Source organism: Streptomyces jeddahensis, from assembly GCF_001642995.1.
GTDB classification, from domain to species: Bacteria; Actinomycetota; Actinomycetes; order Streptomycetales; family Streptomycetaceae; genus Streptomyces; species Streptomyces jeddahensis.
Genome location: NZ_LOHS01000067.1, coordinates 1 through 57104 on the forward strand (window position 1 = coordinate 1; position 57104 = coordinate 57104).

Here is a 57104-nt window from a genome sequence, read left to right on the forward strand (position 1 = left end):
CTGCTGCGTCATCACCTACCGACGCGTCCAGGCATTGTGTTAGCTCCTCTAAGTGCGGCCCTCACCAGCGGAATTCAGATCTGTGCAAGGTCTCTTCCAGGCTCATTGAGCAGCGTAGGTCCGTCGCACCGATCGATCTGAAGGGAACGCTATGCGCCGCATCGCCTCGGCCGGATCTGCCCTGGCCATCACTGCAACGGCACTCGTCGGACTGGGGGCCGCTGCTCCAACTGCCAGCGCGGCTGACGCCTGCTATGGCGGGGCGGGTTCCTACGACGTCCAGGGCTACTATGCGCCTGAGGGACGCGACTGGTACTTCAAGACGTCGACGAATTGCCGCGACATCAACGTCAAGGTTGACACGTCCCAGTCGATCCAGGTGTGCTTCTACAAGCGGACGGACTACACCCTGATCAACTGCAACGGCTACAAGTGGGTCGAGGCAGGACAGTGGAAGGTGCTCGCCTTCAACGTTCAGGATAACCAGATCTACAAGCTGAACTTCCCCATTGGGTACCGTCACACCGGTGTGGTGGCTGACTGAGTCACCACACCAGTGCGCTAGGCGACCTCGGATAGCCGAGGCCGCCTAGCGCGGCATCTCCGGTCGGGCGGCGACGGGTCGGGCCTCGGCGTAGCCGCGAATCCACGCGGTACGCAGGAGCGAGGTGCGCGGGTAGGGGCAGGCGGTCGGCGGCTCACCGTTGCGACCTGCCTCGCGGCCGGCGGTGGTGGCCCGGGTGATGTCCTCGCGCGTGCCCATGGCGCCCCCTTACCTCTTGTTCTGCTGGTCGGATTCATTGAGCACTGTGGCATCGTGAAGTTGCAGGTCATGGGTCTGGTGTGAGTCGTCTTCGGTCTACTCGCGCTGGTTGCAGGCGGCAGTCTGGGGCGTAGATCGTCTGGCAGGTGCGGGTTTACGGTTTCTCACCCGCGGTCTCGGATTGCGCTCGTACGCTCCGGCGCATGGTGGACCCCGAGGTGCAGGAGCGGATCACCGCGCGACGCGCGGAGCTGGACGAACTCGAAGAGCAGCTGGTCAAGCAGCTGTCCGAGGTGCGGGCCGAGCGGGACGAGCTCGCTGTGGCCGTGCGGGTGTGGCAGCGGATGAGCGAGCAGCTCGCCGACGAGCGGGCGCAGGCCGGGTCGCCGGTGGTGCAGGTGGCGGGTCGTGCGGTGCGGCTGGTCCCGGACCGGGCGCCGGGGGTGGACGAGTCCGTACTGCCGGCGGACTACCAGCGCATTCTGGCCGCGGTGCGGCAGGCTGGCGGGCCCGTCGCCACCCGGCAGATCGGTGAGGTGCTGGGGTCGTGGACATGGGGGTGCGGGGCAAGCTGGAACCGCTGCGGGCGAAGTTGACCAAGCTGGCCGATCGCGGCTGGCTGCACAAGCGGCCCGACGGGAAGTTCACCGTGCGCCCGTAGCCGTCGGACTCGACAGGACTGCAGCGTAACCAGCGGGCCCTCGGCGGCAGTTGAGCTTGGCGTGAAGAAGAACAACGAAACCGTCGAGGGCCCTGCCGGCCTTGTCTACACCGCCCGCCTGCCGCTGTCGAGCGCCGCCTTGAACTACCTCGCCGACCTGATACGCGGCCACTGCAAGAAGATCCGCTCGCCGTGGCGGGCACTGCCCGCCGGGAAGATCGCCGGCATCGTGCTGGCGGTGCTGCGCTGTGACCAGCGGCCCGGCGACCTGGCCGGCGGCAACAACATCCACCGAGACCACCGTGGGCCGCTGGGTGCGGGAAGTCGTCGGCCTGCTGGCCGCCTGCGCCCCCAGGCTGGATCGCGCGCTGAAGAAGATCGCCCGAACGGGCGGCGGCGTCGTACTGCTGGACGGCTCCTTGATACGCACCCGGCGCCGCACCGGCACGGCGAACCGGAAGAATTACTCCGGCAAGAGCAAATGCCACGGACTACTCGTGATCGCACTCACCGACGACCGCGGCCGACTGCTCTGGGTCTCCGCCGCCCGACCCGGACGCACCTCGGAGATCACCGCCTGCCGGCACGACAAACTCAGAGCCCACTTGCGGGCGGTCGGCCTCGGCGCGATCGCCGACCTGGGGTTTGTCGGCCTCGACGACACCGACGATCCGGAGCAGACCCGGCGGTGATCACCGGTTACAAGGCCGCCCGGAACCGCCCGCTCACCCGCGGCCAGAAACTGTCCAACACGGCGCTGGCCGCGGTCCGGGCGCCGGTCGAGCACGGCTTCGCGCACCTGAAGAACTGGCGCGTGCTGGGCAAGGTACGCACCGACCCGAAGTGGGCGACCACGCTGGTCAGGGCCCTGCTGGTCTTGACGAACCGCGAAGTCTCCCGCTGACCGATGATCTACACCGAAGTCATGCGCCCGTGACCAGCCCGAGCACACCGGAAGCCGCGCACACCAGATCCGTGAGCTGCAACTTCACGATGCACACCCCTCTCTCCTCCGGAAGCGCGTCCTGCTCACCGCCCTTACCCGATGCCCTAGTGAATCGGGCCTGTCGGTGTCGGTGGGCTGCCGTATGGTCCGGCCCCATGACGACGACGCTAATGACATACGCAGGACCAGGCGAGCCCGATGCACTGGTCACGCGCACAGGGGGAACACCACTGGCCCCTGCAGGGACGACATGGCCAAGTTGCGCGACGTGCAACGGGCCGATGCAGTTCCTGGCACAGATCATCCTGGATGGCCAGGGCCGCCCGATCGACCAACGCCGCACACAGGCCGGCCTCGTCATGGCGATATTCATGTGCCAGAACGATCCCGGCATGTGCGACGAGTGGAGCCCGACATCCGGCGGTAACAAGGCCCTGCTGTTCCCCTCTGACGGGCTGCAGCCGATGCCCGCACCCGAGCCGGACGAAGACGAGGGCGTTCTCCACCTCGGGGCCGTCAACGCCGTGACCCTGGTGTCCTTGCCTTCCGCCGACTACGGCAGCGCACGCGAGGAGTGGGGCAGCCGCAGCGGAAACGACCTGGGGAATGTCCTGGGACAGCTCGGCGGACAGCCCGATTGGCTTCAGGACGACGAGACACCGACATGCCCAACCTGTACCCAGCCGATGGACCTGGTGGCGCAGTTCGAGGAGGGACCGGACCACGCTACGGCCATGAACTTCGGCGGCTGCGGCACGGCGTTCGCCTTCGCCTGTGGGCCCTGCACCCGGGCTGCCTTCCTGTGGCAGTGCTGATCGGCGGCAGAGGAGCCGCGCCGACGAACTCATCCGCTGGCAGAAGCGCCTCCCTCACGAACCTCGTGATCAGCGGCGACGCTCACGGAATGTGTGCCTGCTCCCAGGTTCCGCCAACAAAACCATTTCGCCGTGGGTCCTGGGCGAGTTGCCCTGATCAGGGGCCTCCCGGTGGGCTATGGCCGGGGCTGGGTGAACAAGCCTGGTGCGGTCTCGGTAAGTGTGCCGCGGACGACGAGACGCTTGAGTTTGGATCGCATGCCCTCGATGTTCTTCGGCTGGAAGCCGAGGTCCAGTGCCTCGCACAGGCCGGCGGGGCACGCACCACCGGCGGCTGAACCGCCCCACAGCGCCCCGGCCGGCTCACTCAGCGGCCGGGCGCTGCTCGCCCTTGGGCGTCACCTGCTGCTGACTGTGCCGTCCCGATCAGGTGAAGCCTCGGCCGAGCCCGAACCGTCCGCCGGCTGGGCGGCATCCTCGCAGGCATGACCGCCAACCACTGCCACCCGCATCAGCCCGGACTCGTCAGCCTCACCATTGAGGGCGCCGATGAGAAGACTGTCCTGGACTTCGCGTACGCCCCGGCGCTCTGCCACAACGTCAGCGGCCCCGGGGAACCCCGACCGGTCCCCGGCCGCCCCGGCGTCAACGTCCAGGTGTACGGCCACCTTGAGCCCGCCGCAGAACTCGACGGTGCCAGTGTCGGCACCGGCTGACCCACCTGCCCCACCCGTGCGCACGGACGGCTGACCTGCTGTCCGGGGTGGCGCCCGTTGTCAGTGCCCCTGCGACGGTGGATGCATGGCCACCACCGTGGAAGCCGCACCAGACGACCTGGTCGCGGCGCTGCGACTTCCGGTGTGGAACACGCTGTCCGAGCGCGCCGACGCGATCCGCCGAGCCCTGCCGCCGCGCCCCGAGACGCCCCAAGGCCGCTTCGAGTGGCTGCGGTCCCTCAGCCCCGAGCAGGCCCGCCGCGCGGCCTCCTGGACCGCCTGGACGCCCTCTGCGGGCACATCGCAGGCCTGAGGGCTTCAACCCGCAGCTCACCAAGCTCATCGCCCACTACCGGGCAGCGCGCGACCGTAGCCTTAGTCGCGGTGGTCCCTACCGTGCGCGCGCATGACCCGGTACTCGCGCCGTCTCTCAGCTGGTTCTTTAACCTCCGCGCTGGCCACCCACGCGAACCTCGGGCACAGACAAAAGCTGTGGCCTAGGTTGTCGGCTGCTCGGTACGGTCGCGGCCATGGCGATCGTGGAGGCTCCGGGATGGATGGTTCGCCGTGCGGGCAAGGGCGACCCGGCTGGGCTCGTGCGGCTTGCGCGACGGACAGCGTCCGTTGCTGATGAACCGGCGCTGACCAAGCGACTCCACGGGTGAGGAGAGCATCCGTGTCCAGCGTCCCCGCGGCCCGCAAGAGCGGACGAGCCTGGCCCCTGCTGCTCGTCCTGTGCGGCACCATCTTCCTCGAGGGCAGCGACGTCGCCATGCTGGCCGTTGCCGTCCCCACCATTCGCGCCGACCTCGGCCTGACCACGAGCACTGCGGCGTGGGTGATGAGTGGCTACGTGCTCGGCTACGCCGGTTTCACCCTGCTCGGCGGCCGCGCCGCCGATCTGCTGGGCAGGCGGCGGATGTTCCTCACCTGGCTGGGCGTCTTCCTGGTCTTCTCCATGCTGGGCGGCTTCGCGATCGACGGCTGGATGCTGGTCGTGGCCCGGTTCATCACCGGCGTGGCGGCGGCCTTCATGACCCCCGCCGCCATGTCGATCATCACCACCTCGTATCCGGAGGGGCCGCAGCGCGACAAGGCCCTGCTGGTCTTCGCCGGCGTCGGCGCCGGCGGCTTCTCGCTGGGCCTCGTCATCGGCGGGCTGCTGACCGAACTCGGCTGGCGCTGGGTGTTCTTCGCCCCGGCGTTCTTGGCCGGCGCCATCCTGCTCGCGGCGCTCAGGCTGCTGCCGGCCGAGGCCCGCCCCGAGCCCGCACAGCACGGCTACGACCTGGCCGGCGCGGCCAGCGCCGCCGCCGCGATGCTGCTGCTCGCCTACGGCATCGTCCGCCTCGAGCACCGCGGCGAAGGGCTCGGGCTGACCCTCGGCGCGCTCGCCGCCGGGCTGGCGCTGGTGGCGGCGTTCATCGTGATCGAACGACGCGCCAAAGCGCCGCTCGTCCGGCTGGGGATCTTCCGCAAGGCCGCGATGGTGCGGGCCGACCTCGCCGCGCTGCTCTTTCTGGGCCGGTTCTTCGGCTTCCAGTTCATCGTCACGCTCTACCTGCAGGAGCTGCGCGGCTGGTCCTCCCTGCAGGCCGCGATCGCGCTGATCGCCATGGGCTGCGACGCCGTGCTGGCGCCCACCCTCACCCCGCGCCTGGTGAACCGCTACGGCAACAGCCGGGTGATCTTCGGCGGCTTCCTGCTGGCGATCGCGGCCTACGGGCTCTTCCTGCCGGTCGAGATGGACTGGTCATACGCGGCGATGTTCCCGAGCCTGATCATCGCGGGCACCGCCTTCGCCCTCGCCTATGGTCCGCTCACCATCGCGGCGACCGACAGCGTGGCCAAGGAGGAGCAGGGCCTGGCCGGGGGACTGCTGTACACGTTCACCCAGTTCGGCTCGGCGGTCGGGATCTCCGCGGTGATCGCGGTGTACGGGATCGCCTCAGCCGACGCCGACGGCTCACCAGGCGCGGTGCTGGACGCCTACCGCACCGCGCTCGTCGTCCCGGTTGTCATGGTGCTGCTGGGGGCGGCGGTCTCCGCCTTCGGCCTGCGCAGCGCCAGGCCCGTCGGCCAGCGGAAAGGCGCGGCGCCCGCCGCCCGCGACGAGGCCAGCGACGGCGTTCCGGGGTGAGGCCGACTGCGCCCGCCACGGCAGAGTCGTCGTGGGGAGCCGGGCGGCGAAGCGTTTCGAGCCACGAGACGACAGCCCTCTGATAGCCACACCCAGCTCCCCTGGGCGCCCTCACCTTACGAGTGGGAGGACCAACCCGATCAAGAACGTAGAGCCCTCTGAACGCGGCCTAGACTCCAGCCGAGTTCAGCACCGTCCTCAACGCCCTGCTGGACGCAGTCGAACCATTACTCAACGAGGTCATCGAGCACCTCGCCGCCAGCGCCCAGTGGAAGGGCCACAACCGCGACGCCGAACCCGAGTCCCCGCCCTGGCTGCGCGGCGCCGCCAGCAGAATCGCCTCCGCGCTGGCCATTGGTGCCGACGCGGACCTGAAGATCCTCGGCGCGCACTACGACCCGTGCCCGGGCCTCGACGCGCTCACCAAGCAGGAACGAGGAAACGCCGGCAGTGGCACCACCCCGCCGGAACCGACGCTCTCGGAGTCACCCGGTGGCACGGCCCCGGCAGAACGTCGGCAGGGGCCTCAGGATGTGGGCTCGTCCAGGTGCGGCTCCAGCCGCACCTCGGTCACGCTCACGCCCTCCGGAGCGCCGAACGCCTCAACCATCACGCCGTTGTCGATGTCGGTGACCTCCAGAGCCAAATGCTCGGCCCCCACGCGCAGATCGAGCCTTGCCACGGGCTCGCCCGAGAAGTCCGGCATGCGGTGGATCCGCGCCGCCGGGTAGTTCAGGCTCGTCAGCTTGTCCCGTATCTCCCCATACGTGGCCGTGTCCGTCCCCGACAACGCCCTGCTGATGCGCAGTTGGTGCCTCTGGGCGGCACACTCCTCTGTCGCGGTCAGCGGCACCGGGCCGACCAGGACAGGCAGGGTGGAGTCGGGGGTCGGCTCCGCTGCCGTGGTGTCGGCCACGGAGGCCGATGCCACGTCATCGACGCCGCTGGAGACATCCGGGGCACAGCTCTGCGAGATGAGGTCCGCCATCTCGAGGAACCGCGCCTCCGCGTCGTCGTCGCTCGCCGCGACGGTGCTGACCATGGAGGCCTGATTGGCGGTGGCCTTCTGCGCGCCGAAGCCGGCCAGGACGACGCCGCCGAGCGCGGCCGCCAGCAAGAACTTCGGGAGGAAAATCGATCGCATGTCCGTACCATGCAGGCTCCTGACCACCGCCCACATGAGTACCCGTACTCAACCCACCAGAGCATCAGCTCACCAGCGACCCTCAGTCCACCAGATTCGCCGCCGTCAGCAGCCGCGTCAGGTCCGTCCGCGAACGGACGTTGCAACTTCTGCTCGTCAGAGGGGCTTCCACCATCCTTCAGGACACGAACAGCGAGGCCGCACCGAGATCGACACCGGCAGCCTCGACGGCTACTGCGCTTCGCAGCCGTCCCGGGCCCACTCATGAACCGCCGTCTGAAAGGTTCAGATGGCGGCGGACGCGGTGGTGATGCGCTCGGTCAGCCGCCGTCTCGGTGACGACCTCCACCAGGTCGCCGAGCAGCGCGACAGGCGCCGTCACAGGCGTGACGAGCCGGTACCAGGCCGACCCTTCCGACAGCCAGTCGACTCCGAGGACCTGCTGCAGCACGATCTGCCCGTGCGTGGACAGCACCGCCCCCGGCCCCTCATATACGACGCTGGTCGGGGTCTGGCCCGGCTCTCCCGTCACCGGATCCAGCACGGGCTGCCCCGCGGTGCGGGAGATCCGCACCGTGTCGGTCAACTGCGCCTCAAGATCAATCTTGGCCTGCGTGAGATCCACCGACACGGTTCACTCCCCCGTGGACTGGGTCAGCTCGTCCAGCCATGTCGTGCGCACCACCGCGAGGGAGTTCGCATCCGAGATGTCCAGAACCCGCCACGTTCGGTTGAGCAGCCCAGGGTCCTGCGTGGCGACGGTGACGCGCACCTTGTCCTCCCGCGATGCCAGCGGCACGTCCAGCGGAGTTAGCAGCCGGTACCGGTTGCGGGTGTCGTCGGCGTACGCCTGCCCTTCCAAGGAAAGCACCAGGCCTGGCCCGCCAGCGGAGAAGATCGCCCCAGAGCCCTCATAGACGATCGTCTCCGGGCCCTGCACGTACTCACCGGAGCCCGGGTCCAGGATCAGCGGTCCGGGACGGAAGATCTGGACAGTGTCCACAAGGATGCGGGTCTCGACGATCGGAGCGACAGCGGCAAGCGTAAGCCCCTCGGCGGGCGTCGGAGTGCTCATACGTTCGAGCCTAGGCCGGTGTGCGGACAACTCCTCTGACAGCAGGCAAGGTTGTCCTGTGACACCGAGCCTTGAGCCCGTGCCATCGAAGTTTGATGGTGGCGTCAGCCGCGCACAGGGGTAGGCCATGTTTGGATGAACCCGCCGCGTGCGGTGCTGGATGCAAATAGGTGGGCCCAGCTGAGCACTTCTGGCAGTTTGTCGACGGAGAGCAGTTCGACACTCACGACGCGTCCCTGAAGGCCTCCGGCACGAGGTGCAGTTCGTACGGCGCGGCCTTCACTATCTGCGGCTCGGTGCTGTAGCTGAACTCGCTCGTTGCCACGGGGGTGCCCTTGCCTCCCGCGCGGTCGCCCGGCCAAACCAGCGACGGTCGGGCAAAGGGTAGCCCGGCGAGTTTCACTCAGCGTCGGAGGCGCAACTTGCGCCAGGGTGCGTCGGCAACCAGCCATGCCGCCACAAACGGTCGACACACGCAACCACCTGTGCCACAACTTCGTTCATAACTCACTGAGTTGACGCACAGTGTGATGGAGGGACACATGTCCACGCACCCGCCCCAGACGCCCGGGAACCCTGCTGGCCAGCAGGGCGGCGCCCCTCAACCCAACGCCGGTTCCCCGAATCAGCCACCTCCCAATGGACAGCATGGTCAAGGAGGCTCCGGTGGCCCTGCTCTCGGCCAGCAACCAGGCAACCCGCACGTGTGGGTGACGCCCCCCACCGACCTCGCCCGGGAAGCAAATGAGATCTCACGGAGAACCGCTGACGACCAACGCCAAATCGGAAAAAGGGGACTCCGGATCTCCCAAATTGCCGCAATTTTCACCGGAGCGGCGGTGGTAGTTACAGCCGTTCAAGCCGTTCCAGCCATCATGAGCGAGTTGCGAGAACGAGGGGAAGACGCAAAAGAAGAAGAGATCGAAAAAGGGTCTCCGGTCACCATTTCTTCGGGGTCGTCCTACTATGGCCCCGGCTGGTTTGCCACTGATTCCGATCAAGGCGAGAGACATGAAGGCGACCCATTCGACATGCAATCCCAAAACGCCGATCAGCCGTCGTGGGGGTGGCTTTGGACGCATTGGACGGCGCTGAATTCCACCGGCACCGCAGTCAACGTACTCGGCAAGCACAAGCACACGGTCCTCGTCCAAGGCGTCGAGATCTCCCATCTGAAGTGTTCAGAGCCTGCGACCAGGTCCGTCATCCGCACCCCTCCGATCGGGGACGGCGGCAGCCTTGAGATGCCCGCTCGCTGGGCCTTTAACGTGGAAGCGGCCCACCCGGTCCCGCACGCCCTCACCGACGACAACCTGGTCGGCGACCCCAAGCCCATGGATCTTGCGCTTGAGCAAGGAGACCAGCGCGAGGTGGAGATCCGATTCTTCTCCACGAAGAAATCATGCACCTTCGAGGCCCATTTGGTCATTTCTTCTAACGGGAAGAAATATCGGGAAAGGTTGCCTGCCCCATGGGGCAGCAATACATTTCGGGTAACGGCACCCGCGGCAGGGTACTCTTACGCGACCACCTATGTGGCGACGACAGACATCAACTCGCTTATCGCACGCGTACCTTCCCAAGACATAACTTGGGACAAGTACAACCGCCCTGAGTATGTCGGACCGCTATGACACGGCAGAATTCACGATCTCTGAGTGCTTGGGCGCGCGTTTCTGACGGTCGGCCACGACGATCTCACCGACCCAGGTGCTATGCCTGACCAGGAAGTTATTCGCTCTCGTCCCCGGATGGCGCACTAGCGCCTAATGCACCACCCAACCGTCTACCTCAAACCACCTGGGCACCGCCCCGTCATGCGCAATTAGGAATGGCAGGGACGTCGCGGACGGGGCATCAGGTAGCCCGCGGATCGGCGGGGCTGCGCAGAGAGCACGGAGAGCGGCCGCGTACCGGGCCTCGGCACGTTTCCGAGCCTGTGTGCTCCGGACGGGCCGCTCAAACTTCCACGGCACGCACTCAAGGTTCGGTGTCACAGGACAAAGGTGTTGCCGCTACGGCCGCACCCAGCCGTAGTGCCAGTCTGCGCCTTCGTGTGGGGGCGCGCCCCACATGCGGAGGACGTACCGGGCCCGTCGAGTGCCTGCTCCCCTGGCGGCCGGCCGTGGTCGCCGACCGTCACGATGATCTCGCCGCCGATCCCGCGGCCCACCCTCGATGCCAAGTGTGATCGTCTGCACGCGGAGATCAACGGTGAGGCACGGATATGGTTCACGGCAGCGCCTCCGGCATATCGAGACACTGTTGGCGAACTTGTACAGGCCGGGCTCGCCCTGGTGGTGGCCATCGCGGCGGGGGAGCGGTAGTCCTGCAACGGCCCCGGACTACTCCGCCCCGGGCTCGAAGTCTTCCAGGAAGTAGCTGTCGTGCCGGATGCGAAACTGCTTAAGTTCCTCGCCACCGCGCTGCGCCATCTCCGCGACCCGCTCGAAGTATTCCTCGCGTGGGGCGCCTGGGGAGAAGAGCATGAGCATGGACATGGGCTCGTCGGTCACGTTTTTGAAGGCGTGCAGGCCGCCGACCGGTACGTACAGGAAGTCACCCACGCGGCCCGTGACCCACTTCTCGCCGTTGTAGAGCTCCAGTTCGCCGGAGAGGATGTAGAAGGACTCCGACATCGCCTTGTGAAAGTGGGTCTTGGCTCCAGCGGACCGTGCTCCCAACTCGACTTTGTACAGGCCGAATTCGCCGCCGGTCGACTCGTTGGTGGCCAGGTAGTGGGTAGAGGCGCCGGGTGAGGAGATGTCCGGCGGGGTGTCGGCCGGGCGGAAGGCCGCGTTCACTTCGCCCTTGTTGCCGTGGTAGCGGGGCTCCGGGTACTCGAGGTATTCCGGGTACGACATGATGCGCTCCTCTTGGCAGGTCTCCACCAGCATGGTGGCTCCCGCCTCCAGAAGGTGGCATCGGGCTTGCGGATGATCTTGGGTTGGCCTGGGCTGAGGGCTGGGGACCTAGTACTGCAGTGCTAGGTGGTGTTGACGCTCATTGAATTTCCCCACCGCCTGCTCAGTGGCTCCCCGGACCTGCTCACCTTCCTTCCCCACCTACTGCGGCCCTGACCGCCGATGGAGCGTTGCTCGTCCGGATCCTCCTGAGTACGTGGCTTCGAACGCAGAGTTCTGTGACGCCCCTGGTGATCCCACACAACGATGGCCCCCGGTTACCACGTCCGGGGCACCGAGTGGCGGTTGAATGGAGCCGTCCGGTCGAATCCAGACCTCAGCTGGCAGCTGACTGGTCGTAGGAGCAGAGCACCGCGTCCCAGGCCACCTCGGAAGCGATCACCCCGAGCGACACCGCATTCAGCTCTTCATTGGCCACTTCGTTCGTCGTTACGAGATAGAGGATGTCGCCGTCGGCTTCAGTGTGGAACGGCTGGATTGCACGTGCCATGGATGTATGGATCTGTCGTGCAAGCTGACCGAGGTGGCGGGCCTTCTGATTGATGACCACGACTGTCAGTGTGGTGTTGCCTTCAGGAGGTTCCGGAGCGGGCACACGCTTGTGGCCGTCGAGGATCTCTCCATAGTGGTGGCGCTGGCCCGAGTTGGGGTCAAGGTGACCACGGACGACGCGGCCGGAGCGATCCACGATGGCTCCGAGAGCGTTGACAACGCTGAACACCCCGATCTTCGTCGGCCCTATCTGCCGGAAAGCCGCGCCTTGCCCCGCGGTCTCGTGTTGCAGGCCGGCAAACCAGGCCCCGCCGCCGCACCCGGTATTCCGGCCTGCACCGTGCGCCCCCAAGGGGAATCGCCCAGGTTGTGCGGCCCGCAGTGCCACTTGCCCCAGAGCCTTGTCGGGGTAGACGCGATTGTCCCTGCCGTGGAAGTCGTAGCAAACGGCGCCGGCGACCTTCGCCATCACCGGCGACATCCCCCGTCTGGCGAGCAGCTCCGCGCTCACACCCGTCGCCGCCTCCAGGCCGTACAACGACCCTCCGGCAAAGCAGATCGCATCGATGACGTCTTCTTGATGCGGCAGATAGTCCATATAGATCGTTGCATGCAGACCGCCTCGGACGTCGGCCACACCGGTCGCCCGCTCCGGGAAGTAGAACACCGTGCATCCGGTCGGGCCTTCCGCGTACTCGGCGACGCCGACGTGAAGCCCAGGGAAGTCAAACGCGAGAGAAGCTCCTTGTGCCACAGTCACCGGGACGGGAGCACAAGGTTCATCGCTGGTCGTGGGGTACGGCATCGGACACCTCCAGGGCATCGCTGAGTCGCACAGCGGTTCCGTCTCACCAAATTCGAACAAAAGCGCGAGAAGTGTAACAGTGCGCGCTCGCCCTCGGGGCGTCCGGAGGCGCACCGACTGCGGGCCCAGTCCGCTCCCTGGGGTTGACCGAGGGCATCGCGGGAACTGCTCGGGAACCCGTTCGTCGAGCGAGCAACCAAGTGGAGAGGATGAGCAGGGTTGGGGATTTATTTTCAGAGATCCCCATCACTGTCGCGCAGGGCCGCTCCGGGCCGTCACACGGCAGGCACGGAAATGCGTTCGCCGTGCGGGGCCGTTCCGGGGTGGGATACCGGATGGCGATCGTAGGAACGGAGAACCGCCATGCGCGTCGAACTCACGGAGGACCAGGCTCGGGCACTGCTGCCCGAGGCGTACCGCGACGCCTCGGAATGGGAGGAGCTACGAGGCGGCCAGGTGTCCCAGGCATTCGGCCTCCGGATCTGCAGCGATCGATACGTTCTGCGCGTCAACCGCTTCTCGCCGTACACCATGGATGCCGTCGCTGCACGACGCTTCACGGGTACGGCCGTGCCGGTCCCACAGATGATCGCCTCCGGACACACCCAGGACCTGTACTGGGCGCTCTCCCAGCGCGCCGAGGGAATTCGGTGCGACAGCATGAGCCCGGACGCCCAGCAGAAGCTCGTCCGGACCTGGTCAGGGTGCTCTCGGCGCTGCACTCCGCCGACACCAGCGGCAGTGAGGGGTACGGAGTGTGTGTTGCCCCTGGCAAGGGGGCGTGCGGGTCGCTACGGGAGGCTCTGCTGCACGGGGCCGGGCACGACTGGGAGCGCGTGGCCCGAATGGCCACTTCGCAGGAACGGCAACTCCTGGACGCGAACATGGCGGCCGTCGAGCCGCTGCTCGATCTCTGCCCCGACATCCGCATGCAGTTCCACGGCGACTTCGGCCTCGGCAACACGCTGGCGTCCAACGGTGTGGTCACCGCCGTGGTCGACTGGACGCACCAGGGGTACGGCGACCCGCTGTGGGATGTCGCGTGCTTGGATCTGTGGTGGCCCACCTCGGATTCCCGGCCGCATATCTGTGCGCGCAACGCGATGCGCAGTGGCTGATACGGGCCGAGGAGAGGATCCGCTGTCATCAGCTGCTCCTGGCGCGCAACGCGCTCGGCATCTTCATCCAAGCGGGACAGCCCGATATGGTCCGGTTCACCATGGGCAAACTCGAAGCCATGCTCTAGATCTCCGAATCAGGCAACTTGAAGCACACACTCGCTGCCCGGATCTGATGTCCGGGCGGGTCGCGGTAGCAGCGGAGCCGGACACCAGGCTCACCAGGCTGCCGGGTGGTGCGCTGGGCGGTCGCGGGCGCCCACCGCGCGGAAAGCGCGGCCTGGAACGTGAAAAAAGAAGGTGCGCTCTGCCCCGTGGCCGTGACATGAATGGATCATGCCGTTTCTGCGCATCGACGACCTCGACCTCTACTACGAGGAGACCGGCCCCTGGGACGGGCCGCCGCTGGTCCTCATGCACGGCGGTTCCGGTTCCCTGGACGACGCCGAGGCCGGCTGGGCCGCCCTCATCCCGGACTTCGCGAAGCGGTACCGGGTCCTGGCGCTGGAACACCGCGGCCACGGCCGGACCCGGAACCCGGCCGGGCGCCTCGGCTACGACCTCCTCGCCGCGGATCTCCGGGCCTTCATCACCGGGCTCGATCTCGGCTCCGTACACTTCGCGGGCGTCAGCGACGGCGGCATCACCGCCCTGCACCTGGCCCTCGACAACCCCGAGCTGCTGCGCAGCATGGTGTGCGTCGGCACCAACTTCCGCGTCGACGAGGCGATTCGAGCATTCCTGCGCAACGCCGAGCCCGAGGCGATCGAGCGGCAGTTCCCCGAGTGGGCGTCCAGCCTGGCCGATCGGCACGACTCGCACAACGAGCCCGGATACTGGCGGGAGCTGATGCGACAGATCGTCGCCATGGCCTCGACCACCCCAGCCTTCACCGAGGACGACCTGGCCCGCATCGCCGTCCCCGCCCTGTTCGTGGCGGGCGAGGCGGATCCCTTCGCCAACACCGATCAGATGATCGCGTTCAAGCGTCATGTGCCGAGCGCCGAGTGGTTGATCATCAACAACGCCTGGCACACGGTCCAGCACACCCATGCGGACGTGGTGAGGCCGCGCATCCTGGACTTCTTGGCACGGCATGACAACCCCGGTGCCACACATTCAGGGTGAGCACGCCGGGAGTTGCAACCGCGTAACGCACGCGCTCAACCTGCGCCGGTAGGTCCCCGGTACGACTGCGTACCCAAGCCGGACGGATGTCGCCAGGCCGATCCCGCTATCCAAGGATCACGCGCTGTTGTGTGGGGTCGCCACTCGTCGCAGGGCTCTGGGTTCGAAAACACGCACTAACCTTGAGTTTTAACCTCCGCCCGGTTACCAGGAGGCGCTGGGTGGCGTGAACGGCTACGAGCAGGTCCGGCTGTGGTGGGCGGGCCAGTTTGGTGATGACGGCCGCCGTCGAGGCCCCGCGCTGGGGGCCCGACAGCGAGTGACGTTAGGCGGACCGGCTGACGTCGTCGAAGTCGGTGGAGGCCGACAGCTCGGCCCATGCCAGCATCTCGCGCTCGAAGGCGTCGCGTCCGGCCTGGACGAGCCGAAGCGCGTCGGTGCCGAGCAGCAGGCGAGTCGGCGGCTGGTCGGCCGCCACGATTCGCAGCACCGCGGCCGCGGCCTTGTCCGGGTCGCCCGGCTGGTGCCCGCTGCCGTGGATGCGCCGGGCGCGCAGCGGCTCGAACAGCTCGTCGTAGTCGGCGATCACACGGGGTGCGCGGATCATCGAGCGGCCGCCCCAGTCGGTCCGGAAACTGCCCGGCTCGACGGCGGTGACATGGATGCCGAAATCGGCGACCTCCTTGCCGAGCGTTTCGAGGATGCCCTCCACCGCGAACTTGCTGCCGTGGTAGAAGCTGAGGCCCGGCATGGTGATCAGCCCGCCCATCGAGGTGACGGCGATGATGTGGCCCGAACGGCGCTCCCGCATGTGCGGCAGCACGGCCTTGATCACCGCCACGGTTCCGTAGACGTTCACCTCGAACTGACGGCGAAGGTCATCCATCGACGACTCTTCGAAGAGGCCATCATGGCCGTACCCGGCGTTGGCGACGAGTACGTCGAGCGGGCCCAGGTCGCGCTCGGTCTCGTCCACGACCGTGTCCACCGCGTCATGGTCGGTCACGTCCAGGATGCGGGCGTGCGCGTCGCCGGCGAGCGCCTCAAAGGCCCGTGCGTCGGCGGGCGTGCGCACCGTGCCCACCACCCGGTGGCCCGCGGTCAACGCCGCGCACGCGAGTGCGCGGCCCAGGCCGGTGCTGACGCCGGTGATCAGGAATGTCTTGGTGTCCGACACAGGAGTTCCCTTCGTGCGATGCGAACAGAGGCCGACCGGGGCGGTGAGGCCCCGGTCGGTCTCGACACGTTCCACTTCAGCACCGGAATCGGCTGCTGATCGACTTCCGGGGGGTCCGCTTCGTCCCGAGGGCAGCCGGACCGGGGGACTGCCAGTCCCCCTTTCGCGGGCTGTCGGGGCGAAGTTGGCCCTATCGTGAACGGCATGGACCGCAACACAGCGCTCGGTGAGTTCCTCCGCTCTCGGCGGGCACGGATCACCCCGCGCCAAGCGGGCCTGTCCGACGACGGCGGCTCTCGGCGAGTGCCAGGACTGCGCCGCGAAGAGGTCGCGCAACTGGCGGGCGTGAGCGTCGACTACTACGTACGCCTGGAACGCGGACGCCGACTGAACGTCTCCGAGACCGTGCTGGACGCCATCTCCCGCGCGCTACGCCTTGATCCCGTCGAACGCACCCATCTGTTCCAGCTCGCCAAGCCCGCCGCAGGCAGGCCCCGCCGCACGGCGACGCGTCCGCAGCCGGTCCGCCCGGGGCTGCGCGACCTGCTCCGGATCCTCGAGCACACCCCCGCCCTTGTGCTGGGGCGGCGACTGGACGTACTTGCGTCCAACCGGATGGCACGTGCGCTGCTCACCGACTTCGACGCGCTGCCGCACCGCGAGCGGAACCTGGTGCGGTTCATGTTCTGCGACGAGACCGCCCGCTCGCTGTATACCCACTGGGACACCCACGCCCAGGACATTGTCGCCTCGCTCCGGCGCGACGCCGGACGCCATCCCCACGATCCACTGCTGGCCGAACTCGTCGGCGAACTCTCGATCGCGGATGAGGACTTCCGCCGCTGGTGGGCCGACCAGAACGTGTATCGGCACACGCATGGCAGCAAACACTTCCACCACCCGATCGTCGGCCCGCTCACCCTCAATTACGAGTCCCTCACCCTGCCCGCCGACCCGGACCAGCGGCTGAGTGTCTACACCGCCGAGGCAGGCTCCAGCTCCGAAGAGGCGCTTCGGCTACTGGCCGCGTGGATACGGCAGCCCGAGACCTCGCACGGGCAGCACGCAGATCATTAGACGCCCGCCGGACCGCGAGGAACGGTCGGCCATAGTGGCTGCGTCACATGAGCCGGGATGGGCGTTATGGAACACCGGCAGACCTTGCGCCCCACCGCCGGTGTCCCGAAACCCTCGTCGAGGGGGAAGAACCGGGATTGAGAGCAATGCGACCTGCCCATTCATGCCGCGCAGCAACTCTCAACACGTAGTCAGAGGTTAAAACTCAAGCTGAGCTTGATCTTTATCCGCGCTGCTGTTTCAGGCGGACGTGTTCGGTGAGGGTTTCGATTCGTTTCACGGTCTTCCCGGGCTCGTGTCGTGGGGCTGGCCTGCGGTTCTTCGAGCCGGGTGGGCGTCCGGGCCCAGGCCGGGAGGGTTTGGGCACGTCGGTGGGACGGGCGGTCTTCACGCGGAGGTGTCGGAACCCCCTGCGGACCCGCGCGGGGGTGAGTCGACAGGGCTCGGCAGGCCGTTCCCAGGGGCGACGGAGGTCCTCGGCGAGTGGACGGGCGAGGCGGAGTTGGGTGTGGGCGGCAATGATCAGCCACGTCCACAGGCAGGCAGTCTGCGGGTCGCGGACCTTGGGGACGGTCCAGCCCAGGGTCTGTTTGAACAGCCGGAAGGTGTGTTCAAGATCGAATCGGCGGAGGAACGCCTGCCAGCGCAGGTCGACGTCCGCGCTGGTCATCCCGGTGCGCGAGGACCACAGCCAGAGCGGTTTCGGGTCGCGGTCGCCGGGCAGGTGGTCAACCTTCAGCCGGATCAACGTGCCGTGGATCAGGGGGAGTTCGCCGCAGTGGTCGAGCCAGGGGGCCTGTAGACGAGGGTGCATCCGGTCCCAGGCAAGGGCTTCGGCCGTGCCGTACCGGGTGGTGTCGCAGGTCGTGGCGGCGTCGGGGGTGTGCCAGGAGTCCGGCTTGGAGAAGGTGAGGAGGCCGCCGTGCTTGCGGGGCTGGCCGCCACGCGGGGTGGAGCGGCGCGGGCCGGCATCCCGGAGCATGACGCGGTCCGAGCGGAGCCGGCCGACGAGTTCGACGGGCAGGTCGGCCAGGACGTAGGCGAGGCGGGTGACGTCGTAGCCGGTGTCCATCACGACAAGGATGTCCGCGTCGCCGGGCCGCCACTGCCCGGCGCGCACGAGCTGGGCGACTACCTCGCGCAGCTGGGTGGCGGTCACCGCAGTGGCGTCGTCGGCCGGCCCCAGCCGGATCGCGTCCAGCACGGCCGTCCAGGACGTGCGCCCCGTCTTCAGCGCGGCGACGAAGGAGTAGGGCCAGCCGGGGATGAACTGATCCGCGCTGCGGCCCCGCCCATAAACGTGGCAGAACAGCAACTCCGGGCTGGTGGGCGCGTCGGGACGCAGCCAGTTGCTCACATCCACGGCGAGCACGATCCTCCCGTCGGCGGCACGCGGCAGCGGCGTGGAGGCAAGCAGCCGACGCAGGCGGCGCGGCTCCAGCCAGCCGTGATTGACCGCGTCGTACATCGCCCCGCGCCGGTGCTCGGCTGTGAGCGTCAACTCGACCAGCGACGTCACCGGGCCGTCCGAGCACAGCACCGCGTCGGTGAGCTCGAAGAGCGCATCCGCCCGGGTATAGAGGCAGTCGTAGAACTGGACACGAAAGTGGGACAGGATGCCCAGCGCCGCGTCAGCGGACAGTTCAGGGGCGAGACTCATCACCAGCGGCCGTTCTTTCACGCGACGTTGCTCGACACCTCGAAGCGTGAAGAACGGCCGTCCTGCTGTCTCAGGAACGAACCAAGATCAGCGGGTCAGGTGAACGGCCGAGGATAAGCATCAAGCTAAGCGGGCCTCGCGAAAGCCGCGAGCCCGGCGCGATGCCGGACCCGCGGAGGGGTCATGCCAGGATCAGGCCAGGGTCATGCGGGGGTCACGCCTTGTCGAGGGTGACCTGGGTGGTCTGCTGCCCGGTGTTCACGGTTACCGGGTAGTCGCGGTCGTCCGCCTTGGCCGCGCCCCGCAGGGTGGCGGCGCCGGGGCGGAAAGCGGTGCCGGGCTCGATGCTGGCGAAGGAGACCGTCCACGGGACCGGCGCGCCGGGCGTGCAGGCGACAGTCGTCTCGTAGTAGCCGACCGCCGTCGCGTTCTTCTGCACCTGGTCGACGTTGCCGCTGACGGCGACCTGCGCCGGCTTGTTGCAGGTCACCGAGCCGCCGACGGTGATCTGGCCAGTGTGCGAGTCGACCTTGCCCGCGGAGTCGAGGGTCATGCCCAGGGTGAGCTCGGCGGGCGGCTCGGGCATCTGGGCGTGGAGTTCACCGCGCGCGGCCACGGTGGCCCCGTTGCAGTACTGCTCGAAGGTGGCGTCGATCTCGCGTACATAGCCGTACGGTCCGAAGGCGATATGCGAGACGGTGAAGGAACCGGTGCTGGTGTTGCACCAACGCGCATCCTCGCCGAACGCCAGCTCCGGGTCCTGCGGCTGGGCGTAGGGCCAGCGCAGGGCCCCGGTGTAGGTGGTGCCCTCGGTGAGCCTCTGGCCGTCGGGGGCGGCCAGGTTGAGCGTCCAGCGCTTGCCCTCGTTCGTCACCACGGAGGTGAACACGGAGTTCCCGTCGGTGGAGCCCTGGACGTCGAACTGCTGGACTGCCCCGGCCGTGTACGTGGCGGACTGGCCGTCAGTGGCGTATTCGCCCGGGTCGCCGCTGAAGCTGAGCGTTCCCGTCGCCGCCTCGTGAGCCTGTGCCGTGCCCGTCAGCGGGGCCGCCGCCACCGCGAGCCCCAGTGCCGCCGTTATAACGGCCGCGATACGGGCCGGAGGCCCCAGCACGCTGCGTATCTTCAAGTTTCTCCTCCAAGGAGTGACTCGTCCGGTCCGGGTGGACCGGGCGTGGTCGCATAGCTCGTGCGCATATGTCACTGAATGTCAGGTGCAAGTCGCTCTGCACCTGAAGGGGGGTGGCCGTGATCTCTTCAGCGACGCACAGGAAGCTAACAGGAGCCACTGACAACCCAGACCCGGCCCCGCCGTGCGACCTACGCCTCACGCCTCACCGGCGCCGCCCCCGGCAGATGGGTTACCAGCAGGACGACCCCGGTGGAATATTCAAGTCGCGTGGGGCCACTTGGGTCCGAAGACCGGCGGCCTTGACGCGCTCGTTGAGCCTCGCCGGCGTGCCCAAACCCTCCCGGCCCGGGCCCGGACGCCCACCCGGCTCGAAAAACCGCAGACCGGCCCCACGACACGAACCCGGAAAGACCGTGAAACGAGCCGAATCCCTCACCGAACACATCCGCTTGAAACAGCAGCGAGGTTAAACATCAAGCTTAGTGGCTGTTGTCTTTCCGGGCTTGAGGGCTGCGGAACCGGCACGTGGGTGTCGTATGGGACACCCACGAGGCCCGTAGCGTCCAGGACGCGCTCAGTCGCGCGCTGCGCCACATAAGAGACGGTTTCGTCCTGGTGGACGACGACTGGCGCATCACCTTCGCCAACCTGGAGGCCGAACGCACACGCGGCAGCGCAGACGAGGCGCTGTCCGGACGTGTGCTATGGACGACCATGCGCTACGTCGGCGCCGCCCAACGGTTCCGCAAGACCGATCTTGACCGGGCCATATCCCACGCTCTGGCTCCGTGGCGCAAACCGCGGGCCGTCCACGGTCCCGGCAAAGCCCTCCTGGACGTCGCCCTGGCGGTCGCGCTGGGCGGGGGACTGCCTCGCGGACGTCGTTCGAATCCTGCCGGGGGCACAACGCTTTACCGCCCTGACTTGGGGTTCCTCCCCAGCGGGGCTCTGTTCGGCCTCGGACTCCTCGTCCGGGGCCGTTTTGGTGAGCAGACGTCGCATGCCGCGGGTCGGGCGGGGTACCGCAACCCGACCAGACAGGGCAGCCTGCCGACAAGTGCAGGGCTGTGACCAGCACGGGTGAGGCTTTCGGTACTCAACCGGCCCCCGGACCGGGACAGATGCGCTTGGCCACGCGGAGCCCGGATGCGGCACAGAGGGATTTTGCTACAAGTTCCGAAATTTCACGGTGACGGATCGGCGATGCCACCGCAACCCGTCACCCCTACGGTCACTGCAACGCCGTAAAGGCACCATCACGCCGATCACGTCCCCTCGGACCGAAATCGCTACTTTCCCCGAAATCCCCACTGTGCTCAGCGCCCATGAGACAGGAGCCCAGCGTGTCCCACCCCTCCAGACGCGGTGTCCTACGGCTGACCGCCGGCACAGCTCTCCTCGGCAGCTTCGCCCTGGCAGGCTGCGGTCGCGGCAGTGACAACGCTGCGACCGCCGCCACCGCCAAGCCCGTCGACGACTCCCCGGCCAAGGGAACCGTCAACGTCTGGGCCGCCCAGGGCGATGCCAACGTGCTCGACAGGGTCATCAAGCCCTTCAAGGCCGCGAACCCCAAGCTCACGGTGAAGTTCACGCTGATCCCGAACGCCGAGTACTACACCAAGCTCCAGTCGGCGATCGCGGCGGGCAAGGGGCCCGATGTCGCCCAGTTCTTCCCCGAGTCGCAGGCGCAGTTCCTCGATCCGTCCATCTTGCGGCCCGTCCCGGACGGTCTCGTCGACCCGTCCGCCTTCTTCACGAGTCTGTGGGACGCCGGTGTGGTGAAGAACGTCACCTACACGGTGCCCTGGTACGCCTACACGTATGCGCTCGTCTACCGCTCCGACCTCGCCAAGAAGGCGGGTGTCAAGGCGCCGACGACATGGGACGAAATGGTGCCGTTCTTCAAGGCGCTGCAGCGCGCCGGCGCCGGGCACGGGCTCGGGGCGGACATCGGCTGGGACATCTTCAACGGCCAGGACGTCGCGATGTACGCCTGGCAGGCGGGCGGCTCGCTGCTCTCGTCCGGCGGCAAGTGGACGCTCGACACGCCGACAATGGTCGACGCGATCAAGTACAACGCGTCGTTCTTCACCTCGGGTATCGCCGACACCAGCGGGCCCACGTTCCTCGACGCGCAGCCGTACTTCGTGTCGGGCAAGACTGCCTGCATGATCACGGGCCCGTGGGTCATCGGCCAGCTCGACGCGGTCGCGAAGAAGAACGGCTGGACGGCGTCCCACGTCGCCACCGCACCCCTGCCGGCCGGATCGTCGGGCAGCGTCTCCTTCTCCGCCGGGGGCAGCTGGGGCGTGCTCGCCGACAGCGGCAACGCGGACGCGGCCTGGAAGCTCATCCGGTACATATCCAAGCCGAGCACCCAGGTCGCGCAGTACAAGGCGTACAGCTCGCTGCCGGCCGTCGCCTCCGCCTGGGCCAACCCGGCCATCGCGGGCCAGCCGCTGCTGGACGCCTTCCTCACGCAGCTGAAGAACACCCGGGCGTTCCCGCAGGTGAGCACCTGGCAGCAGGTCGCCACCCGGCTGGGCAAGGAGATGGAAGCCGTGGCCAAGGGCAAGGGGACCGCCGCGAAGGCCGCCGCGAACGTCCAGGCGTACGCCGAGAGTCTCGGCACGGGCAAGGGGTGATCCCCGGATGACCGCCACCATCGGGCCGACGACACCGCGCGGTGCGCGTCGGCCCCGGGGCGCCCGGCGAACGGCTGTCGCCTGGCTGTTCCTCGCACCGTTCGCCCTGGTGTTCCTGCTCTACACGGCGATACCCACCGTCGCCGCGCTCGGGTTCAGCCTCACCGATCTGCGCGGCACGGACCTGCGGCATCCGCTCGCCGTCAACTTCACCGGAATCCACAACTATCTCCGGCTGCTGGAGGACCCGAGCTTCCTGCGGGACATCCTCAACACCGTCCTGTTCGTGGCCGTCGGTGTGCCGTTGACGATGGGGTTCGGATTCGCGCTCGCCCTTGCGCTCAACTCCGGCATCCGGCGGCTGCGCGGCACCTTCCGCACCGTCTTCTTCGCACCGGTCGTCACGAACGTCGTGGCCGTCGCCATGATCTGGCAGTACGCCTTCAACGCGGGCGGCACCGTCAACAAGGTGCTCGGTGCCATCGGTTTCGCCGGGCCGAACTGGCTGGACGACACGCACCTGGCCATGCCCGTGGTCATCGCCCTCGGTGTCTGGCGCAACTTCGGCATCGCGATGGTGCTGTTCCTCGCCGGTCTGCAGGCGGTGCCGCAGGACGTGTACGAGGCCGCCTCCCTCGACGGGGCTGGCCGGTGGCGGCAGCTCAGGCACATCACCCTGCCGTTGCTGATGCCGACCACGCTGATGGTGTCGGTGCTGCTGACCGTCTTCTACCTCCAGGTGTTCGACGAGCCGTATCTGCTCACCAACGGCGGCCCGCTGGGTTCCACCGAGTCGGTGGCGCTGTACACCTACCACCAGTTCGGCGCCGGCGAGTTCGGCATGTCCTCCGCGGCGTCCTTCGTGACGCTCCTGCTCGTGACGTTGGTGAGCATCGTCCAGTTCCGAATGCTGAGGCCTCGCGCATGACCACCATCGCCGCACCGCGGAATGCCGAGATGACAGGCGAACGGACGCAACGGCGCCGCCGGTCCGTCGCCCGTCCCCTGCTGTACGGCGCGCTCGTGCTGTGCGCGCTGCTCACGATGCTGCCGTTCGTCTGGGTGACCAGCGGGTCGCTGCGCAGCCTCGACGAGATTCGCTCCGACCCCGGCGCCTGGCTTCCGCAGCACGTCACCCTCGACAACTTCCTACGACTGTTCCAGACCGAGGGCTTCGGCCGGTTCCTGGTCAACAGCATCGTGGTCGCGGTCATCGTCGTCGCCGGCAACATCGTGGCGGCGTCCGCTGCGGGTTACGCGCTCGCCAAGCTGGACTTCGCGGCCAAGCGGATCGCGTTCGGCGCGGTCATGGCGGCGATGATGGTGCCGTTCACCACGGTGTTCGTCACCCAGTTCGTGATCACCGTCGACCTGGGCCTGGCCGACACCCTCACCGGTATCGCCCTGCCCGGTGCGGCGCTGCCGCTGTCCGTGTTCATCATGCGGCAGTACGCCCTGTCGGTCCCCGACGAACTGCTGGAAGCGGCCCGGATCGACGGGGCGGGCGAGTTCCGGATCTTCTTCCGGATCTTCCTGCCGCTGGCAGGCCCCGCCGTCGCGACGATCACGATCATGTCGTTTCTCTACTCGTGGAACAACTTCATCTGGCCGCTCATCGTCGCCCAGAGCACCTCCAGCTACACGTTGCCGGTGGGCCTCGCCGCCACCAGCCAGGCCGCCGCGCACGTCACCGACTACGGCCTGATGCTCGCCGGCGCGATCGTCGTGATGCTGCCGGTCCTCGTCCTCTTCCTGTTCCTGCAGCGCTACTTCGTGCAGGGCATCTCCGGAACGGGAATGCGGTGACCGCGGTGGACGTGGTGGACGTGGTGGAGGCTCCCGCGGGTACGGTCGTCGGCCGCCGCACCGGCCGGGTACGGCGTTTCCTCGGCATCCCGTTCGCCGAAGCACCCATCGGTGCGCGGCGGTTCGCGGCGCCGGTGCCACGCGGCCGGTTCAGGCAGCCGTTCGACGCGTCCCGGCACGGTGCCACCTCGCAGCGCGTGCCGCTGTTCGCCACGACCACCATTCCGGAGCCGTCGGTGCCGGGCGACGACGTACTGAACCTGAGTGTGGTTGCCCCCGCGAACGGTGTGTCATGCCCGGTGCTGGTGTGGATCCACGGCGGCGGCTTCCTCGCGGGCAGCCCGGCCAGTCCGTGGTACGACGGCCGCGCCTTCGCCCGCGACTCGATCGTCACTGTGACGCCCGGCTACCGGCTTGGCGTCGACGGGTTCGCCCCGCTGGACGGCGTACCCCCGAACCTCGGGCTGCGCGACCTGCTGCTCGCGCTCGACTGGGTGCGGGAGAACATCGCGGCCTTCGGCGGTGATCCGGGCCGGGTCACCGTCGCCGGCCAGTCGGCGGGAGGCGGGGCGGTGCTCGCGCTGCTCTCCTCGCCCCTCGGCAAGGGGCGCTTCCACCGAGCGGTCAGTGTGTCCGGCGGTTTCTTCGAGGTGGGCGCGGACGCCGCGCGTTCCTTCGCCGGGCGGCTCGGTGACCGGCTCGGCGTGCCGCCGACGCGCGACGGCTTCGGCGCCCTCACGGTGGAAAGCGTTCAGCAGGGCGTCCGTCTGCTGCGGAGCGAACGTGGCGGCGACGGCCCGCTCGTGCTCGGTCCGGTCGTCGGCGACGACGTCCTTGCGGTGCCCGTCGCCGAGGGACTGGCCGTGCACGGGCACGGCGTACCGCTGCTGCTCGGCGCGACGGGCGACGAGTTCGACGGCGGTGCCCGGGGCATCGGCAACGCCGCCGCTCGCGCGGCGGGCACCCGTGTGACGGACACCCTGTTCCGCGCCGCCTGTCCGCGCGCGGCGGCCTCGCGTCGCGACGCCACCGCCGGTACCTGGCTGTACTCCTTCGAATGGCCCTCCCCCGTACTCGGTGGAGCCGTGCACTGCGCCGACATCCCGTTCTTCTTCGACGTACTCGACGCGCCGGGTACCGCCGAGGCCCTCGGAACGCAGCCGCCCTCGGAACTCGCCACGTCCATGCACGCCGACCTGGCCGCGTTCGTCCACGGCCGGTCGCCGGCCTGGGAGCCGGCGACCGGGAGGCTGGGCGACCCCGCTCGCGAGTACGGCAGGCCCGGGGCGACGTCGGCGGCCGACACCACAGGCGTGTTCGACCCGGTGGTGGCGGCGGGGTCCGCTACGGCGGAGGCGTGCTGATGCCCGGGATGAACCAGAGCGCCGTCCGGCGGGTCAACACCTCGGTGATCCTTCGCGCGCTGGCGGTGTCGGCCGGGGCGATGACGCTGGCCGAGCTGTCCGAGCGGGTCGGCTTGTCCCGCCGCACCATCGAACTCATCCTGGACTCACTCCTCGACGCGGGCTGGGTGAGCGAACTCGACCGGGTGCCGGTGAGCGGCTGCGCCGGGCGACCCGCTCGCCGGTACGAGCTGCGGGCCGACCACGCGCTGCTGGCGGCTGTGCGCATCACCACCCAGGACGTGTCCGCGCTCGTCGCCGACGTGCGCGGCCGCATCGTCGGCCGGGCGCACCGGCCGCTGCGCGCCTACCAGGATCCGCAGGTCACGCTCGACGACGCGGCGGCGCTCGTGCTGGAGGCGCTCGACGACGCGGGCGGGTCGGCCGACCGGCTGCGGGCCGGCGCGATCGCGAGCGGTGGCGCGATCGACGACGACGGCGTCGTACGACGTCTGGTGCACACCACGCGATGGGAAGGCGTGCATCTGCCCAAGGAACTCGGGCGGCGCGTCGGCGTGCCGTGGTTCGCGGACAACGACACCAATCTCGGCGCGCTCGCCGAGCGTTGGCGGGGTGCGGCCGGTGACCACGACAACGTCGTATGGGCGATGCTCGGGAACCGGACCGGTCTCGGCATCCTCATACGCGGGGATGTGCACCGTGGTTTCGAAGGCGCCGCGGGCGAGATCGCCGAGGCGGTGTCGCTGCCAGCCGGCTCGGTCGAGGACCGTCCCGTGGCGTGGCTGACCTCACCGGATCCGGTCCGGCGGCGTGTCGCGCTCGGCCGCTTCGCCGCGGCTCGGGCCGGCGATACGGCGGCGCTCGCGGAGGTCGACGAGTTCGTGGAGAACATCGCATCGATCCTCACCACCCTGTCGTGGACGGTCGCGCCGTCGCTCATCGTGCTCGGCGGCGGGCTGGAGGACGCGGCCGATGTACTGCTGCCCCGGGTGCGTGAGGCGATGCTCGGCGCCCGCGCCCCCGCCGTCGAACTGCGCGCCACCGTACTGGGCTCCGACGGCCCGCTCATCGGCGCCGTCAAGTTCGTGCTCGACCACATGGACACCGAGTTGTTCGGCCCGCCCGTCCCGTGCGCGTGATCGCGCATCCCCCCGCAATCTCCCCTCACACCACGTTTCACAGGACAGGAGCCCGACCATGACCGGCACCAGCAGGACCGGCGTTCTCATCGTGGGCAGCGGCATCATGGGATCCGTCGTGTCCCGGCTGCTGCGGGACACCGATCCGACGCTGGACATCACCATGGTCGACGGCGGCCAGCCGATCGGATCGGCCCCCGGCCTGCACCTGCACGACCTCGACGACCCGGCCCTGTGGTCGCGCTACAACGAACGGGTCGCCACCGGCATCCAGGGCCTGTACACGGGCGCCGAAGTGGTGCGCGACGTCGCGGACAGCATCACCGGCCTGGCACCCGGCATGTTCCACGCGCTCGCCTTCGGCGAGGACGCCGAGGCGATGCCGGCTGCCGCGCTCGCGTGGAACGCGGGCGGCATGGGAGTGCACTGGACCGCCGCGACCCCCTGGCCCGCCGGGGACGAGGTGTTCGACTTCGGCGACCCGGGCCACTGGGCGACGGATCTGGACACCGCGCGCCGCCTGCTCGCGGTCACGCCCGCCGCCATCGGCCCAACCCCGGTCGGGCAGCGGGTACTTGACGTGCTGCGCCGACGCTACGACGGCGTCGGACCGGACGACCGGCGGTGCCAACCGATGCCGATGGCGGTCACCGCGACACCGGCGGGACCCATGCCACGCACGGCTCCGGGCACGGTCTTCCCCGCGATCGCGACGGGCGGGGACCCGGCCTTCACACTCCTGACCGGCACCCTCGCCACGGCCCTCGTCACCGAGGGCGGCCGGGTCGCCGGCGCTCGGCTGCGTCGCGTGGCCGACGGCGCCGAGTGCGAACTCCTCGCGGACACCGTGGTGGTGTGCGCCGACGCCCTGCGCACCCCGCAACTGCTGTTCGCCTCCGGCATACGGCCCGCGGCACTGGGGCGTCACCTCAACGAGCACGCGTTCATCAGCGCCCGGGTGCTGCTCGACCTCGACCGGTTCGGCATCGGCCTCGACGCCCTGCCCCTGCCGCGCCCCGGCGAGTTCGCCACGGACTCGCTCTGGCTGCCGCAGAACGGAGCGGCGCAGCCGTTCCACGGCCAGATCATGAACCGCACGTACGTGGACGAGGCCGGCCGCCCCCTGGCGCACTCGGTGGGCCTGTCGCTGTACGCCCCCCTCGAGTCCCGCCCCGAGAACCGGCTCGTCTTCTCGGAGTCGGACACCGACCTCGCCGGGATGCCACGGTTCACCGTCGAGTTCGGCTACTCCGACGCCGACCGCGAGCTGATCAGCCGGGCACTGGACCAAGTCCGATCGCTCGCCGAGGAGTTCGGCACGTTCGATCCCGCGACCGAACTAGCCCTGCTCCCGCCCGGCTCGTCACTGCACCAGACCGGCACCGTCCGCGCAGGCAGCGCCGACGACGGCACCAGCGTGTGCGACCCCGACGGCCGGGTGTGGGGCTTCGACAACCTGTATCTCGCCGGCAACGGCGTGATACCCACCGCGATGGCCGCCAACGTCACGCTGGCCGGCGCGGTGACCGCCGTACGGGCCGCTCGCGCCGTCGCCGAACGCAGCACCGCGTCCGCCGCCCACTGAGAGGGATCTGGAACCATGATCGACATCCAGAAGGAATACCGCGTGGCACTACCCGCGTGGATCGACGACGAACTCGCCGACGTGCCGGCCGTCATCCCCGACCGCGAGGGCCGGATGCGCCTCGTGCACCGCCTCGCCGACCGCAACTGGCGTGAGGGCAACGGCGGTCCGTTCGCGGCACTCGTCGCCGAGCAGGACACCGGCCGGATCATCTCGGTCGGCGTGAACGTCGTCCTCGCCTCCGGTGTCTCCAGCGCGCACGCCGAGGTCGTCGCGCTGGGCCTCGCCCAGACGGCGACCGGCGGCTGGGACCTCGGCGGCGAGGGCGTGCCGGCGCACGAGCTGGTCGTCAACTGGCGTCCCTGCGTGCAGTGTTACGGCGCGACGATGTGGTCCGGGGTGCGTGGTCTCGTGGTAGCGGGTGAGGGGCCGGACCTGGAGGAGATCACGACCTTCGACGAGGGCCCGCTCGGCGCGGACTGGGCCGAGCAGTTCGAGGCACGCGGCATCAAGGTCGTACGGGATGTGCTGCGGGACGAGGCGCTCGCCGTGTTCCGCGGCTACCGGGACGCCGTCGACGCCGAAGGCGTCACCGTCTACAACGCCCGCGGAGGCGCCGCATGACACCGCTGGATCCGCTGACACCGCGTTTCGCGACCGACGTCATCACCTTCTACCACCCGGACTTCTGGGGGCTGGACTCCGCCGACGCCCTGCGCGACTGGGCCCGCGACCATCCCCGGCCCTTCTGGGAACGAGTGATGGACGCTCTGGCGGAGGCCGGCGTCACCGGCCTGGAGCTGACCTTCGCACCCGGCGACATCGACTCGGCTCTGCGGGCCTTCGGCAGCGCGGCCTTCTTCCGCCGCGAGCTGGCGGCCCGCGGCCTGTCCGTGGTGAGCGCGTTCGTCGCCGGCAGCGACGCCCCCGACTGGCGGCAGGGCGGCAACCTGCCCGCGATCGTCGCCGACGCCGAGCGACGCGCCGCCTTCCTCGCCGAGGCGGGGGCGGAACTGCTTGTCGCCGGACTGCCGATGCGGGCGACGTTCGGGACGCGTCCGCCCTTCTTCGTGGATGCCGCGTACATGACCCGGATGGCCGACATCGCTCACGTGGTCGGCGAGGCCGTCTCCCGGTACGGCGTGAAGCTCGCCTTCCACACGGAGTCCAACAGCACCCTCTGGTACGAGAGGGACATCGACCTGTTCATGGCTCTGACCGATCCGCGCTACGTGTGGCTGTGCCCCGACTCCTGCCACATCGCGCTCGGCGGAGGCGACCCCGTCGCCGTCGCGCGCCGTCACTCCCAGCGCATCGCGCTCGCGCACTGGAAAGACGCCGTCAAGCCGATCGACGTCGAACTCACCATCGACGACACGGTCTTCGCCCAGCAACAGCCCTACATGACCGAACTCGGCACCGGCATCGTGGACTGGAGGGCATGGGCCGACGCGATGTCCCGTACGCCCGGCGCCGACATCGTCCTCGTCGAGCTCGACGAGGCGGCCGATCCCGTTGCCGCTCTGCGGGCGGGAAGGGCCGTTGTGGAAGCGGCCCGGGCGCGGCCGACGGTCGGCGATCACGCCGCGCACATCGAAAGGCAGGGCCAGGCATGACCGCTCCCGCTGGGCACTCCCCGCACGCGCCCTTCACCGACGGCACCCCCGCCCGGTCCGCACCCGCACCCGCACCTGTGACGGCGATCGCGGCCGGCCGGGCGCGGCGCACCTCGCGCCTGCGGGTCGCCGTCCTCGGCGCGGGCATGATCGGCGACGTCCCATCTGCGCAGCGCACGCGCGAGCGGGGCCGAGGTCGTCGGCGTCCTGTCCTCCACGGCCGAGCGCAGCCTCGCGGCGGCCGAACGCTGGCAGGTCGATGTCGGCTACCCGGACCTCGATGCCGTCCTGAGCGACGACACGATCGACGTCGTCCACGTCTGCACCCCCAACCACCTGCACGTCGGTCAGGCGGTCGCCGCCCTGCGGGCCGGCAAGCACGTCGTGTGCGAGAAACCCCTCGCGACGACCGCGGCCGATGCCCAACTCCTCGTGGATGCGGCCGAGTCGGCGGGCCGGATCGTCACCGTGCCGTTCGTCTACCGCTACCACCCCATGGTCCGCGAGTTGCGGGCCCGTATCGCGGCGGGCGGATTCGGCGCCTGGCACCTCCTGCACGGGTCATACCTCCAGGACTGGCTGCTGTCCCCCGAGAGCACCAGCTGGCGGGTGGATCCGGCGGCCGGCGGCGCCTCGCGGGCGTTCGCCGACATCGGGTCGCACTGGTTCGACCTGGTCGAATGGGTGGCCGGGGTCCGGGTCGCCGAACTGCTCGCCGAGACGACCACGACGGTGGCCGACCGGCCCCGCGTGGGTGGCCCGACGTACGGCAACGGGGCCCCCTCCGACGCGGCCCGCGTCACGGTCACGACGGAGGACGCCCTCGCGGTCGTCGGCCGTACGACCGAAGGGGTATTGGTGTCGGTGACGGTCTCCCAGGTGTCGGCGGGCCGGAAGAACCGGCTGTGGTTCGAGCTCGACGGGGCACACGCCAGTGCCGTCTTCGACCAGGAGCTGCCCGAGTCCCTGTGGCTGGGCCGTCCGGACCGGACTGAGACGCTGGTGCGCGACCCGTCCGTCAACTCGCCCGAAGCCGCCCGCCTCTCGGTCGTACCGGCGGGGCACCCGCAGGGTTACCCGGAGCGTTTCGAGAACTTCGTCAAGGACACCTACGCGGCCGTCCGCGGCAACCACCCCGAGGGCCTGCCGACGGTAGGGGACGGGCTGCGCTCGGCCCGCCTGATCGACGCGGTCATGGCCTCGGCGGCACAACGCGCATGGACACCCGTCGACGATGCGTCACCCACCGACGAACCGACAGACGACCTGACCGAAGAGCACGCAGGACACCTGCGATGAAGCTGGGATTCCTGACGGCCTGCCTGCCCGGCCTGCCCCTGGACGAGATCGCCGAATGGGCCGTGGCAGAGGGCTACCAGGCCCTTGAGGTGGCGGTGTGGCCCAGTACGGGAGGCCGCGACTTCGAGGCCTCGCACCTGCCGGTCGCCGGCTTCACGGACGCCGACGAGCAGCGCACCCGTGAACTCCTCGACCGCACCGGACTGACGATCAGCTCACTCGCGTACTACGAGAACAACCTGCACCCGGACCCGGCGACCCGCGAGTCGATCCGCACCCACCTCAAGCACGCGATCGACACGGCGGCTCGCCTCGGCGTGGACTCGGTCGGTACGTTCATCGGCCGCGACCCGCGCCTGAGCGTGCTGGGGAACCTGCGCGAGGGCGAGAAGGCGCTGCCCGAGCTGGTGGAGCACGCGGGCGAGCGTGGGGTAAAGATCGTCATCGAGAACTGTGTGATGGAGGGCTGGCATCCCGACGGATACCCCGGGAACCTCGCCTACTCGCCCGAGCTGTGGGAGTGGATGTTCGACCTGGGCTTCTACCTCAACTGGGATCCCTCGCACCTGACATGGGTCGGCATCGACCCCCTTGAGACCATCGAGCCGTACCTCGACCGGATCGTCCACACTCAGGCCAAGGATGTGGAGCTGTCCCGGCAAAGCGCAACCGCTACGGCCACTTCGGCATCGTAGACAAGAGTGGCGACCCCTGGGCGACGGGCTGGTGGCGCTACCGCGTACCCGGTCTGGGGCAGGTCGCGCCACGTCATCGACCGCTTCCACGATCTGGGCTATACCGGCACAGTCTCCGTCGAACACGAGGACCCGGTGTGGGGCGGCACCCCTGAGAAGGTCAAGCAGGGACTGAGGATCGCGCACCGCACGCTGAGCCCGCTCATCGAGCCCTGGCCTCGCGCTTTCGCGACTGCGGGTGTCCGATGCTTGATCACATAAGCGAAGAGTGCATCTGACTGGGACGATGGGACGTGTCCAGGATCCATTTCGTCGTCAGAAAAAGCTGCACTCCTCAGGTGAAGAAGAGTACCGGGCCGTACCCCCGTGTCCGGGTCGAGGGCGGCAGGGCCCTCGGCGTCGATCCCGACCATCCGCCCCGCAACCACAGCGGCAGCCCTCGCGCCGTTCGCCGACGCCGCCCTCGCCATTCCGCTCAGCGGTTACGGACCACTCTTCGTCTTCTTGGCCACCGACCGTGTCCTATGTGGTGAGGCGGACGAAGCGCTTGTAGGAAGATCAGGTCTGAGTTGAGGCGCCGCCGGGCTCCAAGGTCATGGGCGGCGCCGTCAGGCGCCGCCCGCACCGCGTTGTTCACAGACGTCGGATCAAGCGATTCCCCGGGGACACGTCAGCGGTCGGTCCGCAGGTGCGGCGGCCGCTGCGGTCACTGCTTCCAGAAGCCCTCAAGGACGTACGGGTCCTTCACCTCGTCGAAGCCGATGGGTCGGAGTACGTAGTCACAGGTCAGGGTCCGGTACGGGGCGGTCAGGCCGCGTGCCTCCCACTCGGCGGGGTCGTCGTGCAGCTCGGTCTTGTGGATCAACTCCCGCGCGATCGCACCCTCGCTGACCGTGTCGACGAGCGGATCGCCCTCGAAGTGGATCTGGTGCGTCAGCATGTGATGGTCCTCGTGGCTGACGTACGCGTGGATGTGCCGTGCGCGCGAGTTGGCTCGTCCCAGCATGTGCAGGAGGTCGTCGAGGGGGCTGCCCGGGACCGCCGCGGGCTCCACGCCCGGCACGACGGTCCGGTACTCGTAGCGGCCCTCGGCATCCGCGACGATCTTGCCCCCGCAGGTGGTACTTCGGCAGGTCGAAGTCGACGACGTCGAGGCCCTCCAAGGGGCCTGCCTGCTCGGGCGTCAGACCCGCGTACCTGCCGTCGGCGGTAGTCTGCCAGAGATCGATCACCGCGCCGGGCAGCGGCTTGCCCGAGGTCGACCGTACGACGCCGGAGACGATCAGGATCTCCCCCGGCTCGTCCGGCGCCATCGGCAGCGCGCCGGGGTTGCCGATCTCCGGTGCCCCGGGCACGTAGGCGGGCCCGGTTGCCATCCACGTGGAGGCGACGTCCTTCTCCGGGTTGGCGTAGGCCCTGCCGTAACTGACCTCCATCGTGCGAGAGGCGATGAGGTGGGTCGCCGCCAGGAGGAAGTCCCCCGACTCGACCAGCTTCGTCACGTAGGTGACGGCCTGGCCCAGTTCGTCATGCGTGATGCCGTGCCTGATCGCTATGTCCCCGAACGCCTCCTGGAGGTCGTCGAACACGACGCGCAGCCGCTTGTTGAACTCGATGTCGGTGCGGGGGTGTCAGATGTTGTCACAGTCACTCCGTTCCGGCGTCGCCGTCGACGTACGGCGCGCCAATTTCCGAAAACGGTTGCGAATGGTGGGGTGTGGATCACGGGGAGTGTCAGCCTTGTGCGTTCCAGACGAGGGGGGCCTTGCGGATCCAGGTGTCCTTCTCCAGCGTGTCGAGGAGGAAGCGGGCAAGATCGCCGCGGTTGATCCGCGCCCCCGGCTTCTCGGTGCCGGCCTCGGCGGCGCGCAGAGCGCCGCTCATCGGCTTGTCGCTGAGGGCGACGGCTCGGGCGAGGGTCCAGTCGACGTCGGAGGCGCGCAGGAGCCTGTCGACGCCGTGGTGGTCGTCGAAGCCGGCCTTGAGGTTGGAGACCTTGATCAGGGCCCTGAACACCGGGTTGATCCGGGCCCAGTCGTCTCCGGCGCCCATCGTGGAGGTCACGACGATCCGGTGGATGCCCTCTTCCTGCATCACCGTCAGGGTGTTGCGGGTGGCGTCGGTCATGAACAAGGGCGGGCTGAGGGGTTTGGCCCAGGGGTTGTCGGAGGCCCGGGAGTTGTTGAGCGCGCTGATCACCGCCTCCGTTCCGCCGGCGGCCTTGCGGATGTCGTCGATGTTCGAGGGGGTGCCCTGGATCAGTTCGACGCCGGCCGGGGCCTGGACGGAGTCGGGGTTGCGCACGAGGGCCCGGACGTGGTGGCCGCGCTCGGCGGCCTCCTTGAGGACGTGGATGCCGGTGCGGCCGGTGCCGCCGAGGATGAGCAGGTGGGACATGATGATCGATTGCCTTTCAGGACCGACCGGCCGGGCCGTCGGGCCGGCCGGTCGGGAGACGGTCGAGGCCGGTCAGGCGGCCTGGCCGCCGATGGCGGTGGCCAGGCCGCGCGCCTGGGCGTGGGCGTCGGTCAGCGACGCCTCGTGGAGGGGGAGGAGAGGGGCCAGCGTCGGCACGTGCGGAGCCATGGTCAGCTCGGGCGTGACCGTCGTCACGCTGAGGCCGAGCGTGGTCGGGTGGCCCAGGACGGTTTCCAGCACCGGCACCACGTGGTCCATGCCGTGTTTGGGGGCGCCGGGGCCGTAGCCGCCGCCGCGCGCGGAGATCAGCGCGGCCGGGCGGCCCGCGGTGGGAGGGGGCCCGTCGAAGCTCAGGGTGCGGCCGTTGACCATGATCTGGTCCAGCCATGCCTTGAACACGGACGGCATCGTGAGGTTGTACATCGGCACGGTGAACAAGTAGGCGTCGGCGCCGAGGAATTCCTCGATCAGCTCGTCCTGGATCGCCAGGGCTTTCGCCTGCTCGGGGGTGAGCTCGGCAGGGTCGGTGGTGCGGGCGGTGATGCCCGCCGCGCTGAGGTGCGGCGCGGGCGAGACGGCCAGGTCACAGTGGACGACCGCGTCCTTCCACTCGTCACGGAAGGACTGGGCGACCTGACGGGAGACGGAGGCTTCGCCGAGCGAGGACGCGTCGATGTGCAGCAGGTAGGACATGGAGAAGTCAGCCTTTCAAAATGATCAAGGGTGTGTCGGGGAGTGAACGGTGGAGGTCAGCTGTGGGCCGGTACGGCGCAGCCGTCGGGGCCGCAGACCGGAGCGTCGCCGTCGGTGGACAGGGTGAGCGGGTGGGACTCGTCCCAGGCAGTGCGCAGCACGTCGAGCAGGGCATCGCTGTCCTGCGCCCCGGGGATGCCGTACTTGCCGTCGATGACGATGAAGGGTGCACCGGTGGCACCCAGGCGCTGGGCGCGGGCGGCGTCGTCGCGGACCTGCCGCTGGTAGCGGTGCTCGGTGAGCGCCTGGCGGGTGTTCTCCCGGTCCAGAGCGATCTCCTGGCCCAGGTCGAGCAGGTCGTCCAGGCTGAACACCGGGCGGGCCTGACCGAAGTAGGCACGAAAGATCGCGTCCCAGGCTTGGCGGTTCTTGCCCTCGGCGGAGGCGTGGGCAAGGAACTCGTGCGCCAGGTCGGTATTGCCGACCAGGTTGTCCAGCACCTTGTAGGGGCTGAGCCCCTCGGCCTCAGCCAACGCCTCGATCCGGCGGGTGGACACCTCCGCCTGGGAGCCGCCTACGCCGTGCTGGCGCAGCAGCGCGTCACGGGCGCTGAACGTCTGGTCCACGGGAAACGAACTGCTCAGCGGGAACGAGTGGTGGATGACCTCCACCTCGTCGCCGTGCTCGAACTGCTCCACGGCCCGGTCCAGACGGTGGCTGCCCAGTCCGCACCAGGGGCAGGTGACCTCGGCCCAGATCTCGATCTTCATGACGCGCCTTCCATGCCTGCGCTTGATTCCTACGTTTTGTTCGTAGCGCCATGATGGGCCAGTATGGAAGTCGATACAAAAGGCACATCGGTGTGTGTGCCGGAGAGGAATGTGCGTCATGGAGGTCACGGGCAGTTCGGGCGGCGCGGCGGCGGTGGGGCCCTGCGCTGCCATCCCCGCCGAGCACATGGCTTTCATCCGGACGGTCCTCGACCGCGTCGGGGACAAGTGGAGCCTGCTGGTCATCGCGGTCGTGGAGTCCGGCCCGCTGCGCTACACCGACCTGCAGCGCCAAGTCCCCGGAATTTCCCAGCGGATGCTCACCCTCACGCTGCGCCAGCTCCAGGAGGACGGGCTGATCACCCGCACCGCATACGCGGAGGTTCCGCCGCGGGTCGAGTACGCCCTCACCCCGCTGGGTCGCGGCCTCCACGAGATCGTGACGTCCCTGATCGGCTGGGCCGCCGACCACCACGACGAGATCCGCGAGCACCGAGCCCGCGCCACTGCAGCCTGAAGACGCACTGGGTGAGGGAAGGCAAACAGGCAGCCGGCCCACCGGCTTGCTCACCCGGGCCGTGCCCGTGCCATGGGGGCACTGGGCATCGTCGTACGTGGGTCGCTTGCCCGTGCCGGATGGCGCGGGCAAGCGAGGGGGACGGGTGCGGGGATCAGCCCTGGCTTCCGCCGATGCCGCCTTCGGGGGCGACCTCGGCGATGCGGGCGAGGTCCACCGCGGTCAGCGTGAGGTCGGCCGCGGCGACGTTCTCCGCGACGCGGTCGAGGTTGCGCGAGCCGGGGATGGGGATGATGTAGTCCTTCTTCGCGAGCAGCCACGCCAGCGCCAACTGCGACAGCGTGGCGCCCTTGCTCTCGGCGAACTTGGCCAGCTCGGCGACGATGGCGGCGTTGGCGTCGAAGTTCTCCGGCTTCCACCAGGCCAGCTGCCGGCGGAAGTCATCCGGGGCATAGTGGTCGATGGACTTGACGCCGCCGCTGAGGAAGCCGCGTGCGATCGGCGAGTAGGCGACGAACCCGATGCCGAGTTCCTCCAGAACCGGGAAGAGGGACTCGGTGTCGAGGGCGAAGATCGAGTACTGGTTCTGCAGCGCCGAGATCGGGTGCACTGCGTGGGCCCTGCGGATGGTGTCCTCGTCGGCGTTGGACAGGCCGAGGTATTTGACCTTGCCGGCGTCGACGAACTCCTTCATCGTGCCGACCACGTCTTCGATGGGGACGTTCGGGTCGGGCATGTGCTGGTAGAGCAGGTCGATCGTGTCGGTGTTCAGGTTGCGCAGGCTATCGTCGACCACCTCGCGGATGTGTTCCGGCCGCGAGTCCGTCCCCCAGGTCTGGGTGAAACCGAACTTGGTCGCGATCGTCACCTCGTCGCGGATCGGTGCAAGTGCGTGGCCGAGCAGCTTCTCGCCCGCCGTACAGCTCGGCGGTGTCGAAGTGGGTGACGCCGAGTTCGTGGGCGCGGCGGATCGCGGCGATCGACTCGGTGTCGTCCGAGGGGCCGTAGGCGAAGGCGGTGCCCATCGCGCCGTAGCCGATGGCCGATACGGTCAGGCCCTGGGTGCCCAGTGTCCTGGTCTGCATGAGGTACTCGCTTGATCAAATCAAACTGTTCGTGCTGAACCGCATCAGCGCGGCGACGGCAAGGGTCAGGCCGAGGACCCTGAGCAGGAGTTGTTCGGCGTCGGGGTGGGCGAGCACCCGGCCGAGGTGATGGCCCCACCGGTAGGAAGCGGTGAAGGCGGCGAACATCGCGGCCAGAGTGATGAGGACGCCGAGGGTGGCCTGCCACCAGGGGCCGCCGGCAGCGAGGAGCGAAAGCAGGGGCAGATAGGCGGCCATGGCGAAGTCCTCCATGACCAGCACGGACAGGATGGCCGGTGTCTCCCGGTTGCCCAATCGGCCCAGATCGGCCAGACGCCGGGCGACGATGCCGGAGGAGGAGATGTAGGTGGTCCCGGCCAGGGCCAGGATGCCAATGCCGTCCAGGCCGAGGAGCCATCCCGCCACCGCGCCCGGCACGGCGTTCAGCACCAGATCGACCAGTGCGGAGGGCACGTGCCAGCGCAGGCTGGCGGTGATCTCGGGGAGGGAGAACTCAAGGCCGAGAGTGAGCAGCAGCACTACGCCGATGGCCGCCCCGGTCTCGACAAAGTCACTGGCCGCGGGGACGGGCGCGATGCCTCCTTCGCCGATGGCCAGGCCGGCGCCGTGTGTCCAGCCGCTGTGCCCGGTTCCCACTGCGGGGCCTGACGGGCCTGTGCGGGGAGCTGTGCGGTGGCGGCCGGCCAGTTGTGGAACTCCTCGACCGGGCCGTCCCGGTCGGGCAGGCCCGCGGGTGCGCGAGCAGATGTCGTACCAGTGCCTTCTCCTTGCCCGCCGCGGCGAACTCCGGCCAGTACCGGGCGCCCGGTGCGTCAGCCGTGCGTGCTCTCCAACCCGGGTCACCCGGCTTGGCTCGACCGAATTCGGTGCGGCCGGGGGACGCCGGGTTCGAGTGCCTCTGCTGCATCGCGCGGGCGTGCCGGTGACGGGGCATCGGGCGGGCCGTCAGGGCATCACCGGACCCGGATTGCCGTAGTAGGCGTCAGGGCCGTGCTTGCGGGTGTAGTGGCGCTCCAGCAGGTGCCGAGGCGGCGGGGTCGTCGGAGACAGGGACATGGTGTGGAGGGCGATGTCGGCGACGGCCTCGCAGATGATCGCGTGTTCCAGGGACTTGCGGGCGTCTGAGCCCCAGGTGAACGGGCCGTGGCCGGCGACGAGGGCGGCGGGGACCTCGACGGCCTTTTCGTCTTGGCCGTCGAGGAGGTCCACTATGACGTGGCCGGTGTTGTACTCGTAGTCCTTCGCGCACTCCTCCTTGGTGAGGTCACGGGTGACGGGCACGGGGCCGTTGAAGGTGTCGGCGTGGGTGGTGCCGAGGACGGGGATGTCGCGGCGGGCCTGAGCGAAGGCGACGGCGTGAGTGGAGTGGGTGTGGGTGATCCCGCCGATGGAGGGGAACGCGAGGTACAGACAGCGGTGGGTCTCGGTGTCGGTCGAGGGGCGCAGGTCGCCGTCGACGACGGCGCCGTCATGCAGACGTACCGTCACCAGGTGGTCAAGGGTGAGGTCCGCATAGGGGACCCCGGAGGGCTTGATGACGAACACCCCTGCGTCGCGGTCGACTCCGCTGACGTTACCCCAGGTCAGGGTGGCCAGGCCGACCTGAGGGATGGCGAGGTTCGCCTGCAGTACCTCCTGGCGCAGGCTCTCTGGGACAGCTGTGGTCATGGTCCCTTCCCCTCTCACAGCGCCTGGGCGAGGCGGTGGTAGGCGGCGTTCCAGCGGATTTCCTTGGCGAGTTGTTCGGTGCTGGTGTGCTCGTCGATGGTCAGCAGCTCGACGCCCGTCATGGCGGCGAAGTCGGTGAGCGTCTCGGTGTCGACGGCGGAGCTGAGCACGGTGTGGTGCGGGGCACCGGCGAGCAGCCAGCTCTCGGCCGACTCCGCCAGCGAGGGGCGCGGCTTCCACACCGCCCTGGCCACCGGCAGATGGGGCAGCGGCTGGCTCGGGGCCATGACGTCCACGGCGTTCGCGGTCAGCCGGAAGCGGTCCCCGAGGTCGGAGAGGCCGACGACGACGGCGGGCCCCTCGGCGGCGTCGAAGACCAGGCGGACCGGGTCCTCCCGGCCGCCGATGGACAGGGGGTGGATCTCGCAGCGGGGGCGGTCGGCCGCCACCGAGGGGCAGACCTCCAGCATGTGGGCGCCGAGGACGCGCGGGGTGCCCGGGCCGAGGTGATAGGTGTAGTCCTCCATGAACGTGGTGCCGCCGGGGCGTCCGGCCCCCATGACCTTCATCGTGCGCAGCAGGGCGGAGGTCTTCCAGTCGCCCTCGCCGCCGAAGCCGAACCCGTCGGCCATCAGGCGCTGCACGGCGATGCCGGGCAGCTGGCGCAGTCCGCCGAGGTCCTCGAAGTTGGTGGTGAAGGCGGTGAAGCCGCCCTCGTTGAGGAAGCCGCGCAGGCCCAGCTCCAGACGGGCCGCGTACAGCAGCGAGTCGTGGCGGATGCCGCCCGGACGCAGGGCGGGGACCATGTCGTACGACTCGACGTACTCGGTGGCGAGTTCGGCGGCCGCCTTGTCCTCGACCGCGTCGACCACGGCCACCAGGTCGTTGACGCCGTAGGTGTTCACGGAGAAGCCGAACCGCAGTTGCGCCTCGACCTTGTCGCCCTCGGTGACGGCGACGTCGCGCATGTTGTCGCCGAAGCGGGCCAGGCGCAGGGTGCGTGCCGTGTGACGGCCGGCGGCGGCCCGCGTCCAGGCAGCGACACGCCCCACGACCCGCGGGTCCGTGGCGTGGCCGGCGACGATCTTGCGGTTGACGCCGACGCGGGCCTCGATGTGGGCGAACTCGCGGTCGCCGTGGGCGGCCTGGTTGAGGTTCATGAAGTGCATGTCGATGCTCGACCAGGGCAGCGACAGGTTGTACTGCGTGTGCAGGTGCAGTACAGGCCGCTCGAGGGCGCTCAGTCCGGCGATCCACATCTTGGCCGGGGAGAAGGTGTGCATCCAGACGATCACGCCGACGCAGGTGTCGGAGGCGGTGGCCTCCAGGCACAGGCGGCGGATCGACTCGGCGTCGGTGAGGACCGGCTTGAACACGATCCGCAAGGGGATCTCGCTCGCCGCGTCGAGGCGTTCGGCGATCTGCCGGGACTGGTGGTCGACCTGGGCCAGGGTCTCCTCGCCGTACAGGCTCTGACTGCCGGTGAGGAACCAGACCTCGTGGCTGTCGTAGGGCTGCGGTTGTGTCGTCATGGCGGTTCCTTTCACAAAGTGGCTCAGGCGGAGGCTTCGGCGCGGATGCGGCGCAGGCGGTGCATGACGTCGTTGGCGCCGCGGCCGAAGTAGTCGTGCAGCACCCGGTACTCCGCGTACAGGCGCTCGTAGGCCGCCGCACGCTCGGCGTCGGGCAGGTAGGCCCGGCGCTGGACCTTGCCCATGGCGTGGGCGGCGGCGCGGATGCCGGGGTAGGCCCCGGCGGCGACGGCGGCGTGCATGGCGGCGCCGAGGGCCGGGCCCTGGGTGGAGCCGATGAGGCTGAGCGGGCGGCGGGTGACGTCCGCGTAGATCTGCATCAGCAGTGCGTTCCTCGTCAGGCCGCCCGCGATGATCAGTTCCTGCACCGGTACGGCGGCGGCCTCGAAGGCGTCGATGATGGTGCGGGTGCCGAAGGCGGTGGCCTCCAGCAGGGCGCGGTAGACGTCCTCGGGGCGGGTGGACAGGGTCTGGCCGATGAGCAGGCCGCTGAGGTCGTGGTCGACCAGCACCGAGCGGTTGCCGCTGTGCCAGTCCAGGGCCAGGAGTCCGTGCTCACCGACCTTCTGTTCGGCGGCGAGGGCGGTCAGATACTCGTGCGGGCTCTGGCCCGCGGCCGCGGCCTTCTCGGCGTACTCAGCGGGGAAGCCGGTGCGTACGCACCAGGCGAAGATGTCGCCGACACCGCTCTGGCCGGCTTCGTAACCCCACAGTCCCGGCAGGATGCCGCCGTCGACGACACCGCACATGCCCGGCACCGAGGCCTGCTGGTCGGAGCTCATCACATGGCAGGTGGAGGTCCCCATGATGGCGACCATCTGACCCGGTTCGACCGCCGTCGCCGCCGGGGCCGTGACATGGGCGTCGACGTTTCCGACGCAGACCGCGATGCCCTCCGGCAGCCCCGTCCAGGCCGCGGCCTCGGCCGTCAACCGCCCTGCCGCATCGCCGAGTTGTCCGATCGGCTGGTCCAGCTTGTCGGTGACGAACCCGGCGAAGTCCGGGTGCAGGGCGGCCAGGTACTCGGGCGACGGGTAGGCCCCGTCCTGGTACTGCCCCTTGTAGCCGGCGGTGCAGGCGTTGCGGACGTACGTGCCGCACAGCCGCCACACGATCCAGTCGGCCGCCTCCAGCCACCGCTCGGTGCGGTGGTAGATCTCCGGGTCCTCCTCCAGGACCTGCAGGGCCTTGGCGAACTCCCACTCCGAGGAGATCTTCCCGCCGTACCGCTCCAGCCACGGCTCCTTGCGTTCGGCGGCCAGCGCGTTGATCCGGTCGGCCTGGCCCTGGGCGGCGTGGTGGCGCCACAGCTTGACGTAGGCGTGCGGGCGGGCGGTGTACTTGGGGAGTTCACACAGGGGGGTGCCGTCGGCGAGGACCGGCAGGACCGTGCAGGCGGTGAAGTCGGTGCCGATGCCGATGACCTGTCCGGCCGGGACACCGGCGCGGGCCAGGGCCTCGGGTACGGCGTTGCGCAGCACGTCGATGTAGTCCGAGGGGACCTGCAGGGCCCAGTCGGGGGGCAGCCGGGTGCCGTCGGGCAGGGTGCGGTCGAGGACGGCGTGGGTGTAGGCGTGCTCCGCCGACGCGAGTTCCGCGCCGTCCCGGACGCGGACGACGACGGCACGGCCGGACAGGGTTCCGAAGTCGACGCCGACAACACAGGGTTCTTCCATCACGGCGGCCCTTCTTCTTTCACGTGCGGATCGTTCGATATGTCGATCGATATTCGAATTAGCGGACGGTAAGGCGTTGCCAACTGCTGGCCGGGGAATGTGCACGAGGACGGTTTAACTCGATGGTGTGATGGTCGACTTCCGGGCTTGCGGCGTCCTGGTCTGTTCGGGCTACGGTGATCATGCGATCTGGGATGCCGGGTAAGGCGTCAGCGTGCGGGGCCCCCGCTCCACCGGAGTGATGGTTCGGGGCCTCCCCGTCGCCTCTGGCCGTACCCATCTGGCCAGGTCGTGAGGGAACTGGCCTCCCGGGATCGGACCACGGACAGGATCTGTGTCGCTGCCCCGGGGTCGAGTACGCCGGGGACGAGTGCGCCCAAGACCGTTCGGGCGTGCGGCTGAGCGGACTCACTCCTGCTCAGTCCACAGGAACGGTTTGTGTACGTCTTTGAGAGGGAGCGGGGCCCGGCCGGCAACCGGGCCCCGGTGGCTGAAGGAACCGGTCAGTTGACCCGGACGATCTGCCAGAGTTCGTCGTCGGCACCGGTGTCCGCCGACTGGACGATCAGCGCGCCGTTGGCGGTGGAGGCCGAGGCGACGTCCGCCACCAGGCCGCTGCCGACGTTGACGAGCTTGAAGTAGCCGTTGCCCGCGTCCGTGAGCGTCCACTTCTGGGAGCTCGCGGTCGAGGACGAGTTCTGGACGACGGCCGCGCCGGCCGAGGTCGAACCGTTGCTGTCGAGGAACAGACCGCTGTTGACGTTCTTCACGGTCCACGCCCCGCCGCCCTGCGACTGGAACGTCCACAGCTGGCAGTTGTTGGCGGTGTTCACCCACTGGCCGGCCTGCTTGCCCACGGTGGTGGAGGCGCCGGGGATCTCCAGGAACTTGCCGCTGTTCTTGTTGACCAGGCGGTACTGGCCGGTGGCCAGGTCGGGCAGGGCGGTCTGGGTGAGGTTCCAGCGCTGGCAGGCGCAGCCGGTGGGGCCCCACTGCCCGGCGATGGTGCCGACCGTGGTGGACGCGCTGGGGATCTCCAGCAGCTTGCCGCTGATCCGGTTGACGGCGGTGAAGCCGCCCGCCGGGTCGGGTGCCACGGCCCACTCGTGGTCGAGGGTGCCGTTGTCGTCCCACTGCAGGACCTTGGCGCCGTTGGCCGTGGACTGGTTCTCCACGCCCAGCAGCTTGCCGCTCGCCACGTTGAAGATCTTGAAGTAGCCGGACGTCTGCTGGACGAACTTCCACTTCTGGTCGCCGGCGTTGTCGGCGTTCTGCTGGGTGGCGTAGGTGCCGTTGGTGGTGGAGCCGCCCGCGATGGTCAGCATCAGGTGGCTGTTGGCGTTCGACGCGGTGTAGGTCGCGCCGTCCGAGATGCCGCCGCCCAGGTCGATCGTACCGTAGGTGACCGGGTTCAGGCCCGTGCTGGTCAGGTGGCCGCCGCTGAGGACCAGCAGGCTGTGGCCGTCGGCCAGCGGAACCATGCCGCGGCTGTAGCCGCCGGGGACGGTGGAGGCGATGCGCGTCCAGGTGTTCGCGGCGCCGTTCTGCGTGTTGAGGAACAGGTCGTCGCTGCTGTTGGCGCTGACTACGAGGGTGCCGTTGGCGCCGCCGGTGGGCAGCCACGTGATGTACGGGGAGCTCTTGGGCTGGGTGCCGTCGGTGGCCTTCAGGGGGATGCCGGTCGCGGAGCCGAACGCCTCCGGGTCGGAGGAGATCTTGTAGTACACGGCGAAGCCGCCCTCGGGAGCGCCCCAGAACTCGTACGTCATCACGTAGTTGCCGTTGGGCAGCTTGGCGACGACGGGCATGCCCGGACGGTCGCTGTACGTCGACGTCGCGACGTCGTTCACCACGGAACCCCAGTTCACGCCGTCCGTGGAGACCTGGTGCACGATCTTCTGGCCGTTGTTGGGGTCACGCTGGTCGGAGTAGTACACGATCAGCTTGGAGCCGGACACCATCAGGAACGGCTCCCAGACGGGGGTCTGGCCGTTGGTGGGGTCAGCCTTGCCGCCCGTGGCGATGGAGCTGACGTACGACCAGCTGGTGCCGTGGTCGGTGCTGGCGTACAGGTCCAGCTCGGTCGAGGACAGGTCGCTGGGGATGGAGTTGCCGGCGGCGAGAATCGTGCCCGCCGGGAAGTTGCCGATCTGCGTGGGCAGTTCGTACAGGAACGGCTGGTAGCGCATGCCGAAGCCGTTGTGCGTGTCGCTGATGCTGGAGATCTGCGTCCAGCTGTTGCCGTTGTCCGTGCTGCGGTAGATCGGGAAGACGGGGGTCCCCGAGCTGTACTGCTCGAACGTGGCCAGCAGGGTGCCGTTGGACGAACCGCTGTACTGCAGGCGCACGGCGCGCGGGTAGAGCGAGCCGGGGGACGGGGCGGTCGACGGCGGGGTGTACATCGTCTGCGAGGCGCGCGATATCGCGTGCGCCTGGCCGGAGGCGGGCAGGACGAGGGCGACGGCGGCTGCGAGCAGGGCCAGCAGCAGGGTGATCGCCTGGGGTTTGGGTACGGCGCGGAGTCTGGCGCCTTCCCTGGTGGTGGGCATGGGCGGCTCCCAAGGAATGTCCGGGACGAGGGGGTGGTGCGGGGCCCGCCGCTCCCGGGGGAGAAAAAAGGGGGTGGGGAGCGGTGGGTGTCCGAGGGGGTGTGTCAGCCGGCGTGGCGCAGCCGGATGACGTTCCAGGAGACGGGCGGCAGGCTCTCGGTGAGCCGTCCGTCGGTGACGAAACCGGTGCCGGCCTCGCGCGGGCGGACCCGGCCGGGGTTGTCCTGGGTGTTGGTGGCGCGGATGTCGGTGTCATTCAGCACCGAGTGCTCCACCGGCGTGTAACCGGGGAACGCCCGCAGGTCGAGGGCGAGTTCGACGTCCTCGCTCTGGTGCCGGTTGACGGCGAAGACGGTGAGCTCGTCAGCCCCGTCCGCGCCGGCGATGTGCGTGGCGACGGCGTCGACGACGGGGACCTCGCCGAACCGCTTCGTGTCGTACACCGGCGCGACCGGCTCCACCCGCAGGACGGTGCCGCGGGCGTGGCGGGCGGCCTGGGCGAAGGGGTGGAAGGTGGTCTGGCGCCAGCTCGGGCCGCCGGGTTCGCTGCGGATGGGGGCGATGACGTTGACGAGCTGGGCCAGGGAGGCAGCGGTGACCCGGTCGGCGTGCCGCAGCAGGCTGATCAGCAGCCCGCCGACGACGACGGCGTCGGCGACGTTGTACTCGTCCTCGATGACCCGGGGGGCGACGGCCCAGTCGGTGGGCTTCTCCTGCGACTCGAAACGGGTGTTGTACCAGACGTTCCACTCGTCGAAGGAGAGGTTGATCCGCTTCTTCCGGCGGAGCTTGGCCCGTACGTGGTCGGCCGTGGCGACCACGGACTCGACGAAGTGGTCCATGTCGACCCCGGAGGCCAGGAAGCTGCCGAGGTCGCCGTCGAGCTCCTCGTAGTAGGCGTGACAGGAGATGTAGTCGACCTGGTCGTAGGCGTGCTCCAGGACGGTCGCCTCCCAGGAACCGAAGGTCGGCATCGAGGAGCTGGAGCTGCCGCAGGCCACCAGCTCCAGCCTGGGGTCGATCATGCGCATGGCGCGGGCGGTCTCGGCGGCCAGGCGGCCGTACTCGGCGGCGGTCTTGTGCCCGGTCTGCCAGGGGCCGTCCATCTCGTTGCCCAGGCACCACATGCGGATGCCGAAGGGCTCCTTGGTGCCGTTGGCCCCCCGCCGGTCGGACAGCGCGGTGCCCTCGGGATGGTTGCAGTACTCCAGCAGGTCCAGGGCCTCCGCGACACCACGCGTGCCGAGGTTGACGGCCATCATGGGCTCGACGCCGGCCTTCTCGGCCCAGCGGTGGAACTCGTGCAGACCGAAGGCGTTGGTCTCCGTGCTGTGCCAGGCGAGGTCGAGGCGGGTGGGACGCTGCTCCACCGGGCCGACGCTGTCCTCCCAGCGGAAGCCAGAGACGAAGTTGCCGCCCGGGTAGCGCACGGTGGTCACGCCCAGCTCGCGCACCAGGTCCAGGACGTCACGGCGCAGGCCGTCCTCGTCGGCCAGCGGATGGCCGGGCTCGTAGATGCCGGTGTAGACGCAGCGGCCCATGTGCTCGACGAAGGAGCCGAAGGTACGGGGACTCACGTCGGCGACGCGGAAGGCGGGGTCGACGGTCAGGGAGGCGTGCAGCATGAAGGTCGCTCCGGAAGGTACGCGAGAAGAGGAGGAAGGCAGGGGCTACGTGAGGCTTCCGGCTACTTGAGGCTTCCGACGGTCAGACCGCCGCGCCAGTACCGCTGCAGGAGGAGGAAGGCCACGATCAGTGGGAGGATCGCCACGAGAGAACCCGCGATGACGAGGGTGAACAGCGCGTTGGCGCCGGACTGGATCAGCGCACCCTGGTACCAGGACTGCAGGCCGACGGTGAGCGGGAACAGCTTGTCGTTGTTCAGCATCACCAGTGGCAGGAAGAAGTTGTTCCAGGTGCCGACCATGGAGAACAGCAGCACGGTCACCAGTGCGGGCTTCAGCGTCGGCAGCGCCACGTTGAACAGCACCCGCATCTCTCCGGCGCCGTCCACGCGGGCGGCCTCCAGCAGCTCGTCCGGCAGGGACTCCTGCACGTACACCCGCACCAGGTAGACACCGAACGGGTTGAGCAGCGAGGGCAGGATGACCGCCCACATGGTGTTGGTCAGCGCCACCTTGCTCAGCAGCAGATAGGTCGGGATGGCCAGCGCGGTCGCGGGCACCATGATGGCGCCGAGGAGGCTGGAGAAGAGCAGGTTGCGGCCGGGGAAGCGGTACTTGGCGAAGGCGTAGCCGGCGAAGGTGGCCACGGCGGTGGCGCCGACGCCGCTGATGCCCGCGTAGATCGCGGTGTTGCCCATCCAGCGCAGGTACTCGCCACCGTTGTAGGTGAACAGTTGCTGGAGGTTGTCGAAGAACGAGCCCGGCGAGTGGAACCACAGGGCCGCGGTCGAGAACAGCGCGTCGTTGTTCTTCGTGGCCGCGACGACCAGCCACCAGAAGGGCATCAGGAAGTAAAGGATCATCGCCACCATCACCGCGTTGACGGTGACGCGCCCTCGGGCGGAGGACTTGACGCGGGGCGCCCGGTCGGTGGTGACGGCGGGAACGGGGGCAGCGGCGGTCGTCACTTCAGTCCGCTCCTTTTACGCGTGGCGAACAGGAAGAGGTAGGAGCCGATGAAGACCACCGCTCCGAGCGAGAAGGAGATGGCGGCGGAGTAGTTGAACTCCGAGTACTGGAAGGCCAGGTTGTAGGCGTACAGGTTCGGCGTGTAGTCCGGGGTGATCACCGAGGAGGCGGTCGGCTCGAGCACGCGGGGCTCGGTGAAGAACTGCAGCGTGCCGATGATGGTGAACATCAGGGTCAGCACGATCGCCGAGGAGATCATCGGGACCTTGATGCGCAGGGCCGTCTGGAGCTGCCCGGCGCCGTCCAGCTTGGCCGCCTCGTACACCTCGCGGGGCAGGCCCTGGAGGGCGGCGTACAGGACGATCATGTTGTAGCCGGTCCACTGCCAGGTCACGATGTTGCCCAGCGACGTCAGCATCAGGCTGTGACCCAGCAGGTCGACCTTCCCCAGGCCGAGCGCGTCGGTCAGGGAGTTCACCGGGCCGAAGGTGGGGCTGTACAGGAAGCCCCACATCAGGGCGCCGATCACCGCGGGCACGGCATACGGCATGAACAGCGTCATCCTGAAGACCTTGGCGAGGCGGCTGGTGACCTCGTCGATGATCAGCGCCCCGAGCAGGGCGAGCCCCAGCATCACCGGGATCTGCACCAGGCCGAAGACCACCACGCGGCGCACGCCGGACAGGAAGTGCGGGTCGGTGAAGGTCTGCTTGTAGTTGGCGAACCAGCTGAAGTGGTCACCGCCGACCAAGGTCGAGGTCCGCAGACTCAGCCAGAAGGCGTACGCCAGCGGAGCCACCAGGAAGGCCGCGAAGAGCAGGCCGAACGGGGTGACCAGCAGCAGGCCCATGGCCTTGTGGCGGGTGCGGGCGGACAGCCCTGCGGTGCGGCGGCCCGTCTTGCGGCCGGCGGCGTAGGTGCCGGCGACCTTCTCGACGGATGGGCTCGGGGGTACGGCCGCCGCGGGTCCCTGCTGTCTGAGCAGGCTCATCACTTCTCCTTGCGCGTCTTGCGGGCCCCCGGCCGGTGGCGGGCGTACGACGCCTGGGGCGCCGCCGGCGGGGGCAATGGGGAGTCGGGGACTCGGGCCGGTTACTTGCTGACCTTGAATCCCTGCTTGGCCGCGTAGGAGGTCACCTGGTCCTGGACGTTGTCGTTCACGGACGACCAGGCGGTCTGGCCCTGGAGAGCCTTGCCCACCTCACTGGTGTCGGTGTTGTAGGCGAAGTCCTGGAATGGGCTCCAGTCGAAGCCGCCGATGCCGTTCGCGGCGGGCACGAACACCTTGTTGATCTGCTGGCCGCCGAAGAAGTCGTACTTCTTGTCGCGGAAGTACGAGCCGTTGAGGATCGGGTTGGACAGCGGGAAGAGGTAGGCCTGGTCTATGCCGATCTTCCAGGCGGCCTCGGAGGTGCCGAAGAGCTCGCGGGCGACCTGGGTGGCCTCCTTGGGGTGCTTGGTCTGCGTGGTCACCGCGAAGCTCGAACCGCCCCAGTCGCCCTGGGCGTTGCCGCCGGCCGTCCACTGCGGCAGCGGGGCCACCCGCCACTTGCCCGCGGTCTTCTTGGCGACGCTGGAGAGATAACCCGGACCCCAGCCGGCCGCGATGTAGGTGGCGTACTTACCGCTGCTGAGACCGTTGTAGAAGTCCGTGGTCGCGTACGACTGGGTGTCGACCAGCTTGTTCTTGACCAGGTCGCCCCAATAGTCGTAGACCTTCTTGGCGCCCGCGTCGTTGAGCTTGACCCCGATGTCCGGCAGCTTGCTCGCCGCGTAGGTGTAGGGGCGGGAACCGGCCTGCCACATCAGGCCCTGACGCCAGCCGGCCGCCGTCTCATCGCTGCCGAAGTCGGTCATGTACGCCTTCGGGTCGGCCTTGTGCAGCTTGGCCGCCTCCTCCTTGAACTCCGCCCACGTCGTGGGGACCTTCAGCTTGTACTTCTTGAACAGGTCCGCCCGGTACATCATCGCCATCGGGCCGCCGTCGACCGGGATGGCATAGACGTGGTCACCGTCGGAGACCTGCTTCCAGGCCCAGTCCACGTACTTGTCCTTGTCGGCGTTGGCGCCGTACTTGCCCATGTCCAGCAGGCCCTTGGAGAGCTGGATGGTCGGCAGCTCCTGGAACTCCAGCATGACGACGTCCGGGGCGCCCTGGCCGGCCTTCAGCGCGGTCTTCAGCTTGGTGTACTCGTCCTGACCGACGCCCGCCTGCACCCAGTCGACCTGGACGTCCTTGTGCGTCTTGTTGAACTCGGCCACGACCTGCTTGAACTGCGGGTACCAGGCCCACACCTTGATGTGCACCGGCCCTTTGCTCGCGGCACCGCTCCCGCTGTCGCTTCCGCCGCCGCAGGCCGCGAGGAGCACGCCGGCGAGGGTGGCGGAGGTCGCCGCGACCGCTGTCCGGCGGACGGAACGAAGCTTGGGCCTTCTGTTGGAGGACATGAGAAATCTCCTGGGTGTGGTGCCCGACCCGCAAGGCCAGGAACGAGGGAGGTAGGGGAGGTAGGGGGAGGTACGGAGGTGTGCCGGACGCGCGGAGGTCCGGCGAGGAAGGGCTGAGAGCACAGATGCGCACCGGCTCCGGTGAGGGCGGTCGCTTCAGGCGCGGGCGCTCAGGTGTGCTGCCCGCCGACAGATCCTGGCGGGCGGACGTCGGTCGACGCGGGAGGGTGGGGCGTGCGTGACGTCGGTGAGAGTGAGAGACAGACAGCTCTGCGATCAGCGCGCGGGCGCGCTCAGACCACGAAGGGTAAAGAGTGATGCACTGTCAGGACGGGTGCGGCTCCCGGCCCGTGAGAGCTTACGGTTCCCACTGCGGCTCCTACTGGTCATCCCCGTGAGCACTCTCGGGGATCCGGTCCGCGACGCGGTGACGTCACGGTCCCTGAGGTACGTGATCCGCTGGATCAGACCCCTTCTGCTACGCTTTGCAGCGCTGCAAAAGTGTTAACCGAGAAGTTGCCGCGCTGCAAGAGGCGCAGGAGCCTTCTTGGGGGAAAATTTCAGCGCTGAAACCGACATCCGGGATGAAGGTGGCATATGGCAAAGGGCGTCACACTTCGCGACGTCGCGGCGCTCGCCGGCGTCTCCAGCCGCACCGTGTCCAACGTGGTCAACGGCTACGCGCCGGTCTCCGAGGCCACCCGTGCCCGGGTGCAGCGGGCCGTGGACGAGCTGGGCTACCGGCCCAACGTGCTGGCCCGCAACCTCGCCGCCGGACGCTCGGGCCAGATCGCCGTGGTCGTGCCGTACCTGGACACGCCGTACTTCGCCGAGCTGCTGCAGGGCATCATCCGCGCGGCCCGGGTGCAGGGCTACAACGTCCTGATCGACCAGACCGACGGGGACGCGGAGCACGAGAAGCTGTTCCTCAGCCGGGGCTCACAGCATCTGCTGTTCGACGGCGTGATCTTCAGCCCGCTGGGCCTGGCCCAGTCCGACCTGAGCGAGCGCGACCCGAGCCTGCCGCTCGTCGTGCTCGGCGAGCGGGTGAGCGACGGCAGCTTCGACCACGTCGGCATCGACGACGTCATCGCATCCCTGGAGGCCACCGAGCATCTGCTCGGCCTCGGCCGGCGCCGCGTCGCCGCCATCGGCGACCAGCCGTACCGCACCGGCGAGGCGGCCCAGCTGCGCACTCGCGGCTACCGGCTGGCCCACGAGCGGGCCGGCATACCCGTCCGCGAGGAACTCGTCATCTCCACCCCGCGCTTCAACCGATCCGACGGCGCGAGAGCCATGGCCCACCTGCTCGACCTCGAGGAACCGCCCGACGCGGTCTTCTGCTACAGCGACCTCGTGGCTCTGGGCGCCCTGCACACCCTGGCGGAACGCGGGCTGCGCGTCCCGGAGGACGTCGCCGTCGTCGGCTATGACGACATCGAGGACGGCCGCTACTCCAATCCGCCCGTCACGACGGTCTCCCCGGACAAGAAGGTGATCGCCGAGACGGCGGTGGAGCGCCTCCTCAAGCGGATCGGTAGCCCGACCTCCGTCCCCGGAAGGGAGATCCGGGCCCCGCACCGGTTGATCCCGCGGGCGAGCACCATCGGGCGGGAACGGCGGGGGCCGTGAACACCGAAGTGGCGCACCATGGGTGACCGTTTACAGATCGTTTTCTCCCGTTGCTTCACCCCGAAACAGCGTTTGATCCTGCTATGCCGGGTCGCGCCAGGAGATGGTGGCCTTGCCGGTGAGGCGTCGGGCCATGAGGTCGGTCATGGCGAGGTGGATGATGGCTTCGGAGCGGGCTGGGACGGTTTCGCAGAGGGGCCGAGACACACCGGGCACTCCGCCTCTCGCCTGCCGCAGCACGACCACCCGCTGCCAAGGGCCGCTGACGCCTCCGGCGTGACCTGCACCGCCCCGAGCAGAACACCGCCTCCGCCGCCATCGTCACCGCAGCGCATCACCATACGCCCGGCAGTACCGCCGGGCCGGCCCGCCAGCCGCGCGCAGTGAGCACGCGGGAGGCGAACACACCCAGCACGCGGGCCAGATCAGCGGGGTGCAGCTGGGCCGCGTCGCGCCCACGCGCGCGTGTCCAGTGCGTCCCGATCGCCTGCTGCGCGCACTGCCGCCGGCCGCCCTGCGCCGGGCGGCAGACCCGCGGCCACGGCCCGAGCCCGCGCTGGGTCAACTTCCGCTTGGTCTTGGCGAGTTGTGCGCATCTGACCGAGCAATGCCGGGAGGCTCTGGCGTCGTCAGCTCCGCACGCATCTATACGATGATTCCGCAACGTCTGATGGAAGGTCACCGTACATGCACAGAAGTCGAACATACGCTGCCATAATCGACACACCCGAAGCCGAGGCTGCCCAGGCAGCGAACTTCTGGTCAGCGGCTCTCGGTGTCGATGCTCAACCGTTTCCACCGGCACCACAGTTCACCACCCTCCATCAGGCTCTGCCAGGACTCATCACTGCCATCCAAGCGGTCAACGACGCACCTCGTATCCACCTGGACATCGAGACTGACGACGTCGAGGCGGAAACCGCGCGCTTGATCGCCCTGGGCGCGGAGCAGATTTCGCGGTGGCAGGAGTGCCACGTGCTACGAGTACCTGGCGGGCACCTGATCTGTGTACTACCCGTGGAGAGCGATCCCGAAGTCTTCCAAGCGGGGGCCACCGTCTGGCCGTGACGACGCAGCTATGGCTATGCAGATCTTGGAACGTGCGGGTCGACCAGGTTTCCCGCCGGGAGGATCTTCCGGTTGCGCACATGAAGGCCGAGCCCGTCCAGTTCAACTCGGCTGCACCGTGTGATTGCCTCGCGCACGTGTACGGCAATGCGGACACCCGCTCGCTGAAGCCGGCAGCAGGGTCCTTCTGATCGACTTCGACCCGCAGGGGCTCCTGACACGGCAGCTCGGGTACGCCATGTTCGAGATCGACGATCCGAGCCTGGCCAAGTACATGCTGGGCGAGGCCAAGGGACATATCCGCGAGCTGCTCGTCCCGATAGAGGAAGGCGGCTTCGGCGGCAGGCTGTTCCTGCTACCTGCATGTAAGGACGCCTTCCTCCTGGACGCCAAGCTCGCCCCCAGCCGCAACATCCGGATCAAGGAGACCGCGTTGGAGAAGGCCCTCGAGCCGCTCGCGAAGGACTTCGACTACATCGTCGTCGACTGCCCCCGAGCCTGGGCTTCTCCATGGACACCGCCCTGTTCTACGGCCGCACCCGTGACGGGGAGGAGAAGGAGTCTTCCGGCATCGTCATCCCGGTGCTGGCGGAGGACTCCTCCGCGGACGCCGACGACATGCTGTACGAACAGATCCAGGACCTGTCCGAGGACATGGACATCGAGATCGCCAAGCTCGGCTTCGTCGTCAACATGTACGACAGCCGCAAGGGCTACATCGCCACCTCTTCCCTCGACAGTTGGAAGCAGATCGGCGACCCGCCGGTGGTGGCGATCATGCCCGAGCTCAAGGAACAGCGCGAGGCGGTACGACTGAAGCAACCGCTGCTGACCTATGCACCGGACTGCGAGCAGTCCGAGGTCATGCGCACGATCGCCCGGAGGATCAGCGGATGAGCGTCGCCGACCGACTCGGTACTGTTCCTCCTTCGGCAATGTGCCCCCGTGGCCGTAGCGCCCGGGGCCGGGCCAAGGCCGTCGCCCAGGGCGACGTGCCCGCCTACGAACTCGTGCGGCTTCACCTGGACGAGGTCTCCCCCACTCCCCTCAAGTGGCTCGGGTGCGCCGTTGTTGTCCGCGGACAACACACCGGCAGCCTCGCGGCGAGCAGAGCGCGGGAAGCCGGCCGCGGAGCCCGTCTTGTCCGCGGACAACAACTCGAGCACGTCACAGCACTCCTCTACACCCGGCGCTCCTCCAAGCGACGTGACGGACGACGTGTTGTCCGCGGACAACAACCCCCGACCGCCTGCCCGGTCGAACGGCCCAGCAGACTCCGTGTTGTCCGCGGACAACAGCCTCCGATCGAGTACTGCGAGATGAGCACCCGCGGAGCACCGCCAGCTGCTGCTCGTCATGAGCCAACAGGGACTTCGTGGCCCAGTACTTCCGACCTGAAGCATCGGATGGCGCCACGGCTCCAGCAGCGCACAGGAGCACCGGCAAGCCATTGACCATGCGCACGAGGTACAGCGGCGTCCCTGACCTACTCGGCGCACGCCGACCGGATCTCCTCCAGCAGCTCTGGGTAGTGCTCGCCGTACGTGTTCACCGCGTGCCACACCGCGTCCAGTGCCGCCATGAGCCGGTCGGGCTCGGCGGCGGCGAGCACGGCGGGAAGAGCGAAGTACGGCTGTGAGATCTGCTCGGGGCCGCGCGGATTGCCGGAGGCGTGCACCACCACGGCGGCGCCGTGCCCCACGCCTTCGGTCGGTGTCGCGCTCTGGCCGGCGGGAACCGTCGGTACGAGCGCGCCCAGTGCCCGGCCGAGGCCCGGCCGCCTTGGCCCGTCACCTCCCGACTCCGCGGCCGGGACCCACGTCCACCCGGCCGCCGCCGGGGGCCTAGGCGGGCGGTATGGCGGTCGCTCGGGAGGTATCGCCTCGAGCACCGACCGCCTCGGCACGCGTGGGTCGGAGCGCAGGGTCTCCCACAGCCGGGCCGTGTCGTCGAACGGCGGCGGCAGCGGACGTTTCTGCATCAACGCGGTGAGCGCCTGGGTGACCCACGGAACGTCGGTCAGGCCCGCGGCCTCGCAGGCCCGCCGGGCGGCCAGCGACGCTACCGCACGCTGGACCTCGGGACCCGCGGCGTCGAGGGCGTGCACCAGGTCGCTGTCGAAGCGGAGCAGACCGCGGACATTGCCGCCGACACCGCGCAACCTCTCGCTCGGCAGCCGTCCGCCCCACTCCCACTGCTCGCGGTGCAGTCGCCGCTCCTCGGCGGCCTGCTCCTCCGCCTGGCGGGCCAGGCGTTCGGTCTCGGCGCGCTGCTCTGGTGTGGGTGGTGGCGGAAGTCCGCGCGCGTAGCGGTGCCAGTACGCGGCGATCCGCGAGGTCTGGCGGACCACACGGTCCGGGCGAGGCGGCGCGGACCAGAACTGCAGGAGGTAGCTGTCCGCCTGTGGCTCCCCGGCCACTCTGGTGTCCAGCTCCCGTCCCTCGTCCATCCCCCGGGCGCAGTACCGCACCCGGTAGTCGGTCCGGGCAAGATCGAGGTTCCACGCGGCCTCGCCCGCCCATTGCACCAAACTGGTGCGTTCCGACACCGGGCGGAAGGACACTTCCACCACGTCCTCCCAGACCGGGTCTAGCGGAGGTGCCTCGTCGTGGACCTCCACGATGAAGCCGACGTTGCCCGTGTGCAATCCGGTGATCAGCCAGAGCACACCCGGGACCGCGGCCCCGCACAGCCCCCCGCTCTGGCCTGCGAACGCCTCGGGAAGATCCGGGTTCGCACTGTCCGGATCGCTCTCGACGTAGATCTGACCGTAGTGAACGTGCACCTCGCCTGTGACCGGCCTGCGCACGGCACCCTCCCTTCCTAGCCGACGGCCTTGGGGACCTTCTGTTGGACGGGCCGTCACATGCCCCGCATCATGCCGCAGGCCACTGCCAGCAGGTCCAACGACAGCGGTGCCCGGCACCCCGCGCGGGCAGGCTCCCGGCACGGGTGACGGTCGAGGATGTGATGGCGGAACCCAGTTGTGACACGTAGGCCGCCACGCTGCTCCATCTGGGGTGCCGGGCCCGCTCTGCGCTTCGGCTGAGCCTTGCCCTGCGTATCGGCATGCACGGTGGTCACAGAGAAAGGGACATGATGGCTCGTCGCAACGCGACACGCAGCAGGGACTCGGTCCTGCTGTAAGGCGACACGACCTGCGAGGGACACGGTCTCTGCCGACACAAGGGGGAGGGCGATGCCGTCGTCGCCCTCGCTGGTCGCAATCTCGTAGAGGGCCGTGGCAGTCACGCGGTGGTCACCTCTTCGATGGCGGCCGCCAGGAGCTCGACAGCGTCGGTCTCGTACGGGTCGCTGTAGCTCTCGTGGTCGCTGACCTCGAACGGCGCGCTCTTCGCGGTGACCGTGAACCCAGGGATGACGGTGGCCGCCTTTCCTGCCACCTCGGTGTTGAGGCGATCGGCGTCGTGGCCGGCGAGCCAGGTCTGGGTGTACGGGCCGAGGCGGAGCAGGGTGTAGCCGGTGTTGTCCTGTCGGCGGGCTTCGACGTGGACGGCGTAGTTCGCTGGCGGCATGCCGACGTCGGTCGGGAGGTTCAGGCCCGCTGCGGCGTGGGTGAGGACCGCGTAGGCCGGGTTCCAGACGCCGATGATCGTGCTCGTCTCGCAGCGCAGCCAGCCCTTGCTGGGGTAGCCGAGGCTGTGGCCGTGGAGGTAGGCCGCGGCGTGCGGGGTGTCGGGGTGGACCAGGGCGACGGCGATGAAGTCGGGTCCGTGGTCGTCGCCCGGGCGTGTGTGGGCGCGCTCGATGAACGGGCCGACCCGGACGGCGATGTCCTGGCATCCGCCGGGCGTCCAGAACTCCGTGTCGCGCAGGGCAGCGAGCAGCGCGCGGAACTGTTCGACGGCGACCTGGTCCTCGGAGGTGAGGCCTCCGGACGCGTGGCCGCAGCGGCGGAAGAGACGCTTCATCGGGTGGCCTCCTGCTTGGCGGTGGGGCCGGCGGTGCCGTTGCCGGGTGTCTTGAGCACGCGCGGCAGATGGCGGTGAAGGTGCTCGACTTCGACCTCGCGGCCACGGTCGCGAAGTGCTCGGGCAAGGAGTTCTGTGAGGCCGCATGCACTTTTCCGGACTAAGAAGGCCGGGCCCCCGCTTGAGTAACGCGACGGGGAGCACCGACGTCAGCTGTTCGTGAGCAGCGCCGAAACGGCTGTCTCCGTGACTACACCCGTTTCGCCCCCGAATCCTGCGGCAGTGAGCCCTCCGCCCTGTCGTGGCGAGAACCGGTATGGTCCATCTGCCTCCAGGCCGGGAAGATCACCGGGCACAGCGTGGCGAGCAGATACGCACACCAACCGCCAGCAGCGTGGTAGACAAGCCGACCGAATCCACGAGGAAGCCCGCGGCCAGTCCGCCCAGTGGAGTGACCAGCTGGACCGAGGCCGTGGTCGCGCTCAGCACGCGGCTGCGTAGTTCCTCCGGCACCGTCTCATAGGTCACGGTGGCCATGATGGGGTTGAGTACACCGAGGGCGAGACCCTCAACCGCCAT

Annotated in this window: 52 protein-coding genes and 7 pseudogenes (1 of these 59 running past the window's edge); 28 read left to right on the plus strand and 31 right to left on the minus strand. The window is 68.8% G+C overall.

Annotation, left to right across the window (positions count from 1 at the left end; all coding sequences use genetic code 11):
- The first annotated feature begins 151 nt into the window (after positions 1 to 151).
- Entirely contained in the window at positions 152 to 544 is a 393-nt protein-coding gene (locus STSP_RS11380) for a hypothetical protein (protein ID WP_067275618.1), read from the plus strand.
- A 45-nt stretch (positions 545 to 589) separates the two neighbouring features.
- Here the strand turns inward: STSP_RS11380 and STSP_RS39600 are convergent, their stop codons facing one another.
- A complete protein-coding gene (locus STSP_RS39600) occupies positions 590 to 763 on the minus strand; it encodes an Rmf/CrpP fold protein (protein ID WP_198547315.1) in 174 nt (57 codons plus the stop codon).
- A gap of 203 nt (positions 764 to 966) precedes the next feature.
- Between STSP_RS39600 and STSP_RS11385 the strand changes: the two genes are divergently transcribed.
- From STSP_RS11385 to STSP_RS11410, 7 genes are all read left to right on the plus strand, one after another.
- Positions 967 to 1359: a hypothetical protein gene (locus STSP_RS11385; protein ID WP_232789596.1), complete on the plus strand. Its 393-nt coding sequence runs from the start codon at positions 967 to 969 to the stop codon at positions 1357 to 1359.
- Between the two features lie 313 nt (positions 1360 to 1672).
- Positions 1673 to 2116, plus strand: coding sequence for a transposase family protein (locus STSP_RS40775; RefSeq protein WP_269801040.1), 444 nt, complete (start codon positions 1673 to 1675; stop codon positions 2114 to 2116).
- Positions 2113 to 2328 carry a transposase family protein gene (locus STSP_RS40780; protein WP_269801041.1) on the plus strand — a complete coding sequence of 72 codons (216 nt, stop codon included), beginning with the start codon at positions 2113 to 2115 and terminating at the stop codon, positions 2326 to 2328. Before STSP_RS40775 ends, STSP_RS40780 begins: the two co-directional genes overlap by 4 nt.
- A 323-nt stretch (positions 2329 to 2651) precedes the next feature.
- Positions 2652 to 3185: a hypothetical protein gene (locus STSP_RS11395; protein ID WP_232789597.1), complete on the plus strand. Its 534-nt coding sequence runs from the start codon at positions 2652 to 2654 to the stop codon at positions 3183 to 3185.
- A gap of 485 nt (positions 3186 to 3670) precedes the next feature.
- Entirely contained in the window at positions 3671 to 3901 is a 231-nt protein-coding gene (locus tag STSP_RS11400) for a DUF6207 family protein (RefSeq protein WP_067275625.1), read from the plus strand.
- Positions 3902 to 3986: 85 nt separating this feature from the next.
- Positions 3987 to 4214, plus strand: coding sequence for a hypothetical protein (locus STSP_RS39605; protein WP_067275627.1), 228 nt, complete (start codon positions 3987 to 3989; stop codon positions 4212 to 4214).
- Positions 4215 to 4577: 363 nt separating this feature from the next.
- Positions 4578 to 6041, plus strand: a complete 1464-nt coding sequence (locus tag STSP_RS11410; protein WP_067275630.1) for an MFS transporter — start codon at positions 4578 to 4580, stop codon at positions 6039 to 6041.
- A gap of 526 nt (positions 6042 to 6567) precedes the next feature.
- Here the strand turns inward: STSP_RS11410 and STSP_RS11420 are convergent.
- The 3 genes from STSP_RS11420 to STSP_RS11430 form a co-directional block, all read right to left on the minus strand.
- Positions 6568 to 7185 (minus strand): hypothetical protein, encoded by a 618-nt coding sequence (locus tag STSP_RS11420; RefSeq protein WP_078067093.1) that lies wholly within the window; start codon positions 7183 to 7185, stop codon positions 6568 to 6570.
- A 262-nt stretch (positions 7186 to 7447) separates the two neighbouring features.
- Entirely contained in the window at positions 7448 to 7816 is a 369-nt protein-coding gene (locus tag STSP_RS11425; RefSeq protein WP_067275635.1) for a DUF6093 family protein, read from the minus strand.
- A gap of 3 nt (positions 7817 to 7819) precedes the next feature.
- Positions 7820 to 8260, minus strand: coding sequence for a DUF6093 family protein (locus STSP_RS11430; protein WP_067275638.1), 441 nt, complete (start codon positions 8258 to 8260; stop codon positions 7820 to 7822).
- A gap of 875 nt (positions 8261 to 9135) precedes the next feature.
- On the opposite strand from STSP_RS11430, the gene STSP_RS39105 reads away from it, so the two are divergent.
- Positions 9136 to 9894 (plus strand): hypothetical protein, encoded by a 759-nt coding sequence (locus STSP_RS39105; RefSeq protein WP_157902820.1) that lies wholly within the window; start codon positions 9136 to 9138, stop codon positions 9892 to 9894.
- Positions 9895 to 10605: 711 nt separating this feature from the next.
- Here STSP_RS39105 and STSP_RS11435 read toward each other — a convergent pair.
- Both STSP_RS11435 and STSP_RS11440 read right to left on the minus strand, forming a co-directional pair.
- Positions 10606 to 11124, minus strand: a complete 519-nt coding sequence (locus tag STSP_RS11435; RefSeq protein ID WP_067275723.1) for a cupin domain-containing protein — start codon at positions 11122 to 11124, stop codon at positions 10606 to 10608.
- Between the two features lie 376 nt (positions 11125 to 11500).
- Entirely contained in the window at positions 11501 to 12436 is a 936-nt protein-coding gene (locus STSP_RS11440) for a P1 family peptidase (RefSeq protein ID WP_198547316.1), read from the minus strand.
- Positions 12437 to 12912: 476 nt separating this feature from the next.
- Here STSP_RS11440 and STSP_RS39110 point away from each other — a divergent pair, with 476 nt between their 5' ends.
- The gene (locus tag STSP_RS39110) at positions 12913 to 13599 is read left to right on the plus strand and encodes a phosphotransferase family protein (protein WP_232789598.1); all 687 of its coding nucleotides are present in this window, start codon (positions 12913 to 12915) and stop codon (positions 13597 to 13599) included.
- A gap of 124 nt (positions 13600 to 13723) precedes the next feature.
- On the opposite strand, the gene STSP_RS40785 is transcribed toward STSP_RS39110, so the two are convergent.
- The gene (locus tag STSP_RS40785) at positions 13724 to 13930 is read right to left on the minus strand and encodes a DUF6207 family protein (protein ID WP_269801042.1); all 207 of its coding nucleotides are present in this window, start codon (positions 13928 to 13930) and stop codon (positions 13724 to 13726) included.
- Between the two features lie 5 nt (positions 13931 to 13935).
- On the opposite strand from STSP_RS40785, the gene STSP_RS11450 reads away from it, so the two are divergent.
- Complete coding sequence (locus STSP_RS11450) at positions 13936 to 14727, plus strand: alpha/beta fold hydrolase (RefSeq protein WP_067275646.1); 792 nt, start codon at positions 13936 to 13938, stop codon at positions 14725 to 14727.
- Positions 14728 to 15052: 325 nt separating this feature from the next.
- On the opposite strand, the gene STSP_RS11455 is transcribed toward STSP_RS11450, so the two are convergent.
- Positions 15053 to 15904: an oxidoreductase gene (locus STSP_RS11455; protein ID WP_067275648.1), complete on the minus strand. Its 852-nt coding sequence runs from the start codon at positions 15902 to 15904 to the stop codon at positions 15053 to 15055.
- A 204-nt stretch (positions 15905 to 16108) separates the two neighbouring features.
- On the opposite strand from STSP_RS11455, the gene STSP_RS11460 reads away from it, so the two are divergent.
- Positions 16109 to 16981, plus strand: a complete 873-nt coding sequence (locus STSP_RS11460; protein WP_067275651.1) for a helix-turn-helix transcriptional regulator — start codon at positions 16109 to 16111, stop codon at positions 16979 to 16981.
- Positions 16982 to 17204: 223 nt separating this feature from the next.
- Here the strand turns inward: STSP_RS11460 and STSP_RS11465 are convergent, their stop codons facing one another.
- Entirely contained in the window at positions 17205 to 18641 is a 1437-nt protein-coding gene (locus STSP_RS11465) for an NF041680 family putative transposase (RefSeq protein WP_067275653.1), read from the minus strand.
- Between the two features lie 214 nt (positions 18642 to 18855).
- Entirely contained in the window at positions 18856 to 19770 is a 915-nt protein-coding gene (locus tag STSP_RS11470) for a hypothetical protein (RefSeq protein WP_232789599.1), read from the minus strand.
- A 747-nt stretch (positions 19771 to 20517) separates the two neighbouring features.
- Here STSP_RS11470 and STSP_RS40955 point away from each other — a divergent pair.
- From STSP_RS40955 to STSP_RS11525, 11 genes and pseudogenes are all read left to right on the plus strand, one after another.
- Positions 20518 to 20656: pseudogene (locus STSP_RS40955) on the plus strand (IS1380 family transposase); the annotation flags it as partial.
- Between the two features lie 460 nt (positions 20657 to 21116).
- Complete coding sequence (locus STSP_RS11480) at positions 21117 to 22418, plus strand: extracellular solute-binding protein (RefSeq protein ID WP_067275657.1); 1302 nt, start codon at positions 21117 to 21119, stop codon at positions 22416 to 22418.
- A 7-nt stretch (positions 22419 to 22425) separates the two neighbouring features.
- On the plus strand, positions 22426 to 23346 hold the full coding sequence (locus STSP_RS11485) for a carbohydrate ABC transporter permease (protein ID WP_067275660.1): 921 nt from the start codon (positions 22426 to 22428) through the stop codon (positions 23344 to 23346).
- Complete coding sequence (locus tag STSP_RS11490; protein WP_067275663.1) at positions 23343 to 24224, plus strand: carbohydrate ABC transporter permease; 882 nt, start codon at positions 23343 to 23345, stop codon at positions 24222 to 24224. Before STSP_RS11485 ends, STSP_RS11490 begins: the two co-directional genes overlap by 4 nt.
- Positions 24221 to 25588, plus strand: coding sequence for a carboxylesterase family protein (locus tag STSP_RS11495; protein ID WP_067275664.1), 1368 nt, complete (start codon positions 24221 to 24223; stop codon positions 25586 to 25588). The genes STSP_RS11490 and STSP_RS11495 overlap by 4 nt, the downstream gene beginning before the upstream one ends.
- Before the next feature lie 8 nt (positions 25589 to 25596).
- Positions 25597 to 26727 carry an ROK family transcriptional regulator gene (locus STSP_RS11500; RefSeq protein ID WP_198547318.1) on the plus strand — a complete coding sequence of 377 codons (1131 nt, stop codon included), beginning with the start codon at positions 25597 to 25599 and terminating at the stop codon, positions 26725 to 26727.
- Positions 26728 to 26785: 58 nt separating this feature from the next.
- Positions 26786 to 28312, plus strand: a complete 1527-nt coding sequence (locus tag STSP_RS11505) for a GMC oxidoreductase (RefSeq protein ID WP_067275667.1) — start codon at positions 26786 to 26788, stop codon at positions 28310 to 28312.
- Positions 28313 to 28327: 15 nt separating this feature from the next.
- Positions 28328 to 28936 (plus strand): nucleoside deaminase, encoded by a 609-nt coding sequence (locus STSP_RS11510; RefSeq protein WP_067275668.1) that lies wholly within the window; start codon positions 28328 to 28330, stop codon positions 28934 to 28936.
- 14 nt (positions 28937 to 28950) lie between these two features.
- Positions 28951 to 29928 carry a sugar phosphate isomerase/epimerase family protein gene (locus tag STSP_RS11515; protein WP_067275726.1) on the plus strand — a complete coding sequence of 326 codons (978 nt, stop codon included), beginning with the start codon at positions 28951 to 28953 and terminating at the stop codon, positions 29926 to 29928.
- Positions 29929 to 30135: 207 nt separating this feature from the next.
- On the plus strand, positions 30136 to 31227 hold the full coding sequence (locus STSP_RS11520; protein WP_232789602.1) for a Gfo/Idh/MocA family protein: 1092 nt from the start codon (positions 30136 to 30138) through the stop codon (positions 31225 to 31227).
- The gene (locus tag STSP_RS11525; protein ID WP_232789600.1) at positions 31224 to 31922 is read left to right on the plus strand and encodes a sugar phosphate isomerase/epimerase family protein; all 699 of its coding nucleotides are present in this window, start codon (positions 31224 to 31226) and stop codon (positions 31920 to 31922) included. Before STSP_RS11520 ends, STSP_RS11525 begins: the two co-directional genes overlap by 4 nt.
- 706 nt (positions 31923 to 32628) lie before the next feature.
- Here STSP_RS11525 and STSP_RS39115 read toward each other — a convergent pair.
- From STSP_RS39115 to STSP_RS11545, 5 genes and pseudogenes are all read right to left on the minus strand, one after another.
- Positions 32629 to 33030 (minus strand): annotated as a pseudogene (locus STSP_RS39115) (dioxygenase family protein); the annotation flags it as partial.
- Between the two features lie 79 nt (positions 33031 to 33109).
- Positions 33110 to 33358, minus strand: a pseudogene (locus STSP_RS41155) (dioxygenase family protein); the annotation flags it as partial.
- A 298-nt stretch (positions 33359 to 33656) separates the two neighbouring features.
- Positions 33657 to 34319, minus strand: coding sequence for an NAD(P)-dependent oxidoreductase (locus STSP_RS11535; RefSeq protein ID WP_067275670.1), 663 nt, complete (start codon positions 34317 to 34319; stop codon positions 33657 to 33659).
- Positions 34320 to 34391: 72 nt separating this feature from the next.
- On the minus strand, positions 34392 to 35033 hold the full coding sequence (locus tag STSP_RS11540; RefSeq protein ID WP_067275672.1) for an FMN-dependent NADH-azoreductase: 642 nt from the start codon (positions 35031 to 35033) through the stop codon (positions 34392 to 34394).
- A 56-nt stretch (positions 35034 to 35089) separates the two neighbouring features.
- Positions 35090 to 35803: a DsbA family oxidoreductase gene (locus STSP_RS11545; RefSeq protein ID WP_067275675.1), complete on the minus strand. Its 714-nt coding sequence runs from the start codon at positions 35801 to 35803 to the stop codon at positions 35090 to 35092.
- 118 nt (positions 35804 to 35921) lie between these two features.
- Here STSP_RS11545 and STSP_RS11550 point away from each other — a divergent pair, with 118 nt between their 5' ends.
- Positions 35922 to 36320: a winged helix-turn-helix transcriptional regulator gene (locus tag STSP_RS11550; protein ID WP_107441264.1), complete on the plus strand. Its 399-nt coding sequence runs from the start codon at positions 35922 to 35924 to the stop codon at positions 36318 to 36320.
- 154 nt (positions 36321 to 36474) lie between these two features.
- Here the strand turns inward: STSP_RS11550 and STSP_RS11555 are convergent.
- From STSP_RS11555 to STSP_RS11600, 11 genes and pseudogenes are all read right to left on the minus strand, one after another.
- A pseudogene (locus STSP_RS11555) lies at positions 36475 to 37405 on the minus strand (aldo/keto reductase).
- A gap of 15 nt (positions 37406 to 37420) precedes the next feature.
- Positions 37421 to 38062, minus strand: coding sequence for a cation:proton antiporter domain-containing protein (locus tag STSP_RS11560; protein WP_232789601.1), 642 nt, complete (start codon positions 38060 to 38062; stop codon positions 37421 to 37423).
- A gap of 82 nt (positions 38063 to 38144) precedes the next feature.
- Positions 38145 to 38240 (minus strand): annotated as a pseudogene (locus STSP_RS41160) (serine hydrolase); the annotation flags it as partial.
- 131 nt (positions 38241 to 38371) lie between these two features.
- Positions 38372 to 39094 carry an L-ribulose-5-phosphate 4-epimerase AraD gene (gene araD / locus STSP_RS11565; RefSeq protein WP_067275680.1) on the minus strand — a complete coding sequence of 241 codons (723 nt, stop codon included), beginning with the start codon at positions 39092 to 39094 and terminating at the stop codon, positions 38372 to 38374.
- 14 nt (positions 39095 to 39108) lie between these two features.
- Positions 39109 to 40626 carry an L-arabinose isomerase gene (gene araA / locus STSP_RS11570; protein WP_067275681.1) on the minus strand — a complete coding sequence of 506 codons (1518 nt, stop codon included), beginning with the start codon at positions 40624 to 40626 and terminating at the stop codon, positions 39109 to 39111.
- Positions 40627 to 40649: 23 nt separating this feature from the next.
- Positions 40650 to 42302, minus strand: coding sequence for a ribulokinase (gene araB, locus STSP_RS11575; RefSeq protein WP_067275684.1), 1653 nt, complete (start codon positions 42300 to 42302; stop codon positions 40650 to 40652).
- Positions 42303 to 42805: 503 nt separating this feature from the next.
- A complete protein-coding gene (locus STSP_RS11580; RefSeq protein WP_067275686.1) occupies positions 42806 to 44851 on the minus strand; it encodes an RICIN domain-containing protein in 2046 nt (681 codons plus the stop codon).
- Between the two features lie 104 nt (positions 44852 to 44955).
- Positions 44956 to 46476, minus strand: a complete 1521-nt coding sequence (gene arfA, locus STSP_RS11585) for an arabinosylfuranosidase ArfA (RefSeq protein ID WP_067275689.1) — start codon at positions 46474 to 46476, stop codon at positions 44956 to 44958.
- Between the two features lie 62 nt (positions 46477 to 46538).
- Positions 46539 to 47444: a carbohydrate ABC transporter permease gene (locus STSP_RS11590; RefSeq protein WP_067275692.1), complete on the minus strand. Its 906-nt coding sequence runs from the start codon at positions 47442 to 47444 to the stop codon at positions 46539 to 46541.
- On the minus strand, positions 47441 to 48436 hold the full coding sequence (locus tag STSP_RS11595) for a carbohydrate ABC transporter permease (RefSeq protein ID WP_078067088.1): 996 nt from the start codon (positions 48434 to 48436) through the stop codon (positions 47441 to 47443). The genes STSP_RS11590 and STSP_RS11595 overlap by 4 nt, the downstream gene beginning before the upstream one ends.
- A gap of 101 nt (positions 48437 to 48537) precedes the next feature.
- A complete protein-coding gene (locus STSP_RS11600; RefSeq protein ID WP_067275695.1) occupies positions 48538 to 49893 on the minus strand; it encodes an ABC transporter substrate-binding protein in 1356 nt (451 codons plus the stop codon).
- A 597-nt stretch (positions 49894 to 50490) separates the two neighbouring features.
- Here STSP_RS11600 and STSP_RS11605 point away from each other — a divergent pair.
- Positions 50491 to 51525, plus strand: coding sequence for a LacI family DNA-binding transcriptional regulator (locus tag STSP_RS11605; protein WP_067275696.1), 1035 nt, complete (start codon positions 50491 to 50493; stop codon positions 51523 to 51525).
- Between the two features lie 81 nt (positions 51526 to 51606).
- Here STSP_RS11605 and STSP_RS38335 read toward each other — a convergent pair.
- Positions 51607 to 51714: pseudogene (locus tag STSP_RS38335) on the minus strand (IS5 family transposase); the annotation flags it as partial.
- 145 nt (positions 51715 to 51859) lie between these two features.
- Positions 51860 to 52090, minus strand: a complete 231-nt coding sequence (locus STSP_RS39125) for a hypothetical protein (protein WP_157902823.1) — start codon at positions 52088 to 52090, stop codon at positions 51860 to 51862.
- A gap of 122 nt (positions 52091 to 52212) precedes the next feature.
- On the opposite strand from STSP_RS39125, the gene STSP_RS36925 reads away from it, so the two are divergent.
- From STSP_RS36925 to STSP_RS40965, 3 genes and pseudogenes are all read left to right on the plus strand, one after another.
- Positions 52213 to 52593 (plus strand): VOC family protein, encoded by a 381-nt coding sequence (locus tag STSP_RS36925; RefSeq protein WP_078067089.1) that lies wholly within the window; start codon positions 52213 to 52215, stop codon positions 52591 to 52593.
- Positions 52594 to 52717: 124 nt separating this feature from the next.
- A pseudogene (locus STSP_RS40960) lies at positions 52718 to 53026 on the plus strand (ParA family protein); the annotation flags it as partial.
- 77 nt (positions 53027 to 53103) lie between these two features.
- Entirely contained in the window at positions 53104 to 53490 is a 387-nt protein-coding gene (locus STSP_RS40965; protein ID WP_332835362.1) for a ParA family protein, read from the plus strand.
- 589 nt (positions 53491 to 54079) lie between these two features.
- Here the strand turns inward: STSP_RS40965 and STSP_RS11620 are convergent.
- The 3 genes from STSP_RS11620 to STSP_RS11635 form a co-directional block, all read right to left on the minus strand.
- Entirely contained in the window at positions 54080 to 55402 is a 1323-nt protein-coding gene (locus tag STSP_RS11620; protein ID WP_067275700.1) for a hypothetical protein, read from the minus strand.
- Positions 55403 to 55841: 439 nt separating this feature from the next.
- Positions 55842 to 56525 (minus strand): hypothetical protein, encoded by a 684-nt coding sequence (locus tag STSP_RS11630; protein WP_067275704.1) that lies wholly within the window; start codon positions 56523 to 56525, stop codon positions 55842 to 55844.
- Positions 56526 to 56870: 345 nt separating this feature from the next.
- Positions 56871 to 57104: the final stretch of an MFS transporter gene (locus STSP_RS11635; RefSeq protein WP_408646270.1), read on the minus strand. 972 nt of this gene lie beyond the right edge of the window; the window shows 234 of its 1206 coding nt (coding positions 973-1206); its start codon lies off the right edge, out of view; it ends in the stop codon at positions 56871 to 56873.

Coding starts and splice junctions, on each gene's coding strand:
- STSP_RS11380 (WP_067275618.1), top strand. CDS start 152: ATGCGCCGCATCGCCTCGGCCGGATCTGCCCTGGCCATCACTGCAACG.
- STSP_RS39600 (WP_198547315.1), bottom strand. CDS start 763: ATGGGCACGCGCGAGGACATCACCCGGGCCACCACCGCCGGCCGCGAG.
- STSP_RS11385 (WP_232789596.1), top strand. CDS start 967: ATGGTGGACCCCGAGGTGCAGGAGCGGATCACCGCGCGACGCGCGGAG.
- STSP_RS11395 (WP_232789597.1), top strand. CDS start 2,652: ATGCAGTTCCTGGCACAGATCATCCTGGATGGCCAGGGCCGCCCGATC.
- STSP_RS11400 (WP_067275625.1), top strand. CDS start 3,671: ATGACCGCCAACCACTGCCACCCGCATCAGCCCGGACTCGTCAGCCTC.
- STSP_RS39605 (WP_067275627.1), top strand. CDS start 3,987: ATGGCCACCACCGTGGAAGCCGCACCAGACGACCTGGTCGCGGCGCTG.
- STSP_RS11420 (WP_078067093.1), bottom strand. CDS start 7,185: ATGCGATCGATTTTCCTCCCGAAGTTCTTGCTGGCGGCCGCGCTCGGC.
- STSP_RS11430 (WP_067275638.1), bottom strand. CDS start 8,260: ATGAGCACTCCGACGCCCGCCGAGGGGCTTACGCTTGCCGCTGTCGCT.
- STSP_RS39105 (WP_157902820.1), top strand. CDS start 9,136: ATGAGCGAGTTGCGAGAACGAGGGGAAGACGCAAAAGAAGAAGAGATC.
- STSP_RS11435 (WP_067275723.1), bottom strand. CDS start 11,124: ATGTCGTACCCGGAATACCTCGAGTACCCGGAGCCCCGCTACCACGGC.
- STSP_RS39110 (WP_232789598.1), top strand. CDS start 12,913: ATGGGAGGAGCTACGAGGCGGCCAGGTGTCCCAGGCATTCGGCCTCCG.
- STSP_RS11450 (WP_067275646.1), top strand. CDS start 13,936: ATGCCGTTTCTGCGCATCGACGACCTCGACCTCTACTACGAGGAGACC.
- STSP_RS11460 (WP_067275651.1), top strand. CDS start 16,109: ATGGACCGCAACACAGCGCTCGGTGAGTTCCTCCGCTCTCGGCGGGCA.
- STSP_RS11465 (WP_067275653.1), bottom strand. CDS start 18,641: ATGAGTCTCGCCCCTGAACTGTCCGCTGACGCGGCGCTGGGCATCCTG.
- STSP_RS11485 (WP_067275660.1), top strand. CDS start 22,426: ATGACCGCCACCATCGGGCCGACGACACCGCGCGGTGCGCGTCGGCCC.
- STSP_RS11490 (WP_067275663.1), top strand. CDS start 23,343: ATGACCACCATCGCCGCACCGCGGAATGCCGAGATGACAGGCGAACGG.
- STSP_RS11500 (WP_198547318.1), top strand. CDS start 25,597: ATGAACCAGAGCGCCGTCCGGCGGGTCAACACCTCGGTGATCCTTCGC.
- STSP_RS11505 (WP_067275667.1), top strand. CDS start 26,786: ATGACCGGCACCAGCAGGACCGGCGTTCTCATCGTGGGCAGCGGCATC.
- STSP_RS11510 (WP_067275668.1), top strand. CDS start 28,328: ATGATCGACATCCAGAAGGAATACCGCGTGGCACTACCCGCGTGGATC.
- STSP_RS11525 (WP_232789600.1), top strand. CDS start 31,224: ATGAAGCTGGGATTCCTGACGGCCTGCCTGCCCGGCCTGCCCCTGGAC.
- STSP_RS11535 (WP_067275670.1), bottom strand. CDS start 34,319: ATGTCCCACCTGCTCATCCTCGGCGGCACCGGCCGCACCGGCATCCAC.
- STSP_RS11540 (WP_067275672.1), bottom strand. CDS start 35,033: ATGTCCTACCTGCTGCACATCGACGCGTCCTCGCTCGGCGAAGCCTCC.
- STSP_RS11545 (WP_067275675.1), bottom strand. CDS start 35,803: ATGAAGATCGAGATCTGGGCCGAGGTCACCTGCCCCTGGTGCGGACTG.
- STSP_RS11550 (WP_107441264.1), top strand. CDS start 35,922: ATGGAGGTCACGGGCAGTTCGGGCGGCGCGGCGGCGGTGGGGCCCTGC.
- araD (WP_067275680.1), bottom strand. CDS start 39,094: ATGACCACAGCTGTCCCAGAGAGCCTGCGCCAGGAGGTACTGCAGGCG.
- araA (WP_067275681.1), bottom strand. CDS start 40,626: ATGACGACACAACCGCAGCCCTACGACAGCCACGAGGTCTGGTTCCTC.
- araB (WP_067275684.1), bottom strand. CDS start 42,302: ATGGAAGAACCCTGTGTTGTCGGCGTCGACTTCGGAACCCTGTCCGGC.
- STSP_RS11580 (WP_067275686.1), bottom strand. CDS start 44,851: ATGCCCACCACCAGGGAAGGCGCCAGACTCCGCGCCGTACCCAAACCC.
- arfA (WP_067275689.1), bottom strand. CDS start 46,476: ATGCTGCACGCCTCCCTGACCGTCGACCCCGCCTTCCGCGTCGCCGAC.
- STSP_RS11595 (WP_078067088.1), bottom strand. CDS start 48,436: ATGAGCCTGCTCAGACAGCAGGGACCCGCGGCGGCCGTACCCCCGAGC.
- STSP_RS11600 (WP_067275695.1), bottom strand. CDS start 49,893: ATGTCCTCCAACAGAAGGCCCAAGCTTCGTTCCGTCCGCCGGACAGCG.
- STSP_RS11605 (WP_067275696.1), top strand. CDS start 50,491: ATGGCAAAGGGCGTCACACTTCGCGACGTCGCGGCGCTCGCCGGCGTC.
- STSP_RS36925 (WP_078067089.1), top strand. CDS start 52,213: ATGCACAGAAGTCGAACATACGCTGCCATAATCGACACACCCGAAGCC.
- STSP_RS40965 (WP_332835362.1), top strand. CDS start 53,104: ATGGACACCGCCCTGTTCTACGGCCGCACCCGTGACGGGGAGGAGAAG.
- STSP_RS11630 (WP_067275704.1), bottom strand. CDS start 56,525: ATGAAGCGTCTCTTCCGCCGCTGCGGCCACGCGTCCGGAGGCCTCACC.